The sequence below is a fragment of the Arthrobacter sp. 05L421 genome (assembly GCF_056397785.1).
In genome coordinates this window covers 1-54,104 of sequence record NZ_JBFTOC010000013.1, presented here as the reverse complement: position 1 = coordinate 54,104, position 54,104 = coordinate 1, and the positions used below count along the sequence as shown (strand labels likewise).

The window sequence follows — 54,104 nt, the reverse complement described above, 5'->3', positions numbered from 1 at the left end:
AAGCGCCCCCGTATCGAGGCGCCGCCGGAATCCACTGGTCGTGGCGGCATCGGGCCAGGCCTCGACGAGAGCGACAACGCGAGGCCTGACTGTCTCGTGGTAGTTCTGTCGTCGCTGCAGCGAAGCATCAACAATGATGGCCCCTATGTGGTCCCAGCTACGGCTGACTTCGGTCGAGTCGTCTGTGCCGTGAGAGTCCATGTGCGCAGGGAGGTTGGCATCATCATTATCGGTAGTCATAAGTGAATACTTCCATGTGCCGGCGGTGAACGTGCGGGCGGTGACGCCTAGCGGCTGCTCACCTGACCGAACCGTTTCGCGATTGGTGCCAGCACCAGCGGGCGGGCGGCGTACCAACCGGCCGCCGTGATGGCGATTGCGGCCGCGAAGAGCCAGAAGCCGACCCAGTTCACCTCGTCGGTGCCGCCGAACATGTGGTTCAGGTTGCGGAGCGCACCGGTCGCGAACACCAGGAACACGTGGACGAGAATGAATAGCACGAAAAACAGCATGGTCGGGAAGTGGATCGCGCGCGCAACCTCCACCGGGTAGACCTTGTTCAGCGTCTTCGCGTCCTTCGGCCAGAACTCGCTCATGCGCACACCCGTGATCGCCGCGAGCGGGGCCGCGATGAACACCACCACGAAGTACATGATCTGCTGCAGGCTGTTGTAGTTCACCCAGCCGGACTCAACCGGCCAGTCGAGGGTCATGTACTGGAGGAGCGCGGAGAGCGCGTTCGGGAACGCCTCCCAGCTGCTCGGTACGATTCGCGCCCAGCGGCCGGTGGCAAACAGCAGCACCACAAAGATGAGTCCGTTGGCCAGCCACAAAATATCGAGCGACTGGTGCAGCCACAGGTTGATGCTGATCTTCTTGCCACCGCGCTTCGGCGTCCAGAACGCAGGCGGCTTCTGCTCGGTGCGCACCTGATAGCCGGAGCGAATGATGAGCACCATCAGGAAAATGTTGAAGAAGTGCGCCCACTGCGCCCACCACGGGAAGCCGGGCTCTGCCGTAGCGGGCAGGCCATACGCGCCGGGGTACTTCTCAAGGAACTCCGGCACGCCCGGCAGCGTCGTCACACCGCGCGCGGCGAGCACAAGAATCCCAGCGGCGGCCACGGCGCCGACTGCGAAGAGCACGGCGAGCTTGATCCACTGGCCCAGGGTGCGCGATCCGTAGAGCCTCGCCTCGGCCTTTGGCTTCACGGGCTTCTTAGCGGCTACCGGCTTTTCAGCGGCGACGGGCTGTGCCATTGATGCAGGTGCGGCTGTCACCGCGGGTGTACTCGCCGTCGTCGGCGGCTCGGCCTCGGCAACGGTCTCCACCACGCTGGCAGCCGGAGCAGCGGTCTCCGCCTGGGCAACGGGCGCCACCGCGCTAGCGGCCGCCACCATGCTGGTGGCCGGAGCAAGTCCAGCGGGCGGCCAGGGTTCACCACCGGGGACGCGGGGAAGCCCGCGACGCAGCGGGGTGCTTCCCACCGTCAGCGTGGCGGCTGCGGTGTCCGGAGCAGCCGCAGGCGACGTCGCTTCCGGCACTGCTGCTTTCTCACCAGCATCTACAGCAGCATCCGCGGCCGGCATGGGCGTGGCGACGGCGGCCACAACTGCGGCGGGAGCCGCGGAAGGAGTCGGCACTGATACCGAAACCTCGCCCGCTGGCGGCCAAGGTTCGCCGCCCGGCACCCGCGGCAGGCCGCGGCGAAGCTGCCGCACCACGGCGGCGCCTGCGCTGGCCGCAGGGACGGGAGCAGGCAGCACCGCACCCGGTGCCGTTGCCGGCGTCGTTTCCTGGGCCGCTTCAGGCGGAGCAGGGGGAACAGAGGGCCCGGCGGCAGCCGGTTCCGCCGCAGAAACAGGTGCAGACCGGGGTGCCGCTTCTGCAGTGAGAATGCGTGCGGGCGCCTCGCCTGCTGCAGGCCAGGGGTCACCGCCTTCGACGCGCGGCAGGCCCCGCCGGATATTCCGAGACAGAGTTGCCATCGCTACTTCTTCCGAGCCTCAAGGGCGCTAATCAGCTGGGGCACAACCTTGAAGACGTCGCCCACCACACCGAAGTCGGCGATCTCGAAGATCGGCGCGTCTGAATCCTTGTTGATGGCAACGATCGTCTTGGCCGTCTGCATGCCAGCCCGGTGCTGAATCGCGCCGGAGATGCCCAGCGCAATGTACAACTGTGATGACACGGAAACCCCGGTCTGGCCCACCTGCTGCGACTGCGGGATGTAGCCGGCATCCACCGCGGCACGCGAAGCGCCAACGGCGGCGCCGAGGGTATCGGCGAGCTGTCCAACGAGGGCGAACTGTTCCTCCGACCCGAGGCCGCGGCCACCGGCCACAACCTTCGCAGCGCCACGCAGCTCCGGCCGTGAGGTGGCGGCAACTGCCTCATCGAACGAGTCGATCCGGGCGGCCGGCTTCCCGGAGGGCGTCACCGCCAGGGTGTCCGACGCCGGCGGCTGAGCCGTAGCGCGCGCTTCGATGGAGCCCTGGCGCACCGTAATGACCGGCGCCCCAAACGTGGACGTCGAGGTCACGTTGTAGGCACCGCCGTAGACGGAGTGGTGTGCCACGACGCCCTCGTCATCACGCGACACCCCGATCGCATCGGCGGAGATCGCTGCCCGCGAACGTGCAGCGTAGCGGCCGGCAAGGTCGCGCCCATTCAGGGAATGCGAGATCAGGATCGCGTCCGGCTGCGCCTGCTCCACAGCGGCGGCCAGCGCGTCAACGCTCGGCACACCGAGCGCGGCCGCATCCGGAGTTTCCGCGATCAGCACGTGCGCGGCACCCAGGGCCGCGGCCTCCGCGGCGGCGGCGCTCCCGGTGCCGGGGGAGGCAAGCACCAAAGCAATGGGCGTGCCAGCTGCAGCGGCGGCGCCGAAGAGTCCGGGTGCAGCCTTCTCGATCTCACCGGAGGGCCCGGTTTCCACGACGACGAGGATTGCGTCACGAGGGAATTCAGTCATGTCGTACTCCTTACGCCAGTCGGTTTTCGATAAGGAAGTCAGCCAGCTTCTCGCCGGCATCACCCTCGTCAACGATCTTTACGCCCGCTGCCCGCGGGGGCTTCTCCGCGACGGTCAGCATGATGGACCGGGCAGCGTCCGGGGTGTCGGCCGTGATCCCGAGGTCTGCGAGGGTAAGCACCTCCAGGGGCTTCTTCTTCGCGGCCATAATTCCCTTGAAGTTCGGGAAGCGCGGCCCGGGAAGCGCCTCGGTTATGGAAATTACCGCGGGCAGGTTTGCGGATACCTTCTGCACGCCGGATTCAACGCCTCTGGTGCCAGATACGGCGGCCTCGCTGATCTCTACGGAGCTGAGGCCGGTCGCAAGCGGCAGGTCAAGCAATTCTGCAAGCATCGCGGGAATCATGCCGCCGGATCCATCGGTGGAGACGTTGCCAGTGATCACCAGGTCAAACTCAGCGCGACGGATCGCCGCTGCGAGGGTTTCAGCAGTCAGGCCAAGATCCGCACCCCGGAGCGCCTCGTCACAGATGTGGATGGCGCTCCCCGCGCCCATCGCCAGCCCCTTGCGTATCGTCGCGGTGGCACCCTCGGGAGCGAGGGAGAGGATTGTGACCTCAGTGCCCGCATGTGCGTCGGCGTACGTTAGTGCCAGCTCAAGGGCCCGCTCACCGATCTCGTCAATGACTGTCTCGCTGGCTTCTCGATCGGCGAGGCCTGTTTCGAGGTTCAGTTTTCGGTCCCCGTACGTGTCGGGGACCTCCTTTACTAGGACGATAATCTTCATCGATGGCTCTTCCTGTGGCGGGCTGTCTCAATGGGGGAGACACGTCGGATCTCCATTGAGTCTACGAAAGTGCTGCCCTTCCTGGCGCACGGGGCCCGTGTCGCGGGTTGCACCGCGGACGACGGCGGGACGTCCCGCCGTCGTCCGCTCCCTGGGGCAGCAACTTTTGGAAGCGGTTGGCCAGCGGCAGTGCAACGTAGGGGCCGACGTCGTCGCTTCCAATTCCTCATTGTGGCGGCCACCCAACCGCGCCACGATGTTCGAATGAGCGCTGAAACAGCGCAGGCGGCGGAGCTGAACCAAACGGTGGGTCTCCACGCTGGAGGGCCGCGCCGAAGTGCAGCGGCTCCCGCGACGCCTGATGCCAAGGCTGCAGATGCCCGAACCACAGCGCTGATCGCCCTGCTTCAGGCTGCCGGGCTGCTCGGCAAGCTCGTCCCGGCAGCGGAGAAAAGTCAGGGCAAGTGAGTTGGCGAAGGACTATTGGCCTGCCCGCGCGGTGGAGGACGAACTGCGCATGAGCAGACTGGCGGAGGAAGAAGAACCCGGCCTATGAGGCTGCCTGGTCCTGTGACCCAGTGATCGTCGGACCTAGGTGTTGAGCTCCCAATGGACGCGGATGGCCTCGGCAATTGGGCCGGCGGTGACATCGACCCGGAAGGCCACGGGCGCGGTTCCTGTCTCTTCGATGACCGCGTCACGATACACGCGGCCGCATGACGGACACAGCGTGTAGAGGTCCTCATCGTCAGGCCATGTGGCCAGCCCTGCGGGGACAAGAGTGTCACCTCCGTTGTGAACGGGGATGCCTTGTGAGTTGCACTGGATCAATCCGTTTTGGCTGACGGTGTTGCCGCATATGCAGGTGATGGTGGTGACATCATGGTCGACGACATCGGCAGTTTCAGTGTCCATGACGAGCTCCCCGGCGTGGTTGGGATGTTCTGTTTGTAGCCTATGCCTGCGGATCTGCCAAGGGGCCTCTTGGCCATCAAATAACCTCAGCAATCGTGCGGCTGGCCTCTGCCTTTCAATGTTGCTCTTCTGAAAATGACAAAACCTCGTGCTCAGCGTCGCCAACACAACGGCAGCATGCTCCCGTCCGACGGCCGTTGGTCGGCATTGCCGCGAGCACCGGGGCGTGGGGCTCCTTCCCATTCAGGCGCGAACAAGGAATGATTTAGTTGATCAGTAGACTTACTAATTTGGATTGCGACTGAAGGAGCGAATATGAGGGCACTTACCTGGCAGGGAAAGCGGTCGGTCAGCGTGGAGATGGTTCCTGATCCGGTCATTGAGCAGGGGACGGACGCCATCGTCCGGATCACGTCATCGGCGATCTGCGGATCGGACCTCCACCTGTACGAGGTCCTTGGCCCGTATATGAAGGCCGGCGACATCCTGGGCCACGAACCCATGGGTGTGGTTGAGGCGGTCGGCTCCGAGGTCAGGAACCTGAAGCCGGGCGACAGGGTGGTCATCCCCTTCAACATCTCTTGCGGCCATTGCTGGATGTGCAAGCAGGGGCTGCAGTCCCAGTGCGAGACCACCCAGGTCCATGCCCACAACAGCGGGGCAAGCCTGTTCGGGTTCTCCGAGCTCTACGGCTCGGTCCCCGGCGGGCAGGCGGAATACCTGCGCGTGCCCCACGCCGACTACGGACCGATCAAGGTGGGGCACGAGCTGCCCGATGAGCGGTACCTCTACCTCTCCGACATTCTTCCCACAGCCTGGCAGGGAGTGAAATACGCGGACGTCCCCGCCGGCGGCACACTTGCGGTCTTTGGGCTCGGTCCGGTGGGGCAGTTCGCCAGCCGGGTCGGCCGGCACCTGGGCCAGCGGGTCATCGCCGTCGAGCCGGTTCCGGAACGCCGCCGCATGGCAGAGCGGCACGGAGTGGAAACGATTGACTTCACAAAAGACGTCGGTGACCAGCTGCGCGATATGACCGACGGAAGGGGCCCTGACGCGGTGGTCGACGCCGTCGGCATGGAAGCGCACAATTCGCCCGTCGGCGCCTTTGCTCAGAATGCGGTCGGGCTCCTGCCCGATGCCCTGGCAAAGAAGGCGATGGAGACGGCCGGCGTAGACCGCATGACGGTCCTGCACGCAGCGATCGACTCCGTGCGCCGGGGCGGCACAGTCTCGCTCAGCGGGGTTTACGGGGGCACGGCGAGCCCCATGCCGCTGCTGACCATGTTCGACAAGCAGATCCAGCTGCGGATGGGCCAGTGCAACGTCCGCCGTTGGACGGACGAGCTTCTCCCGCTCGTGGAAGATTCTGCGGACCCGCTCGGCGTCATGGACCTGAAAACTCACGAGGTTGACCTCGACGGCGCCGCGGCCGCCTACGAAATCTTCCAGAAAAAGGAAGACGGCTGCATCAAGGTGGTCCTGAAGCCGTAACCAAGATGTGCCCGCTCCTGGTGATTGCCTAACATCTTCCGTCAGGCCAGATCCAGGCGTAGCTGGGCTCCCGATTCCACGGGAACGGGAGCCCAGCCATCTCATAGCGAGGTGATTGTTGAAGGCCGCCAGTACGTGCGCAGTGCCCTGCGCACGTACTGGAAATCGTGGTGTCAGAAGCCTGACCGACTGCTCCGTTTACAGTTCGGGGGCTCAGTGCCATGCTGAACGCATTACGGTCGTTTTGGGCCGTGGTCGAACGGGGGGCAACGAAATGCAATGGAGCACGCCGAGGCCAAGGAATTTCTGGCCGCATGACATGGTGATCACCGGAGATGACCATCCCCTGTCCCTCAATTTACTGCTGCTAGTGCGAGCTCAGTTCTGGACCACGAAATACGACTGGGACGGTGGGGTTCGCGAAGCTTTCACTAACTGGCACAGGGATCTGAGCCCGCCTACTCCGCGTGATGCGGAGCGTAAGTGCCTCTCGGAGACTGCACCGTAAAAACGCCGTTCGGGGTTCGGCTCACCATTGGCTGACGTTCACGGCGCACCTTATGGCTGTTGGCACAAAGGTGATCGTTATTCGCGCATTCCCTAGCGCAGGTTAGAAGGGTTCGTGGGTGGACCTGGATCAGGCCGTCTCAGTGGTCTGAGCCGTTTTGACATACTCACGGGCCCGAGCGTGGTGGTTTTTTTGAGCTCGGTCTGGGGGCTGAGTAGATATGGCGGACATCTATATTCTGGATTGCTCCGCCATGGAATCTTTGAACGCGCTGGCTGTCGATGACGACACCATCACCGATCGCTTAGTAGAACTTCGAGACACAGGTTTGCTGGTCTACTGCGAGGTGGTCAAGGACCAGCGCCGGACGTATGCCAAAGGGCAACCGATAACCATCTGGGCGACTTCCGGATGGCGAAGCATTCAATCGCGGGCAGTTTTGAACTTTACAAGCGTCCAAGCTGTTATGAAGTTGTTTCCCCACGACGGAATCGGGTCAAGCATCATGGACCTGGACGATCCTGAAAACCTTGATCAACCGGCGCTGGCTACGATCTCCCTGGCATACCAGCTCAAAGATGCGTTCGAGGTGGTTGTTGTGTCGGATGAAACATTCACGGCGCAAAACAGATGCATCGTGATGACCGCATGCGCCGTGCTGCAGGTCAAGCACCTCACCGTCAGCGACTTCTTGGACGCGGTGGAAACTAGTTAGGCGGCGAGCTCTCCACGACAGGTTCAGCATCCTTTCCGAACTTGACCCGCTGAGAACGAACTTTGTTGAGGTAGCTTTCAAGCCACTCGATCTGGGCATGCTCCTGCTCGCTCAGCGCCCTCAAAACTGCCCTGATGAATAGCAGCATGCTTGCCCCGTGATCGATGCGCACCTGATCGCCGCCTGGCGCAGCAACGGGCTTCCAGTAATGGACATCCGAAGTGGCGGGGTCGCCGAAGGCGTACTTGTCCGCTTCTCCTGCTTTCGGCGCGAAAGGCATGACAACTTGGTAGCCGGAGGGGGCCGTGTCGTCTACGATGCCGAAAATTGCTGCATCGTTAACCAGGAAGAATGCCGGCCGGTCAGCCGGATCCAATTCGAAGAACCACTTGGCTACCGTTCTGGGCGAAGATCCTGCCTTGTGGGCAAAAACGGCAAAGACGGGATCGGTCCCGGTCGAGCCTTTCAGCTTTCGGTGCCTCCGAACCTTCTTTGCGATGTCAGTGACCTCTTCTTGCGTCAGAGTCGTTTTGACCTCAATGCAGAGCAAGACAGATTCAACGGGGAAGATCTTTTCATCCGTTTGTGCGAAGAGCACCGGTTGGGACGTGTTGGACAGGACAAGCGTGTCCATCTGGGCGGAGGCGCTACCGTCGGAATCGATAATTTCTCCGGAAGCTAGCCTCACCGACGGGGGGAGGACCTTCGCGAGCAGCAACTGAACTGAATTTTCGTTGGCTCTCCCTTTTCCCCCTGATGCTTAATCAAGCCCGCCATCTCTTGTGACTCGATGCTCAACCGCCGGGAAACAGCGTCCCAGTATTTCTGGACTGTGGGAGATGAAGGCTGAGGCTCTGTGGTGGGCACCCCTTGATTGTAGGGAGAAGGCCAAGGGGCTGCCCCGGATTCCGTTGACTCCCGGGGCTTAGTGTTGCCAGGCGGGGCGCGCAACCGCGACCACAATTGCCCGGCCGTGGACATTCGCACAAAAGGAGGCCCATGATTCTGTCTATGGGCGAGGGCATGATCCGAGTTGATTCGCTTCCTGCTTGTCGGCGCCGGAGCGGGTTCCGGTCGCTGCAGCCTTTCGATCCGGCACCGATGCGGCAGCATCGCACGTTCTAGGAGATGTCATGAGTACAGCCACGGGCCCGGTGAGCGGCCGGGGACTGGAAGTCCGGTCGATCGACTACGTGCCTCTCAATGAGAGGCACGGCAAGGTCTCGCACATTGGGCCGCTTTGGTTCATGAGCAACGCCCAGATCGCCACGCTCGCGGTGGGGCTGATCAGCATCACGACGGGCGGGAATCTGATCTGGTCGTTGATCGCGATCGCGATTGGTGTGCTGGTGGGCACCCTGTTCATGGCGGCGCACTCCTCGCAGGGCCCGCAGCTCGGGTTGCCCCAAATGATCCAGTCCCGTCCGCAGTTTGGGTACGTGGGGGCCTTGCTGGTGTGGTTGTTCGCGTACCTGCAGTACGCGGGATTCAACGTCTTCAACACAATCCTGGCCGGCGAGGCCGTGGCCGGGTCCGTCCACATCGGAAGCGAAACGCTCTGGTTTTGGGTTGTCACGATAATCGCCGCGGTAATCGCGCTGTTCGGCTACGACCTGATCCACGGCTTTGAGCGCTACCTGACATACCTCACCATCATCATGCTGGCGCTGCTCACGGTGGCGGTGCTCACCCACCTTGACCTGCCCGGCGGCGCGTTCGCCATATCCGACTTCCACCTCGTCCCGTTTCTCGGGCAACTAGGCGTGGCCGCCGGCTACCAGATTTCCTGGGCCATTTATGTCTCGGACTATTCCCGCTACCTCCCGCCGGAATCCGCCCGGGGGACGTTCAAGTGGACGTTCTGGGGGAGCGCCTTGGGCGGTATCTGGGTCATGTTCCTGGGCTCATTCATCGCCGCGGCCGCAGGCAAGGATTTCGAGACCATCGGCTCGATCCAAGGCACTGCCGACAAACTTTTCCCGGGATTCGGGTCGATCGCCTTGTTCATCGCAGCCCTCGGGCTTGTGTCGGTCACGGCGCTGAACATGTATGGCGGATCCCTTACTCTGATCTCCTCCATCGACAGTCTGCGCCGTATCCGCCCCACTATCAGAATCCGCGTCGTCACCATCGTGATCACCGCGGTCATCTCACTCATCTTCGCCAACATCGCATCCGCCGATTTCCTCGCCAACTTCAACGACTTCCTGCTGCTGGTGCTGTACTTCTTCATCCCGTGGACAGCGGTCAACCTCACCGACTACTTCATCGTGCGCAAGGGTCACTATGCCATCGCGGAGATCTTCCACCCCCATGGCATTTACGGACGCTGGGGCTGGCCCGGAATTGTCGCGTACCTCGTGGGCTTCGTGGTCATGATTCCCTTCTTCGCCGCCGGAAAACTCTTCATCGGACCGGCGGCCGAGGCCATGGGTGGCGCTGACATCTCGCTGTTCATCGGGCTGCCTGTCTCAGGCTTCCTCTACTGGGTGCTCACCCGCCATATCGACACGGCCGCGGAAATGCGACTGGCCGAGGCCCAGGCAGCCGAGCTAGAGGAAGCCGCGAACATGCACCTCGAGCCCTGAACGTGAGGCAAGACATGGCATCCGGACAGCTCCCCGGGGGGACCTTCGCACTCGCGGAGGATCTCACGCTGACCCGCATGGGATATGGGGCGATGCAGCTGGCCGGCCCGCACGTGTTCGGGCCGCCCGCCGCCCGCGACGCTGCGCTCGCCTCGCCGTCTTGAACGAGGCTGTGGGTCTGGGCATCAATCATGCATCTGCGGGTCGGCGGGTTTGAGAGTCCCACCCCCGGTTCAATCGCCGAGCCCTTCACGCCGCTTCAGTCCGGCACCCTCCGGGAGGTCGGTGGACGCCTGCAGGCAACCCCGATGGGTGTCGCCCTGGCGTGGCTGCTGCAACGCTCGCCGAACATCCTGCTCATCCCCGGCACGTCCTCACTCGCGCACCTCCGGGACAATGTTTCGGCTGCCGCCCTCGAGCTGCCGGCCGACGCGATCCAAGCGCTGAACCTCATTGCCGATGTTGGCGGAACATCCGGTGAATAACCGGTCCGAGCCAACGACAGTAGAAGCATCCCCGGACGCGGTCATCTGCGCGTCGAAACCGATGACACCACAATCCCTTGACGTGACACCATAGTGGTGTCAATATGGTGGCATGGAACTTGGACAATACGTCAGCGACCTGCAGCGGCAATTAGTGGATGCCGCGGAGAACGGCACGGAGGACACCCGCGCCGTCGCCGAACGGCTCGCCGCCGGACTGGATGCCGCGGTGCGGCTCGTGCTGCTCGACGCTCTGTCGGCCGCGGCCGGCGAGATCACCCGCGACCTCGCGCCCGGGGCGGTCGACATGCGGCTGCGCGGACGCGAGATCGAGTTCGTAGTCACCCAGCCGAACATCGAGCCGGACAGTGACGAGCGGCCCGCGGCAACCGTCGACCTCGACGACGCGAGCACCTCGCGCACAACGCTCCGCCTGCCGGACGCCCTCAAAGCAAGGGTGGACGAGGCGGCGGCCGCCGACGGCATGTCCGTCAACACCTGGCTGGTCCGCGCGATTGCGGCCGCCCTCCAACCCAAGCAACGACGATCCACGCAGCGGACGCTGCGCACCGGCGGCAACTTCGCCGGCTGGGCGCGCTAACCCGCCCGGCCCACCACCCTCACCATTCACCAACCCCGCGGACCCGCGGGGCAACACGAACACGCGCAGAGAAAGGCAGGCTTTAGCATGCCCACCTACAACACCCCCGGCCCGATCGACCTCGCCATCAACCTGCAGGTCGGCGCGATCGATGTCTTCGCCAGCGACCGGACCGACACAGTCGTGACCGTGTCGCCGACCAACCCCGAGAAGGCGGTGGACCGCCGGGGCGCGGAGGAGACCAGGGTCGACGTCGACGGCGAGCGGCTCACCATCACAGGCCCGAAGCCCCGCCTCAGCTGGATCGGCCCCACCGAGTCGGTCGATGTGAAGGTCGAGCTGCCCACGGGGTCGCGGCTCGCCGCCGAGATCGCCGTCGGCGGACTGCGCACCGTCGGCCGCCTGGGCGCCACCCGCATCAAGAGTTCGCTCGGTCCCGTGGATGTCGACGCCGCCGGCGACCTGTGGCTGCGCGCCTCGCACGGCAACGCAACCGTGGGCACCGCCGACGGCGGCATCGAGATCACGGCCGACCACGGCCAGATCCGGGTCGGCACGGTCACCGGCGACGCGATTCTCAAGGCATCGCACGGCACCATTCAGATCGGGGACTCCGGCGGAGATCTCGACGCGAAGCTCTCCTACGGCGACCTCGAAATCACAAAGGCACGAGCCTCCGTTACGGCGAAGACCGCCTACGGCAGCATCCAGTTGGCAGAGGTCTCGAGCGGTTCCATCCAGGTCGAAAGCGGCTTCGGCCAGGTCACCATCGGCGTGCGGCCCGGCGTTGCCGCCTGGCTGGACCTGTCCTCGAAGGCCGGGCACGTCCGCAACGAGCTCGACGGCGACGGCGCCCCCGACGCGTCCGAACGGACCGTCGAAGTGCGCGCACGCACGCAGCACGGCAACATCAACATCCGGCGCGCGCGGTAAATCCGGGCAACCAACAGAAGGGAACCACGCACATGAACACCCCAGCGATCGCAGTCCACGGGCTGCGGAAGTCCTACGGCGGAAAGGTGGTGCTCGACGACGTCGACCTCACCGTCAACGCCGGCACCGTCACCGCGCTGCTCGGCCCGAACGGCGCCGGCAAGACGACCACCGTGCACATCCTGTCCACGCTCGTGCGGCCCGACGCCGGCACAGCCTTCGTCAACGGATGCGACGTCGTCCGCGACCACGACGGCGTGCGCGCCGCGATCGGCCTCACCGGCCAGTTCTCCGCGGTGGACAAACTGCTCACCGGCGAGGAAAACCTGCTGCTGATGGCGCGGCTGCGCCACCTCGGGGCGAAGCGCTCAAAGACCCGGGTGGCCGAGCTGCTCGAGCAGTTCGACCTCGTCGACGCCGCCCGCAAGCCGCTCGCCACCTACTCCGGCGGGATGCAGCGTCGGCTCGACCTCGCGATGACCCTCGTCGCGACACCGAGCGTGATCTTCCTCGACGAGCCCACCACGGGCCTTGACCCGCGCAGCCGCCACACGATGTGGGACATCGTGCGCAGCCTCGTCGCGGACGGCACCACCGTCCTGCTCACCACCCAGTACCTCGAAGAAGCGGACGAACTCGCGGACCGCATCGCGGTGCTCGACGGCGGCCGCATTGTCGCCGATGGGACGCCGGACGAGCTCAAGCGACTGGTGCCCGGCGGGCACATCCGGCTCCGGTTCGCGGACGCCGCGGCCCTCGAGACCGCCTCCCGCCTGCTCGGGGAGTCCGATCGCGACGACGCCGGGCTGGCGCTCACCGTGCCCAGCGACGGCGGGGTCGGCGCGCTGCGGACCGTGCTGGACCGCCTCGGTGCGGCCGACGTCGAGGTCGACGACCTCAGCATCCACACCCCGGACCTCGATGACGTGTTCTTCGCGCTCACCGGCCGGGCAGACACGAAGGGAACCGCGTCATGACCACCATCACCGCCCAGCGCAAGGCTGCCCCGGGCACCAGCCGGCGCTCGCACGTCGTCGCCGACTCGCTCACGATGCTGCACCGCAACCTCCTGCACATGGTGCGCTACCCCGGCCTGTCAGTGTTCACCATCGTGGGGCCGGTGGTGCTCCTGCTGTTCTTCGTGTTCGTGTTCGGCGGCACACTCGGCGCAGGCCTGCCCGGCGCGGATCCGGCCGGCGGGCGCGAAGCGTACGTTGCGTACATCATGCCGGGCATCCTGCTGCTGACCATTGCCGGGAGCGCCGGCGGCACCGCGACGACGGTCGCGATGGACATGACCGAGGGCATCACGGCGCGGTTCCGCACCATGGCGATCTCGCGGGCTGCCGTGCTCGCCGGGCACGTGCTGGGCAACACCATCCAGGCGACCATCGCCGTCGCGCTGGTGCTCGGCGTCGGCCTGTTGATCGGCTTCCGCCCGACGGCCGGGCCGGTCGAGTGGATCGCCGCCGCCGGTCTGCTGGTGCTGATCGCGTACGCGATCAGCTGGCTCGGGGTGGCCATGGGCATGCAGGCGAAGTCGGTGGAGACAGCCAGCAATTGGCCCCTCCTGCTGACCTTCCTGCCCTTCCTCAGCAGCGGCTTCGTGCCGACCGCGTCGATGCCGGAGTGGCTGCAGTGGTTCGCGCAGTACCAGCCGTTCACGCCGTTCATCGAGGCCATCCGCGGGCTGCTGCTCGGCACCCCGCTCGGTTGGAGCCCGGCGCTGGCGATTGGATGGTGCGTCGTGATCGTGGTCGCCGGGTACGCCTGGTCGATGGCGATCTACGAGCGGAAGTCGGTGCGTTGAGCCCAAGTCTCACCTGTAACAGCCGGCGGCCGCGAGATTATCGCGACCGCCGGTTCCGTTGCGGCTTGCCGCCGCCGGTTTTGTTGCGGTTTGCCGCCGGGGCGCGACTAGGGTCGTTACTGTCCCTAAAGGGTCCCTAAAGGAGGAGCAGGCCATGGGTGAAGCCTTCAACGCCGTCGACGGCGTCCGAATATCCTTCCAGGAATCGGGCGCCGGCCAGGCCATCGTTCTGGTGCACGGCTCAGGGCTTTCCGGCGCCGTCTGGCGGGGCCTCGGCTACACGAAGGCCTTTGAGGAGCGCTTTCGCGTGCTGACCCTGGATTTGCGGGGGCATGGCCGGAGCGACAAACCGCAGCACGAAGACGCCTACAGCATGGACCTGCTGGTCGGAGATATTCTGGCGGTTCTGGACGCCGCAGGTGTGCAGGCAGCCCACTACTTGGGGTATTCCGCGGGCGCGAGAGTTGGATTCTCCCTGCTCGCCAGCAGTCCCGGGCGTGTGAAGACGTTCACTTCCGCAGGCGGCACTTACCGCTCGCCGGCCGGGCAAATTGAATCGATCTTTTTCCCCGGATATGACCAGGCCTTGGACCGGGGCGGCGTGCCAGAATTTCTGCGCCAGTGGGGTGACGCTACAGGTCGTGAAATCGATCCGCAGACCGCCGCAGCGTTTCTCGCCAACGACCCCGCTGCCCTGCGCGCCTACTTCCGCCGGAGCGAGGACGAACCCGGAATCCCGGAGGCGGATCTGCGGAAAATGGACACACCCACCCTGCTGCTCGCCGGCACGGAGGATCCGCTTCGGCATGCGGACTCGGAACGGGCGGCCCGGCTCATGCCCACGGCCCAGTTCCAAGCCCTGCCAGGCCGCAATCATGCCCAGACGCTGATTCCGGCAGGCCCCGTCGTCGATCTGGTCAACTCATTTATCGCGTCGATACGAGACTAAAGGGCCGGGCGTCGCTTCAAGCGCTCGAAACTGAAGCGTCACCGGCCGGGCTGCCGCGAACCGAAGGCTTCCAGCGCGCGAAGCAGGGGAGTGGTGCCGGCTTTGAGGAGGTCAATGGGGCGGGAGCCGGCGAGGTCCCGGGATGGGGTGACCATCCAGACCGTGAAGTAGTTGTGCGGGATCTTGAGCTCCAGCGCGCGCTGAAAGAGTTCAACTACCGGCGGGCGGAGCTGCCCGCCGGGGAGGAACTGGAATCCGGGGCAGAAGGTGCCGTCGTCGATGAAGACGCGGACGAGTTGCTGCATTACCGGTTCCGGGTCCTCCATGAGCTCGGAGAGGCGGCGGTGGACCTGGTCCAGGGCCGGCAGCGTGAATTCTTTTCTGATCCCCTCCCATGTTTGACCGCTGATGGGTTGACGGTTCGCTGGCACTGGTGCCTAGTCGCTGTCACTGATGTGCTCGAGGAACCACACCGGAGAGGGCCGTTCACGGCGCAATGTAGATTCACGGCGCAGCGTAAAGGTCCGCAGCGCAGACGTCGAGCCGAGGCGGGCCTGCACGCGCCAGTGTTCGGTTCTGACCCGGCCGCCGCTGCCTGCGGCCGGAGCGCGCCGGGTGTCCCAGTCCGTGCCACTTCCGGACCAGCGCTGGGATTCCGTGCCGGGATCGACTACCCAGATACGCCCGTCGTGCCGGATGGCGAGGGGCTTGCCTTGCTGGTCGGTCCGGACCTGTAGGCCGTGGGTCTGGGCGGGGGCTTCGGGTGCAGGGGTCATGGCGGAAGTTCTTTCATGGAGCAGTTCAGTGCGGTGGTGCGGGCGTGTGGTGGGTTAGGCGGCTTTGACGAGGGGGAGTTCGTCCCAGTGGGTGGTGTAGCGGGGGGAGAGCATGTCCCGTTTCATGGTCCAGTCCGGTCCGCCCCGGATTCCGGCGTGGCCCAGGCCGATGGAGCCGCGGCCGTACCGGCGGGCCACGTCCTCCAGGAGGGTGCCGACGTGGCGTTCCTCGTGCGGGTTTTCGAACAGGGCCAGGGGTGCCTGGTTGCCGGTGGGACGGAGGTCGGTGACCATGATGCCGGCCCTGGCGTACCGAATGCCCCCGCGGATGTGGGGGAGAAGTGCGTGGGCAGCCCTGGTGAGCAGGACCGGGTCCGCGGTGGGCATCGGCAGCGGCACGCAGACCGAAGGGTAGGAGGTGTCTTTGGGGTTGAAGTGTGACGTGCCGGCGAACGCGGTCAGGACCTTGGCCTGCAGTGCGTGTTTGGCCAGCCGCGCCGAGGCCTGCTGGCCGTAGACGCTCATGACCTGCCGCATGCCGCCGACGGTGGTGATGGGGGTGGCGAAGGAGCGGGAGAAGATGAGCTGGTCGCGGCCGATCCGTTCCTCCTCCATCGGGATGCACGGGGTCCCCTGCAGTTCCAGGACGGTGCGCATCATGACCACGGAGAAGCGGTCCCGGATCATCACCGGATCGGCCCGGGACAGGTCAAGGATGGACTGGATGCCGAGGGCGTTGAGCCGTTTCGTCAGCCGGGTGGCGACACCCCAGATCTCGATCACGGACAGTCGACGCATCAGGGATTCCCTGTCGGCGGCGGCCACGGAGTCCCAGTGGCAGACCCCGTCGAAGGCCGGGTTGTTCTTGGCCCATTTGTTGGCCAGCTTCGCCAGGGTCTTGGTCCCGGCGATCCCGACGCAAACAGGTACCCCGACGTTGCGCCGCACGGCTGTTTTCATGCTCCGGCCCAGGGCCAGGAGTTCCTCCGGGGTGCCGTTGACGCCGAGGAAGGCCTCGTCGATGCTGTACACCTCCAGCCAGGCGGAGTACCGGCCCAGCAGTTCCATCACCCGGGCGCTGATGTCACCGTAGAGCTCGTAGTTGCTGGAGAGCGCAACGAGCCCCCATTCCTTGGCGCGCGGGGCGAGTTTGAACCACGGCTCGCCCAGAGGGATGCCGAGGGCCTTGGCTTCCGCGGACCGGGTGACGGCGCAGCCGTCGTTGTTGGACAGGACGACGACGGGCCGGCCCTCCAGGGACGGGTCGAACGCCCGCTCGGCCGAGGCGTAAAAGCAGTTCACATCCACGTGTGCGATCTGCGGCATCCGCCGCATCGTGGCCGGCTTAGACATGGCTGGCCTCACACATGGTGCAGGCACCGGGTCGCGACGCCCCAGATGACCAGATCCGAGACCGACGGGACCCGGATGTCCGGGTACGCTGGATTCTCCGCCTGCAGCACCACCCCGCTTCCCGTGACCCGCAGCCGCTTGATGGTCAGCTCCCCGTCCAGGACGGCGATGACAACGGACCCGTCTTTGGGTTCCAGGGCGCGGTTCACGATCAGTTCATCGCCGTCGCTGATGCCGGCGCCCTCCATCGAATCCCCGGACACCCGCACGACGTAGGTGCTGGTGATGTCCTTGATCAGGTGCTCATTGAGGTCAATCCGGCCATCAAAGTAGTCCTGCGCCGGGGACGGGTACCCCGCCGCGACGGGAACCGGAGAGATCAGCACGGATAACAACGACATGCCCGCATCTATCACGCGGGGACCGACAACAACGCCCACAACACACCTTTATTCGAATATATGTTCGATTCATTCAGTGTAGCCGGACGGACCGACAAAAGAACCGCTTTGCGGAGTTGCGGGGGATCCGGACTCCAGATCCCCTTCCCCTTCGGTAGCATCGCCAGCATGACCACGTGCTCTGTGCTGCGCTGTCCCGAGACTCCAACAGTCGTCTACAAGCTGATGCCCGGTTCCCGCCTGGAAGTGCCTGTCTGTGCCGGGCACAAGGCGGTTTTGGAGGGCGGTGCTCGTTGGATGGTCAATGGCGGCACCGGCTCGCCGTCTGACGAGGGTCCCGAAGGATCCGCGGGAATCAGCATCCTCATGGGAGGAGATTTGCCGGGTCACAACCGGCTGATCGGCTTCGGCGTTAGCCGGACTATAGGCGACGAGCCTGGGTTCACCGTGGAATTGGACGTTGATGCCGCGGACGGTCCGCAACGGGTCTCGTTCTGGACGACGGAGGATGTCGGTAGGCGACTTGGTGCTTTCCTTGCTGACCCAACGAAACCACCTGCGCCGCCAGGAGCATAACAGGGCAGTCTACGTCCCGTGCTTATCCTGGCCGTGGAGTTGGGTTAAGAACGCGGTAGGGCGCGCGGCCGCCGAGCAGATCACCCCCTACCCGCCTGGGATCCCCGTCGTCGTCCCTGGCGAAGGGATCAACACCGCCATCATCGACTACCTCGAATCCGGCCTGAAGGCCGGCATGGTGCTCCCCGACCCGGCCGACCCGTCCCTGCAAACCATCCGGGCCGTCAGGCGGTAAGCACAGGCGCCGCCAACTCTTCGTCGTGCCAGTTACGCCAGGTCGGGGGAACTGGCCACGATGTAATCCAACGCGGCGGGACCGGACATGGCAAGAGTGTTGTCCTCAGGCTTGATGCGGCGGCCTTCGAGGGCCGCCCAGAGGGCTTCGGCAGGCTCTGGCTGGCTCTGGTTTATCAGGCACCAGCTGGTGTACAGTCCGTACAGCTCTTCCTGGTCCAACCCGCCGTCTGTTTCCCGGTCATCGGTCAAGGCCTCTGCGAGGAACCGGTCAAAATGCGCGCTCATATCTGTTCCTTTGTACCTTTTGCATCTCCAGGATGCTCCGCCGCCGAAGCTTTGGCAGCGCGCCACGGCGCGCTGCCAAAGACGAATTTATGCCAGGGAGACAACCCTGTCCAGTTCAGCTCCGCCGATGCCACAGCGGCTAGCCCCCAGGCCATACGGGCGAGCGTTCAGAACATGTTGCGGTAGGGGGCCAGCTTGGGCGCTGACCGACGTTGATCGGATGTATCTGTCCAGGGTTGCAGCGCACCGGTTCTAAGAGCGTCTTGGTTTTGAGCCCTGCCAATGTGGAAAGAATGTGACGTCTCCCGCCATCTGGCGGCTAAATCACGGCTTTTCTTGCCAAGGGGAGGGGTGACCTGCGACGACGCGTGTGCGCACGGTCGGTCGTGCGGGCAGAAAGTACACCAGCGGGCGCTTTGTGACTCGCTGACGGGCCCCCGAACCGGCGGGCTGGAGGTCGGCCGGTTGGAGGCTGGTATCCCCGTCGACGATCCCGGATTCGAGGAACCTGGCATCCACGCTCCCGGCGAGGAGAAGTTGTTATCACTGGAGCCTCACGGGGGGATCGGGGCTTGCCTTGTCCAAGAGGTCTTGGAGCGGCCGGTCAGTTCTTGTCCCCCCGATGCGCGCGGTAGGAACACACGCGCAGCTTGCGTGACTGCATCGCTGCCGAAAAAGCCGTGTGAGCATAGGCTTTCTCCATGTCAATGATCGACCGAAGGAAAGTCCTCACGGGAGCGACCGTGGGACTCGTTGCGGCGGGGTTGGCTGCATGTGAGGGACCTCCTCGGGCACCTGTAACCAATGCAACGGCGCCGTCAACACTTCCCCCGACGACTTCCCCGCCCGCCGCCGGGCCAAACTGGAAGGGGCTCGGGTCTCGAGTGGCGGGCCGGCTCGAGCTTCCGGGAGCCGGAGCCTACGAGGAAGTGAAGCGGGTCGAGAACCCACGCTTCGACGCTGCCCGACCATTGGCCGTTCTCTCGGCCGCCACGTCCGACGACGTGTCCGCGGCTGTCCGTTTCGCCGCTGAGGAGGCGGTGCCACTAGTGACCCGAGCCGGGGGACACAGCTACTCGGGATACTCCTCCGGGGACGCAGGAGCGGCTGGGCTGGCGCCGTCGCTAGTTGTTGATGTGCGGGGATTGTCGGAAATCACGGTCCATATGGATGGCACGGTGACAGTTGGGGCGGGGGCCTCACTCATCGCGGTCTACGCGGCCCTGGGCCTGAAGGGCAGGGCCCTCGCCGGCGGGTCGTGTCCGACCGTCGGCGTAGCTGGCCTGACGTTGGGCGGGGGAGTGGGGGTCCTGACCAGGGCTTACGGGCTGACATCGGATGCGCTTGTGTCTGTCGAGCTTGTCACCTCTAGGGGCGACAAGGTCACGGCAAGTGCCCGCGAGAACACGGACCTCTTCTGGGCCTGCCGCGGAGGCGGCGGCCAGGTCGGCATACTGACATCCCTGACCTTCAGGACCGTACCCGCTCCCACCATCAGCACTGTATTCCTCGAATGGTCCTTCTCTGACGCCATACCGGTCATCCTTGCCTGGCAGAACTGGGCTCCGACGGCTGATCGACGGCTGTGGTCCACCCTCAAACTGCTCAGCGGCGCCCGCCACAAGGCCCCGACCATCCAACTGACAGCTACATGGATTGGGCCGGCATCGGGTCTCGGTGCGCAGCTAGCCCGCCTCCACGAGATTTCGGGTGTACGGCCGCTGGTCCAGAGTGCCAGGCCGGATAGGTCCTACCTCGATGTCATGTTCGGTTATGCCGGATGCAGCGGCATTCCCGCCGCGCAGTGCACCACCAATAAGGGCGGTTCGTTGCAACGGGAAGCGTTCAGCGCCACTTCCCACGTTCCATACGACCTGCTCGATTCGACCGGTGCGTCCCGGCTCGTCGATCGATGCGTGGTGGGCCACAATCTGCCGGGCGCCACCGAAACGGGTGTGTCCCTGGACGCACTGGGAGGAGCGGTTCGCGACGTTGACGCTGGTGCCACCGGCTTCGGTCACAGGAACGCAATCGCTACAGTCCAGTACACCGCCACGTTCGGGGACGGCGTGAATCCGGCCCTTTTCGATGCCTATGTCAGGGGCTCGCGGGACGCTCTGGAACCCTATTGGGGGAGCAGCGCCTATTTCAACTACTTCGACTCGCGCATCGCTGACCCAGGATCGGCCTACTTCGGCGACCACGCGCCGCGACTCCAGAGCATCCGCTCTGCGGCAGACCCTCTGGGGATCTTCGCCTACCCTGCCTTTCGACGGGCCTGAGGTTCTCCTCAAACTGGGAACATCGTCGGCGGTCGATGCGTCAGAAGAACCGCCGGAGCCGCTGAGGCCGGCACCGCGCGGCCGAGGAAATGCCTGCGCCCGGGAGGACTGCTGACACCGGACAGAGCTTAGTCGGCGGCGGTCTCCGTGAAGCGGCCTGGTGGAGCCTGATCTTCTGGGTGTAACCCTGTCGGCCAGCGCGGCCAACCATGCAGCGGATAAGCCGCCGTGCGCGGCGCGGGCACCGTCACGCGGTACCGCGGGGGCCGTTAACCACGGACGACGGCGGGAGGTGGCTCCCGCCGTCGTCGTTGTGTGTGCTAGGAGGAAACTGCCTCAAGGTTGGCTGCCCCGTGGTTCAGGCTGAGCGTGAAGGTGTTCGGGCCGCTGGCGTGGACCGCGATGTTGCTCTTGGAGGTGTTGTGGCGCTCGGAGTGCTCGTGGATCAGGGCGTCCAGCTCGTGGTGCATGGTGGAGCGGTCCCAGAGCTTGTGGGTTACAGAGTTGGCAGTTTCAAACGTCATTGTTCAGTGCTTCCATTCATGAATCCGGAGGTCCGGCTGCCGCACCGATGCGGAGCCGCCGTGGGGCCAAACCAGGAACGCCTGAGACCTTGGGCAGCTCTATTGAGCTCACCGGTTTGGCCTCATTGCGTCCACCAGGATGGGTGCCCCAAGTTCACTGACGCGTAGCGTCGGAGCGAACATCAGGGCTGCGTCGGCGGGCAACCTCGTTCCCCGCCTTGCCTTTCCATAGTGCACAGCGCCTTGCGGGCGGCTCAAGCCAGATGGCGAAAATCGTGCGTGAGACTCATCACAGCCGTGCGGCGTGACGCGAACGGCGACGCCGACGCCCGGGTCCCGTGCCTAGGGGCGGGCCCGCTTGGGCCAAAGACGCGGGGTGAGCGTGTGCTTGCGGCTCAGGCCCCGGGCGGGAGCGGGTGTGACAGGCACCGGCCCGCCTGGCTCCGGTCCGGCTGCCGTGGCGGCCCGTCCGTAGCGGGCGGCCAAGGGCGCGGCGCTGAAGCCATGGGCCAGGACGCTGAGCAGTACGGTGGCAGCGATGACGGCCACAGCCTGATCGGACACTGGTCCCAGGGCTTCCAGCGCCAGCAGCGCGAACACGAGGGAAGCCAGGCCCCGGGGGCCGAACCAGCCCACGAAGAGGACGGTGGCCCGGTCGAGGCCGGCACCAATCGAGGCCAGCGCCACCGGCAGCATGCGCACCACCGTGAGGCTGACCACGGCATACGCGATGGTCAGAGGGACTGAGTGCGCAAGCATGATCGGCACGGTGATGGCACCGAAGGCCAGCCACACGAGCAGTGACACCAGCCCGCTCATCTGCTCGACGAAGACGAGTTCAGCCGGCCCCCGTTGACCGGCGCACGTGCCGAACGCCAGCCCGGCGCAGAACGCGGCGACAAATCCGTTGCCGCCCACGGCGAGGGCGGCGCTGTAGGCGAGCAGGCTCAGGGCCAGGACGCCGATGCCGGCGAAGTCCTCGGCGGCGGTCCCGCGCCGGCGGGCAAGCTGCAGCAGCCATCCGCCGGCGGCGCCGGCCGCCGCGCCGACACCTGCGCCGATGAACAGCTCGACGGCGGCGCTGCCCGGACCTTCGGCACTCTCCAGGCCTGCCGCGGCAGCCGCGCCGGCGATCGCGAGCATGACCACCGGGGTGGCGATGCCGTCGTTGAGGCCGCTCTCGACCGTGATTAGCTGGCGGATCCGGGACGGCACCGCCGGGTTCGTCACCACGGGGAGCCCGAGTGCTGCGTCCGTAGGGGCCAGCGCCGCACCTACCAGGAGGGCCAGCCACAGCCCGAAGTGGGGGAAGAACCAGGCGGCCAGGGCCCACCCGAACACAATCGTCAGGGGCAGACCGACTCCCAGCAGCCGCACATAGCGGCCCACGTCCCGGCGCAACTGCTGGAGCGGCAGGCGGGCGGCGTCGGAGAAGAGCACCCAGACCAAGGTGACCTCGACAATCGGGGTGGTAACCGCCGGGGGAGCGGAGCCGTCGACCAGCCCGAACCAGGCCAGGGCCGCGCCGAGTGCGGTGAACACAATAGGAGCGGTCAGGTCCGCCTGCTCCAGCCGCACCGAAACCAGCGCCCACGCGAACAGGGCACCGGTGACAAGGACGACCACCGTCAGTTCCATGACGGAACTGTGCTCGCTTCCGTGGGCCCCGCTTCGAATGTGTCGGAACCGGCCATGCCCAATTTTAGGCGGGGTGGGCCGCCCCGGGCCCGTGTCCAAAGCCCCTACGGGCCAGGAACCGCCGCGGACGGAGTAGGTGTCAGGTGTCGTCACGGACCGCCCGCGGAGCCGAGACCGAGCCGCGGCGGATCAGCGCGGCCGTGAATATAGGTGCCGCCGCCGGTGCCTTGCGGCCTTCGATCTGCCGGATCAAGGCCGACGCGGACGCAACGCCCATGTCATAGACCGGCTGCGCGATGACCGTGAGCGGGGGAGTGGTCAGGCGCGTCCAGGCGAAGTCGTCATACATGAGGAAGGAAACATCATCCGGAATCGAGAGTCCAAGCTCGTGGATCGCTTCGACCACGCTGAGACCGATCAACCCGTCGGAGGCGATGATCGCCGTCGCCGGGTCCGGGCGCTGCACCAGCTCTCGGATGATCTTCTTGATCGACTCGTCGTCGCCGGCGTTGAGGCGGATCAGATCGTCCGGCAGGTCCAGTCCCGCCTCATCGAACGCCCGTTTCATGCCGTCGCGGCGGTCCGAAATCTGGGACGAGTCCAACTGCATGCCGTCGTGGTACGGCCCGGCTGTCTTGAGCGTGGAGACGAATGCGATCCTCCGGTGGCCGGACTTGAGTAAATAGCTGGTGGATTCATGGGAGATGTCCTCCATGTCCACCGCCACGGTATCGACGTCGAGCCCTGACGCCTTGCGGTCCAGAAGGACCAGTGGACGGCCGGATTCGTGAACGCGCCGTAAATGTTGCGTTTCCACGGAGGACGCCGGCGCCACGATCAGGCCGTCAACGCGCTTGTCGAGGAGCACCCTGACAGCGTCGATTTCAGCCTCGGTGTCCTCGTCAGTGTTGATAAGGATGACGTTGAAGCCACTGCGCTTGGCGGTGTCCGTAATGCCCCGTGTGGCCAGGCCGAAATGGGGGTTTTCGATGTCGCCGACCACCACCCCGATGGTGTGCGATTTCCCCGTGTTCATGCTCCGGGCGAGCTCGTTGGGCCGGTACTCCAGTTCTTCGGCGGCAGCCAGCACCCGCTCACGCACGTCGTCGCTCACGGCACCGTAGTTGCCCAGGGCGCGGGCGGCCTGGGCCTTGGAGACCTGGGCGGCTTTTGCGACGTCGGCGACAGTGACGTCGCGGCGCCGGGAAGCATCACTATTCATTACGGCCTTTCGTAGCGGACCCTTGACGCCTCATGTGGCTTCGATTACATTTCTAGCAATCGATGTGAGTCCGGTCTCAATCCTAGGGACTGAGACCGGACTCAGCAAGACACCCATCGACAAAGTCCCGCATCATGGGGCCCACTGCCCGCCTGCCCCGCCCCTCACTCCCACGATTGGAAACGCTGTGAACACAGGAAACAAAATGCGCCCAGCGGCGCTCATCGCCGCTGCTGTTGCCGCGGTGCTGGCACTGTCCGGCTGCGGTGGCAGCTCGTCCGCCTCATCCGCGCCGGCGGACAACCCCTACGGCCTCATTGAGGCCGGCACCATCCGCGTTGCCAGCCTGGGTGATTCGAAGCCCTATACCTTCGCCGACGCCCAGGGCAACTTCACTGGCTTCGACGTCGAACTCTTCAAAGACGTCGCCCACCGCGCCGGAGTCGACAAGGTCGTCTTCACCGGACAGGACTTCTCCGGCCTGCTGGCGGCCGTCTCTAACGGCCAGTTCGACGCCGGTGTTGCGGCGATCGGTATCACAGACAAGCGCAAGCAGACTGTCGACTTCTCCGACGGCTACCTGGCCGGCTACCTGACCGTCATCACCAAGCCGACGTCGGGCATCTCCAGCGCCGACGGGCTCGGCGGGAAGCGCCTCGGCGTCGTGCAGGGAACATTGCAGGAGGCCTACGCCGTCAAGAACTTCACCTCCGCGAACCTGGTGCGCTTCCCGGACAACAACACCGCAATCTCCGCGGTGAACAGCGGATCCGTCGATGCCCACTTCCTGGATTACGAGGCCGCGAAGGCCTATCGGGACCAGTACGGACTGGTCAGCGCCGCGGACATCCCGTCATTCGATGCTCCCGCCGGCTTCGCCGTGGCAAAGGGGAAGACCGCCTTCAAGGATGCCCTCAACAAGGGCCTGGCCGCAGCCATGGAGGACGGCACCTGGAAGAAGCTGTACCAGAAGTGGTTCCCGGGATCCCCGATGCCCGAGCAGTACCTGCCGAAGGCCGAGCAGACGGCAAGCCCGACGCCCAGCAAGTAAACGGCCCCGCAAGCACCGTAAGGCACACGTCCGGCACCTGGCCCGACTGCCACATGACCGGGCGGGCCGCACAGCGCGGCCCGCCCGGGATCCACAAGCTACCTACGTCTGAGAGCAACCATGGACTGGTTAAGCACCATCACCCGCACTTTCTTCGACCTCGGCGCAATGGCCGAGGTCCTGCCCCAGCTTCTGGGAGTCGGTCTCCTCAACACCCTCATCATCTCCATTGCAGCAACGATTATCGGCGTTGCTCTCGGCATGGTGGTCGCGGTGATGGGGATATCCCCTTCGCGATGGCTCCGCGTCCCGGCCCGGATCTACACAGACCTATTCCGAGGACTCCCGGCCATCCTCACCATCCTGCTGATTGGCCAGGGCTTCGCCCGCATTAGCCAGTCGATCTTCGGCCCCTCGCCCTACCCCTTGGGGATCATCGCCCTGAGCCTGATCGCCAGCGCCTACATCGGCGAAATCTTCCGCGCCGGTATCCAGAGCGTCGACAAAGGCCAGGGTGAGGCCTGCCGCGCACTGGGCATGAGTTACGCCAAGTCCATGGCCCTGGTGGTGGTCCCGCAGGGTGTCCGCCGGGTCCTGCCGGCGCTGGTGAACCAGTTCATCGCGATCGTCAAGGATTCCTCGCTGGTCTACTTCCTGGGCCTGCTGGTCAGCGAACGGGAACTCTTCCGCGTGGGCCAGGACGCCGCAGTCCTCTCCGGCAACCTCTCGCCCCTGGTCATGGCCGGCATCTTCTACCTGGCGATCACGGTTCCCCTGACCCACCTGGTCAACTATTTCGACAACCGCTTCCGCACCGGACGGCGGCGCCCCGCGGCGCCCAGCAGCGGGCTGAAGGAACTCAAAGAACTCGACGCGGCCTCACCGCTGACCACCGGGAGCAACACATGAGCCTCGCAAGCAACACCGCAAGCGCCAGCGCCAGCAACACCAACAACACAGTCCCGGACATCGAGACCTTCCACGGCTCCAGCCTGGAACTGAAAAACCTGACCATGGCCTACGGCGACATCGAGGTGCTGCGCAACGTCAGCCTGACCGTCGCCCCAGGCACCACCACCTGCATCATCGGGCCCTCCGGCTCCGGCAAGTCAACCCTCCTTCGCGGCGTCAACCGTCTGCATGAGCCCAAGAGCGGGGACGTGCTCCTCGCCGGCGAAAGCGCACTGCAGGTCAAACCGGACCTCCTGCGCGCCCGCATCGGCATGGTGTTCCAGCACTTCAACCTCTTCCCGGACCACACCGCCCTCGAGAACGTGGCCCTGGCCCTCTGGAGCGTCAAGGGGATGCCCAAGGCCGAGGCCAGGGAACGCGCCCAGCGCCGCCTCGCCGAGGTCGGCCTCGCCGAACGCGCCGACCACCGGCCCCGGGACCTCTCCGGCGGACAGCAGCAGCGCGTGGCGATCGCCCGTGCCCTGGCCATGGAACCGGAGGTCATGCTCTTCGACGAGGCCACCAGCGCACTGGACCCGGAACTGGTCAAGGGCGTGCTGAACCTCATGGCAGGCCTGGGCCGGCGCGGCATGACCATGCTGGTGGTCACCCACGAGATGGGATTCGCCCGCAAAGTCGCCGACCAAGTTGTCTTCATGGACGAAGGCGAAGTTGTCGAGTCCGGCACGCCCTCCGACCTCTTCGACAACCCCCAAAGCGAACGCCTCCAGCGCTTCCTCTCGGAAGTGCTCTGATGGAGACCCCGAAGGGAAACACCGTAGCTGCACCGATCCGCACCGCCGTCGTCGGGTTCGGAATCTCGGGCAAGGTCTTCCACACGCCGCTGATTGCGGCGGATCCCGACTACTCGCTGGACGTTATTGTCACGGCGGATCCGGACCGCGTCGCGGCGGCGGCGAAGCTCTACCCGACGGCCCGGATCGTCCCGACCCCGGAGGCCCTGTTTGCCCACGCCGGTGACCTGGACCTCGTGGTCCTCGGTACGCCGCCGGTGACGCATTTCGACTTGGCGGCCACAGCCATCGCCCACGGCCTCCATGTGGTGGTAGACAAACCGTTTGTGACGTCATCGGCCCACGGCAGGGAGCTCATGTCCCGGGCGTCCGACGCCGGCGTGCAGCTCACGGTATTTCAGAACCGCCGGTGGGATGCCGACTTCCTGACGCTCCAGGAACTCATTGGCGCTGGCGCGCTGGGTGAGGTCCGCACCTTCGAATCCCGCTTTGAGTGGTGGCGGCCGGAGGGCTTCGGGAACTGGCGGGACACCGCGGCGGCCGCCGCGGGCGGCGGCATCCTCAACGACCTCGGTGCCCATCTGATCGACCAGGCCATCCAGCTCTTTGGCCCGGTGGCGGCAAGCTACGGGGAGACCGCCAACCACGGCCCGGATCCGGACGGAGCCGACACCGAGGCTTTCGTGTCCCTGCTCCACGAATCCGGGGTCCGGTCACGGCTGTGGATGAACGGGATGGCAGCGCAGGTTGGTCCGCGCTTCCACGTCCTGGGCTCCGACGCCGGCTACACGAAGTGGGGGCTGGACGGCCAGGAACAGGCGCTCGCGGCGGGCATGCTGCCCACGGACCCGGGCTACGGCGTCGAGCCCCAAACCCATTGGGGGACCTTGGGTGTCAGCGGAGACCGGCAGCCCATCGCACCTGTTCCCGGTGCCTATCCGTTGTTCTATGCCGAGCTCGCGACTGCCCTCCGTGGCGAGGGCCCGCTACCGGTAACTGCCTCACAGTCCATGGACGTCCTGAAGATCATCGAAGAAATCCACGCCCTCGCCTGAATTTCGGCTCCGCGCGTGCACCATCCATTCCTGAGAAAGCGAGTTCATATGTCCTCCACCGCCTCAACCAAACGCGTCGCCATCATCGGCGGCGGCATCCTCGGAGTTTCCACCGCCGTCCACCTGCTCCGCGACGGCGCCTCTGTGGTCCTCCTGACCGAGCGCGGCCTGGCCAGCGAGGCCAGCGGCCGATCACTGTCGTGGCTGAATTCCGCCGGGGAACGCTCCACCCCGTACCACCAGCTCCGGGTTGCCGGCGTAGACCGCTACCGCACCCTCTTTGCCGCCGACCCGGACCGGGACTGGCTGCAGTTCGGCGGCGGCCTCATGTGGAACGCCGCCGGAGAAGCCTCCGCCACCGAAGCCCGCCATGCCTACGAGAAATCCATCGGTTACGACTCCAAGCTCCTGGCGCCGGAACTGATTGCCTCCGCCACCCCCGGCATCGATCCGGACGCCGTGCCGGAGAACGCCATCTTCAACCCCGGTGAGGGCTGGGTCAGCCTGCCCGATCTCGTGGATTTCCTCATGGAGGAATTCGACGCCCTGGGCGGCGAACTGGTCCTCAACGCCGGCAAGGTGTCCGTTACGGTCGACGGCGGCCGGGCCACCGGCGTCGAGACGGCCGCCGGCGAAACCTATGGGGCGGACGCTGTACTGGTGGCGTGCGGCGCGGCAACGCCCGCCGTCGTCGCGCCCCTCGGCGTCGAGATCCCCAACGGTTCCCCGGTCTCCATGCTGGTGCTGACCAAACCCGTGGACCACGGGCTGAAGGCCGTGCTGAACACCCCGCGGGCCGCCGTCCGGCCCAACCCCGGGAACAGACTTGCCCTGGATCACGACTGGTACGAGGAGAGCATCACCGAACACGCCGACGGCTCCTTCAGCATCCCCGATGATGTGGTCCAGGAGCTCGCCGATGAAGCATCCAAGCTCCTTGCCGGCAACCCCGACCTCAAACCGGCCTCCTGGAAGATCGGCTACAAGCCCATCCCGGGCGACGGCGAGCCGGTCCTCGGAGAACTCGGCCAGGTGCCCGGCTGCTTCGTTGCCTTCACACACTCGGGCGCCACGCTTGGACTCATCGCGGGCGAACTCCTCGCGGGCGAGATCATGACTGGCGCCAAGCACCCGATGCTGGCCACATTCCGGCCGGGGCGCTTCTCGTAGGCAGAGCCAAATTAGCCTTCGGGGCAGGCGGGACCGGTGATCACCGGCCCCGCCTGCCCCGACTTTTTGGCTCTGGCAGTGTCCTGTACCTACTCCGGCGCCGTCGGCGCAGCCTCCGGGGCCAGGTCCATGGTTGTCAGGCGCAGCCAGAGCCAGAGCCGCTGCTGCGGGTCGTCGAGGTCGAGGTCAAAATCCTTGGCCAGGCGTCCCACCCGGTAGCGGACGGTGTTGTTGTGCACGTGGAGTCGTGCGGCCATCGCGGAGATATTTCCGTTCGACGTCAGGTAGGCCCGCAGGGTCTCCAGATAGTCGGTCTGCTGCTCGGCGTCGTGGGCCTGGATCCTGGCGATGTCGTCGAGATCCGCTAGCCCGTTGTCGTCGATGAAGGACCCGACTTTCAAGAGGTTCAGCGGGATTCGGTGGTCCTCGAAAAGCCCGGCGGCAGAGCCCCCAGTCTCTGCCGGCACCGCCGTGTGCCGGTGGAGCAGATATTGCTGCGTTTGCAAAGCTTCAGCCCTGGATCGAGGGAGGTCCTCCAGCCGGGGTGCGATGCCGCCGACGGCGGCAATGATCGGATAGGAGCTGATTGTGTGCGCGTACGCCCCGATCTCACTGGCTACGCGCCGGTGCGCGGCCCTGGGGCTGCGTCCCCCGCAGGGCAGAAGGGCGTAGACCACCGAGCCAATGAGGGCGGTGTGGCTCGTCTTGAACTGGATGTTGCAAACCGTTGTGACAAGGTGCAGCAGCCGGTGAATTTCACGCACCGACTCCAGGCTCCCGGATTCCGGGCGGTTGATCGAAAAAGCCGCGACCGCGAGCCCCGCGGTGGCATCGAGCCCGAGCTGGGCGGCGGCAAAAGACGCGTGGACGGTGTCGTCCATCAGCGTTCGAATCAAGTCCCCGTTCCGCCGTTCGCCAAAATCGGACGCCGAACGGGCATGGAGCATGTGCAGCCCTGCCAGCGGCGCCATCCTGGTGAGCGCCTCCAGGGCAGCTTCCCGTTTGCTCTCGCCGGGATCGATAATCCAGATCGAGCCAAGCAGCTCACCGCCGGCCCTCACGGCAAGGGCTAGGCGGGCCATCTCATCATCCGCTGCCGGGATCAGCACCGCACTCCCGGACGCATAGACGATCTTGAAATCCGCGTCGAAGGCAGGAGGCGTAATCTCCTGCAGGGAGAGCGTGGTGACGCGGCGCAACTCGTCGATGGGCTGGCCCGGCAGGGTCGAATAGCCAAGCACGCGTCCGAGCGGGTCCACGATGCTTGCTGCGCCGCTGGTGATGGACGCGGCGGCGTTGGCGAAGGCGTAGAGATCCCCCAGCCGGACCCCGGAGACGGAATCCACGGCCGCACCCATGACCGACGCCCGGGCCAGTGCCACCAGCCGCGTCCAATCCGCGTTGTCCGGTGCGACCAGGACGGCGAGGCTGTGGCGGACCGCGGCGGACCGGAGATCGTCCAGGGACGCCCCGTGCGCCTTGACGATCACTGCGGCCGCGTTGCTGTTGGACGCCCGGTGCAGCAGCTGGTCAAAGTCCGGCGAGTCACACCTGAGTCCGACGGCCAGGATGATCCGGTCCTCGATGCTGGTCCATTCGTCCATCGGGTCATACATGAGCACGTCCGAGACGGCATGCGCGAGGTTGTCCGGCGCGGGATTGGCATGCACCAGATCGGCCTGCATCAGCTGGATGCAGTCCGACAACCGCACCGCTGCAGCGTTCTGGCCGAGCTCAATACCGGCCTGTTCCCCTGCATCCATGTGTGGACGATATCACAGGTCAAAATCGATTCTTTTGGAGGAATCAACATGTAGGCGGGGTGAGATCTTCGTCACCATTGAGGGACGCAGTTGACCGAAGATTCCACGCAGGACATCCACGCAAGACACAGAAGGACGCGAAATGAGAATCAAAGACATCAAGTCACTGGCTGCAGTTCAAGGGCCGGCCCGGACGGTGGCGGAGCGGCTGCAGCGGCGGTGCTACAGCGTTGAGGACATGCGGAAATTGGCCGCCAAGCGCCTTCCCGGCAGCGTGTTCGACTACATCGAGGGCGGCGGGGAGGACGAGGTCTCCCTGCGGCGCAACCGGGTGTCCTTTGATGACTGGGCCTTCCTCCCGAAGTGGGGATCGGTGGAGCACCTGGACCTCAGCTCCACTCTCCTGGGCGGCGCGGTCGCTATGCCGCTGACCCTGTCCCCAACCGGCGGCACCAGGTTGTTCCACCCTGACGGCGAAACGGCGGTGGCCCGCGCGGCCTTTGGGGCTGGCGTTCCCTACGGGCTGGCACACCTGAGCACCACCACCATGGAGCATGTCAGCGCCGCCGCCCCGGGGCTGCGGCGGTGGTTCAACCTCGAGCCGACGGCCGACAAAGGCCTCCTGCAGGCTGTCCTGGACCGGGTCTCGAACGCCGGGTACGAGGCGCTTGTGGTCAATGTCGACTGCCGCGCCATCGGCCACCGGGAACGCGACTACCGCAACGGGTTCACCGCGCCGCCGTCCATCAAGCCCAAAACCGTCATCGAAGGGGCGCTGCACCCCCGCTGGGCCCTAGGCTTCCTTGCCAACGACGCGATCGCCTTCCCGAACCTGGACGCGGAAATCCCCGAAGGCCCGCTCTCCAGCACCCCCGACATGTGGCGGACGCTCCTGGCGGGATCCTACGAACCGACGGACTGGGACGACATCCGGGACCTGAGGGAGCGGTGGAATGGTTCCATCATTCTTAAAGGCCTGGTCAACCCCAGGGACGCCGTCCTGGCAGCCGAGATCGGCATCGACGCCATCCAGATCAGCAACCACGGCGGCAGGCAACTGGACCACATGGCCTCGGCCCTGGACGTACTGCCCGAAATCGTCGAGGCGACGGCCGGACGGGTTGAAATCATCGTCGACGGCGGCATCCGCCGCGGCTCCGACGTCGTCAAGGCCCTTGCCCTCGGCGCCGACGCCTGCTCGATCGGCCGCCCCTACCTGTACGGGCTTGCTGCCGCTGGCCAGGCAGGCGTTGCCCATGTCCTGAAGCTGCTGGCGGCGGAAATGACGCGCACCATGATGCTGCTCGGAGTGTCCACCATCCAGGAGCTGCGCGACGAGGGCCGGGACCTGATCCGCCACCGCAGCGAGGCTTTCGCCCGCACTCTTCCCACCGATATTCCCTCTGCCCAACATCCCCCGGCCCAGCTGGCCTACTCCGATCTGAGGACCCCCTGATGACAACCCGCACAGCACCCGCTCCCGCGAAGCGCATTCACCGCGGCATCCCCGCCGTCATGGCCATTGCGGCGCTCCTGCTCGCAGCCACCGCGTGCGCGCCAAGCACCGCCGCCTCACAGTCGACACCGTCGACGCCGTCGGGCGACTCCGGCGGGAACGGCACCGGGGTCCCTGCCCTCGCGGTCAACGATGCCGCGGCCGCGTTGCTCCCGGAACCGATCAAATCCACGAAGGTCCTGCGCGTTGCCATTCCCACCAACGAGCCGCCGACACAGTTCTACCGTGAGGGAACCCAGGACATGACCGGGACCAACCCGGACATCGCCCGCCTCCTCGGCCAGGCCCTGGGCGTGAAGGTGGAGATCCAGGTGGCCAATTTCGACTCCATCATCCCGGGGATGGCCGCGGGCCGGTACGACATGACCGTCTCCTCCATGACTCCCACGGAAAAGCGGATGGAGGTCCTGGACTTCGTCGACTACATGCAAATGGGCAACTCCATTGCCGTGGCCCAGGGGAACCCGCACGGGATCACCGATCAACACGCCCTGTGCGGGAAGAAGGTCGGCCTCCTGACCGGGTCCTACCAGCTCACGGTCAACGTCCCCGACTACGACAAAGCCTGCGCCGCGGGCGGTAAGGAAACGATTCAGAGAAGCGAGTTCCAGGACACGCGGCAGGCCATCTCGGCCCTGTCCAGCGGGCGGCTGGACGCCGTGCTGGCGGATTCACCGATTCTGAACTTCGCTGCGACGCAGAATCCCCAGATCGAGATCGCCTCAAAATATGACTTCACGCCGGTCGGTGTGGGCATTCCCAAGGACTCAGGCCTGGTGAAATCCGTCTCCACCGCACTCTCCGAAGTCATCAAGAGTGACTCCTACCTCAAGGTCCTCGGGAAGTACGGCCTTGAATCCAGCGCCATCACCGACGCCCGCGTCAATTTCGCCCAATAGGAGGTGACGATCATGCAGCAACAACACGCCCTCCCGGACACCCGCCAGGACACGCCGGCGGCGCCGGGCGACTCCATCCCGGTGGTGCCGCTCAGGCACCCGCTCCGGCTGGCGTCCGCCGTCGTCCTCATCCTGGTCGCGCTCAGCGCCGCGTGGGACGTGGCGGTGAACCGGCGGTACCACTGGGACGTCGTCGTCTCCTATCTCTTCGCCCCGCAGGTCATCGCCGGGGCCGGGCTGACCGTCCTCCTGACCGTGGTGTCCATGAGTGTCGGCATCGCGTTGGGCACGGTGCTGGCGGTCATGCGGCTCTCGGCCAACCCGATCGTGAGCACCATCAGCCGGGGCTACATCTGGTTCTTCCGGGGCACGCCCCTGCTGGTGCAGCTGATCTTTTGGTACAACATTGCCGCCCTGTATCCGGTGATCGCCTTCGGCCTTCCGCTCGGCGGCCCGTCCCTGGTCCTGGGATCGGCCAATGTGCTCATCACCCCGCTGGGCGCCGCGCTGCTGGGGCTTTCCCTGAACGAGGCAGCGTACATGGCCGAGATTATCCGCGGCGGCATCGGCTCGGTGGACAAGGGCCAGTACGACGCCGCCCGGGGCCTGGGGATGAATGGCAGCCAGCTCATGCGCCGGGTCATCCTTCCCCAGGCGATGCGAGTGGTCCTCCCGCCGACCGGCAACCAGGTCATTTCCATGCTCAAGGGCACGGCACTGGTCAGCGTCCTGGCGATCTCGGACCTGCTGTACTCGGCCCAGATCATCTACTCCAACAACTACCAAACCATCCCGCTGCTTATCGTCGCCAGCCTCTGGTACCTGCTGATGACAACCATCCTCAGCTTCTTCCAAACCAAACTCGAACGGCGCTATGGCCGCGGCTTCGACGCAGCGCCGCGACGGAACTTCCGTTCAAAGACCCGATCAACGACCCGTTCAAAGACAAGGACAATACGATGAACACCGCCATGGTGGAAGCCCAGGGCGTCCGCAAGAGCTTCGGCTCCACGGAAATCCTCAGGGGCATTGATCTCAGGGTCGAACGCGGCTCGGTGACCTGCCTGATCGGCCCTTCCGGTTCCGGAAAGACGACCTTCCTGCGGTGCATCAACCACCTGGAAAAGGTCGACGCCGGACGCCTGTACGTGGACGAACAGCTGGTCGGCTACGCCGAGCGCAACGGACGGCTCTACGAAATGAAAGAGCGGCAGACGGCACGCTCGCGACGGACCGCAGGAATGGTGTTCCAGCGCTTCAACCTGTTCCCGCACATGACCGTGCTGGAGAACATCGTGGAAGCGCCCGTTCATGTCCTGGGCCGGCCCCGGAGCGAAGTCACCGCCGAAGCTCAGACCCTGCTGGAACGCGTCGGACTCGGCAACAGGGGACACTCCTACCCCCAGGAGCTCTCCGGCGGGCAGCAACAGCGGATCGCGATTGCGCGCGCGCTGGCCATGAAACCGCGGCTCATGCTCTTCGACGAACCAACATCGGCCCTCGATCCGGAGCTCGTGGGCGAGGTGCTCGACGTCATGAAGTCCCTGGCCGAGGCGGGGATGACCATGGTGGTGGTGACGCACGAACTCGGCTTTGCCCGCCAGGTCAGCGATCAGGTTGTCTTCATGGACCAGGGAGTCGTGGTCGAAAGCGGGGCCCCGGCCGAGGTCCTGGGCAACCCGCAACACGAACGCACACAGGCCTTTCTCTCAAAGGTCCTCTAGAACAATAGCCACCGAACATCAACCACCCCGGCCGGCCAGCAGGCCGGCCGCCTGAAAGGACACAGCTCATGCCGCGACAGCAGATCAGCACCGACCTCGCACCCAGCCCGGCCGGGCCCTATTCCCAGGCCATCGCCGCCAACGGGTTCCTCTACACCGCCGGCCAGACGCCGCACCACCCGGACACCGGCGAAACCGTCGGCACCACCATTGAAGAACAGACCGGGCAGACCATGAAGAACCTGGCCGCCGTCCTTGGCGGGCACGGCCTGGACTTTTCCCACGTGGTCAAGGCAACCGTGCATCTGCACCACCCGGGACGGGACTTTGACGGGTTCAACGCAGTGTACGCAGAGTTCATGGAGGCGCCCTACCCTGCGCGAACCACGGTGGGATCGTTCCTGGGGGACTTCCTGGTCGAGATCGACGTGGTCGCGGCCATGCCCTAACGGCTTCCGGGACTCGCTGAGGAGTGATCGCTCGGCCACGGCCGGGAGTTTCCGTAGAACGGTGGATTCGCGGTTCAACGGACACTCCCGGCGCTTGTGCGCGCATTCAGCGGGCTGCCACCGGGGTCAGTGGGTGGGACTGGGGGAGGGGCTGGGCGAGGTTGGACTGGAAGAGGACGGACTGGTCCCGGGCGTGCCCGGCGAAGCTGTGCTCCCGCGTGTGGCGGATGGGGAGCCGGGCGCGGCGGGCATGTAGGACTGATATTCGGGCAGCGTGGAGTCGAGGACCGGGAGTTGCACATCGGCCGAAGTGCCGGTGGCGTCTTCGCTGACGCGGACCGTGACCATGGAGCCCGGGGGGCCCGCCGTGGGGTCCAGCATCATGGCCGGCGGTTGGGCCAGCGAGGTGTACGCGTTGGCCTTGACCGGAATCGATACCTTCGGCCCTGAACCGCCTGCTATGGTGACGGTCGCGTCCGTTGAGGATGTGTTGAATACGGTTCCGATGATCCGTCCGGGCTGGTCCGCTCCGTGGGAGAGGATGAGCATGTCCGCCAGCTTCACCGCGCCGACCACCGTGCTGATCCCGTTGGTCGCCGGTGTGATCTTCGCGGTTTCTGCTGGGTTGTCGTAGGAGCATCCGGTCCCGGTCAGGAGAACCGCCCCCAACGTGAGAGCGGCGGCCGCGTACCTTATCCCTGCCAGCAAGGTCGTAGTTGCCACAGCCGGCTCCTCTCGGCAGAACGTTGACTGGATACCCCCGATTATGGGCCGGGCGGGCGCCGAAATCGAGAGACTGTGTGTATGAAGGTGGGAGCAGGAAACCCTTGACGCGCGGGCGGCCGCAGGAGCATATTTAACCCATCAGTTAATTAGCGGGAATGTTAAATATGAAGGGCGCGCACACCAGATGCCAACCGATCGGCTCAGCCTCATCTTCTCGGCGCTCGCCGACCCTACCCGCAGGGCCATCCTGGCCCGACTGGCGGAGGGTGAGGCCACCGTGAATGAGCTGGCCGAGCCCTTCGACATCAGCCTCCCCGCGGTCTCCCGCCACCTCAAGGTGCTGGAAGCCGCCGGGCTGATCACCCGGAGCCGGAATGCGCAGTGGCGCTCCTCGAAGCTCGAGGCCGCACCGCTGCGAGAGGTTGCCGAATATATGGAAGAGTACAGGCGCTTCTGGGATGCCAGCTTCAGTCGTCTCGACGCGCATTTGCGGAAGATCCAGCAAGTTCCCAAGAATCAGGAGCCAGGCAATGAACACGCAGCAGAACACCCATGAGTCCCACATCCTCACCATGACCAGGGAGTTCGAGGCTCCCCGCGAACTGGTCTTCGACGCATTTACCGATCCGGACCAGCTCGCCGCCTGGTTCGGCCCCGTAGGGGTGGACTCGCCCCGGGACCGGATCGTGGTGGAGCCCCGTGTCGGAGGCGCGTGGCGGCTGGTCATGGTCTGGGAGGAAGCCGGCGCCGCCAAGGAGGGACCAATCGACGCCGTGATCTCCGTCTACGACCCGCCGTCGCTCCTGGTGGCCACCCAGCGGGCGGAGCCCGACGCCGGCATCCCCGCCCGGATCGAAATGCGGCTGGAGTTCGAGGACCTGGGCGGCAGGACCCGGCTGCATCTCACCCAGGGCCCGTTCGGCAGCGCCGAATTTATGGACATGACGCGCGAGGGCTGGGGCACCTCGTTCACCAAGCTGGACAAGGTGCTGGCCTAGACCCAGCGCGCCAGCGAGCGCCGGGGCGACTCCCGTCAGACCGCGGATGACACCCACAGGAGGGTTTATTTACTGATTTGAGGATCAGAGTGCCCATATTTTCCGCAAATAGGAGATTATGGAGTCATGCCGAAAATTCGCGTATCAGAAGCAGCACGCTTTCTCGGGGTCAGCGACGACACCGTCCGGCGCTGGACCGAGAACGGGATTCTCACCCCGGTGAAGGACGACTCCGGGCGGCTGGCCGTGGACGGTCTGGAACTCGCCCACCTCGCCCGCGACCAGGCCCAGCTTCCCGAGGACCCCACCCGCGTGGGGTCCTCGGCCCGCAACCGGTTCGTCGGCCTGGTCACGGGCATCACCGCGGACAAAGTCATGGCCCAGGTTGAGTTGCAGTGCGGGCCCTTCCGGGTTGTGTCCCTGATGAGCAGCGAAGCCGTCCGGGAACTGGGCCTGGAGCTCGGATCTGTCGCCACCGCCGTGGTCAAGGCCACCACCGTCATTATCGAAACGCCCCACGGAAAGAGCATCATATGAGCATCCCCCGCAAGCGCGTTACTGCCCTGCTGGTTGCCGGCGCCCTGACCGCGGCCCTGGCCGGCTGCGCATCCGGCACCCCCGCAGTCACCGGAAACAGCTCCGCCGCGGCCAGCGCGTCCGCGACCCCGGCACTCACAGGCGCGGTGACCGTCTTCGCGGCGGCTTCGCTGAAATCGACCTTCACCAAGCTGGCCAGTGACTTCGAGGCCAAGAACCCCGGCACCAAAGTCACGCTGAATTTTGCAGGGTCCTCGGACCTGGTCACGCAGATCACTCAGGGCGCCCCGGCGGATGTCTTCGCCTCCGCCGACGCCAAGAACATGACCAAGCTGACCGACGCGAAACTGACCGACGGCGCCCCGGTCAACTTCGCCACGAACGTCCTGGAGATCGCGGTCCCGCCGTCCAACCCGGCGTCGATCAGTGCCTTCGCCGATCTCGCCAGGCCGGGTGTGAAGGTGGTGGTCTGCGCACCCCAGGTTCCCTGCGGTGCCGCGACCGAGAAGGTCGAAAAAGCCACCGGTACCACCCTGGCGCCGGTCAGCGAGGAATCCTCCGTCACCGATGTCTTGGGAAAGGTCACCTCCGGTGAGGCCGACGCCGGTCTGGTCTACGTCACGGACGTCAAGACCGCCGGCGACAAGGTCAAAGGCATTCCTTTCCCCGAGTCGGACCAGGCTGTGAACACCAACCCGATCGCCACCGTCGGCACGAGCAAGAACAAGGAACTGGCCGCCGCCTTTATCGCCACGGTCACCGGCAGCGAGGGCCAGAATGTCCTGAGCGACGCCGGCTTCGGCGCCCCGTAGAGGGCCGCATGAACCGACGCAGCGGCACCGGGTACACCGGCATCCCGCCATGGATTTACGCCATCGCGGCGGCAGGGGCAGTCTTCGTCCTGCTGCCGCTGGTGGCCATGGTGGCCAAGGTCAACTGGCCGCAGTTCATCCCGCTGATTACCTCCGAATCTTCACTGACGGCGCTCGGCCTGAGCCTGCGAACGTCGGCAGCGAGCACCGCCGCCTGCATCGTCCTCGGTGTGCCGCTGGCACTCGTCCTTGCCCGGAGCCCGTTCCCGGGTCAGCGGCTGCTGAGGGCCTTCGTCCTGTTGCCCCTGGTCCTGCCTCCCGTGGTGGGCGGCATCGCCCTGCTCTACACCTTCGGACGCCAGGGATTCCTGGGCAGAAGCCTCGAACTGGCCGGCATCCAGATCGCCTTCTCCACCACCGCCGTCGTCCTCGCCCAGACCTTCGTCGCCCTGCCGTTCCTGGTGGTCAGCCTCGAAGGCGCGCTGCGCACGGCGGGCAACAAATACGAAGCGATCGCCGCCACCCTCGGGGCCCGCCCGAGCACCGTGCTGCGCCGCGTGACCGTCCCGCTCGTGCTGCCCGGCCTGGCCTCCGGCGCCGTGCTGTCCTTCGCCCGCAGCCTGGGTGAATTCGGTGCCACGCTGACCTTCGCCGGCAGCCTGCAGGGCGTCACCCGCACCCTCCCGCTGGAGATCTATTTGCAACGCGAAACCGACGCCGACGCCGCCGTCGCGCTCTCCCTCCTGCTGGTCGCCGTGGCGGTGGCCGTCGTCGGGCTCTCCTACCGGCGCCCGCGGGTCGAAGCAGCACCGGAAGGGGCGTTCCGGTGACCTTTGAGCTGGACGCAACGCTCGCGGCGCGGGGCCTCGAGGTCTCCCTCAGCCTGGGGCCGGCCGAGACCATCGCCATCCTCGGCCCGAACGGTGCCGGGAAATCGACCCTGCTCTCGATCATCTCCGGACTGCTGCGCCCCGATGCGGGCAAGGCCGTGCTGGGCGGCAGGGTCCTGTTCGACCTCGCGGCGGACAAGAACATTTGGCGGGCGCCGCACACCAGGGGCACGGCGCTCCTGGCCCAGGAGGCCCTACTCTTCCCCCACCTCAGCGCCCTGGACAACGTCGCGTTCGGGCCCCGCAGCGCCGGCGCGTCCAGCAGCGCGGCCCGCAAAACGGCCATGCACTGGCTCACCGAGGTCGATGCCAGGGATCTCGCCTCGCGGCGTCCCGGACAGCTCTCCGGCGGTCAGGCCCAGCGCGTGGCCGTGGCCCGTGCCCTCGCCGCCGACCCCGAGCTGCTGCTGCTGGACGAACCCATGGCCGCCCTCGACATCCATGCGGCCCCGCTGCTCCGCCGGCTCCTCAAACGCGTCCTCGCCGGCCGCAGGGCCATCATCATCACCCACGACATCCTGGACGCCCTGATGCTGGCGGACCGGGTGATCGTCCTCGAGGACGGCCGGATCAGCGAGGCAGGACCCACCCGCGAGGTCCTCGAGAGGCCGCGCAGCCGGTTCGCCGCGGGCCTCGCCGGGCTGAACCTGGTGGCCGGCAAGGTCAGTGACGCCGGCGTCACCACCGCCGAGGGGATGGTGGTCGCGGGCCACCACGACGGCTCCGTCGGTCCCGGGCAGGACGGCGTGGCGGTCTTTCCGCCCTCGGCCGTATCCGTGTTCCTCACCGAAGAGTACGGCAGCCCACGGAACTCATTCCCAGTGAAAATCACGGATCTCGAGCCGCACGGGGACCAGATCCGCGTCCATGCCGCTGGCCTCTCCGCCGACATCACCCCGGCCGCGTCCGCCGACCTCGGCCTGACTCCCGGCATGACCGTCTACTTCGTCATCAAGGCCGCCGCCATCGCCATCTACCCGGCGTAAGAGGGGTCTGGGCCGTTGCGGCCGCGGCCGGGGAGCAGGCGCAAGCGCGCGCCGGGAGCGGCGCGGTGGGTATCGCGGCGGCGGGAGGGCTTACCGACGTTTCAGTCCGCGGAGTAGTCTCGGTGCCGGGCGCTGCCGGCGCTGACCGATTCTGGGAGAAGCCGATTCTGGCAGAAGGGAAAGCTATGACTGGAAAGTATGTAGCGACGTCGACCATCACCATCGAGGCGCCCGCAGGACGGGTGTGGTCCGTGCTCACCGACCCTGCCGCCATCAAGGAGTTCATGTTCGGCACCGATGTCGTGACCGATTGGACCGTCGGCGGACCCATCGCCTGGCGCGGCGTTTGGGACGGCAGGGCGTACGAGGACACGGGCACTGTCCTGGAGTTCGAACCCGGCCGGAGGCTGGTCGTCACGCACTTCAGCCCGCTGACCGGCCAGGAGGATGTGCCTGAGAACTACCACACGCTCACGTGGACGCTCGAGGAGCAGCCAGGCGCCACAGAATTCACGCTCTCGCAGGACAACAATGCAAGTGCCGAGGAGGCCGAGCACTCGAAGGGCATGTGGGACGGCCTGGTGAAGAGTGTGAAAGCAATCGCCGAACGGCAATAGTCAGAGCGGGAACAATCAGGGAAGGAATAGCCAAGGCTGGAATAGCCCGGGCGGGAGTAGCAGTTCGGGCGCCGGTGACTGTGCTGCTCGTCCGGGCTGCGGCGGAGCCTGTCGGTCACAGCAGCGGGTGTGGGTTAGGGCAGCCGCGACGGGCGCAGCAGGGTGGGGATGCCTGCCTGTCCCGGGTCGAGCGGCACGGGGCTCACCAGTACGGCCGGCCCGCGGCTCAGCATGCCGCTCGAAAGCGGCTGGCAGCGCACGCCTCCCCGCCCGCGCATGGCGGCGTGCGCGCCCGGGACCAGCATCCGGTCCATCCAGGCGCAGGGATGGGCAGGCCGTCCGGCCCGGAGCCGGACCACGTCTCCCCTTGATTCGAGCGCGAACTCATGGCCGAGCAGGGGAGCGAGGTGCGCACCCCTAAGGACAACATTGCGCCGCGTCAGGAGGGGGTCGAAGGGCGCGGCCCCCAGCTCCTCGGCCATCGCTTCAAGGGCCTCGATCGAGAGTAGGGTGACGGCGGCGTCCATGTGGGCGGCCTTGCCGAAGAACCGGTCGCCGGCGATTCCCTTGCCGGCCACCAGCTCCACCCGGTCCGCGTCTGTGGTGGGGACATGGGCTGCACCATCGCGTGCGCGGCCGAAGTAGGCGTGCGCCGGCGACACGAGGAGGTGCAGGACCTCGACGTCGTACCTGTAGCTTGCCGTCATGCCCTAAAACTATCCTTCATCGACGGCCCCGGGCACCTCGATGGTCGTGGCGGCGGCGGTGCGCGAGGGCGACGGCGGGGTGGCGGTGGGGCCGAGGGCGTGGCGCGGCGGCGTCCGGCGCTCTCCTCGAAGTCGCCGGAACCCTGCGGGTTCGCCGGAAACTTCCGGCGAGCCCGCGACTTTCCGGCGAACTCGGCGGTGGCGGCGTGGCGAACTCGGCCGTGGGTTCTGGCGCAGGGGAGGGGCGTGGCCGTGAGCGCGGTGCCGCGGCGGCGGCCATGCCGGCTTAGGGCACGAGCACGATCTTCCCTTTCGCCGCAGTGCTCCCCAGCAGCTCATGGGCGCGACGAATCTCGGAAAGCGGCAGACGCTCGGCCACCACCGGGTGAATCTCGCCCCTACGGAGCATCTCAAGCAGCGCGAGGAAGTCCGCCTGGAACCAGTCCTGGTGATGGATGCGCAATTTCTGGATCCGGTAGGACACCACCTTGCGGCGTGGTGACAGCCAGCCCCAGAGGGCGACGGTCCCGGTGGCCGCGTACCAGGCGATCACCCCCGGCCAGTTCTTGCGCCCCTGCGCGATGGTGGCGTAGCGACCGAACACGACGAGCCGTCCGCCGGGCCGGAGTGCGCGGAAGGAGCGCAGCGACAACGGGCCGCCGATTCCGTCGAGGGCGATATCCACGCCGTCGCCGGTGAGCCCGCGGACACGGGTCAGGAAGTCCTCATTCTGATAGTCGATCGCAACGGCGCCCAGCCGCTCCACCGCGGCGCGATCCCGTCCCGAGGCGGTCCCGTAGAGGCGGAGGCCGGCCAGCGCTCCGAGCTCGAGGACCGCGGTGCCCACTCGGCCGGCCGCGCCGTGAACCAGAACGCTCTCCCCGGGCTTGGCCTTCGCCGTGCGGTGAAGCAGCTGGTAGGCGGTCATGTAGGCGAACACGAGGCTTACGACCTCGGCCGGGTCGAGGTCCTCCGGCACCGCGACGGCGTACACCTCAGGTACGCAGACACGCTCTGCATTGGCGCCCCACACTGTCAGCGCACCGATGCGGTCTCCCACTCGCACCCGCAGGCAACCGGGCCCGAGCTCATCAACGATGCCGACGAGCTCGTAGCCGGGCGTGAAAGGCGGCTTCGGCCCGCCGAGATACGTGCCGGCGCGCAACTGTGTATCGGTGAACGAGACACCCGAAGCCAGAACCCTGACGCGGACTTCGCCCGGTCCTGGTCGTGGATCGTCAACCTCCACCACGTTCAGGACTTCGGGGCCGCCGAAGCGGTCGATATCCACACGCTTCATGGGCTCACTCTACGCTCGGCGCAAAGTCGGCACATCGGCTCCATGCCGCGCAGTATCTGGGCCTGTCTGGCACCTCGACCGTCTCAGGGTGGTGTGCGCGGCGGCTGCAGCGAGCGAAGTCGCCGGACACGGGCGGGTTCGCCGGAAACTTCCGGCGAGCCCGCGACTTTTCGGCGAACTCGGCGAGCCCGCGACTTTCCGGCGAACTCGGCGGGCGCAGTGTGGCGACTTTGCCGGCGCAGCGGACCTCAAGACACCCATTGACACCCCCGAACGGCCGGACTATTCTACAACCAAATGGTTGTAGATCAGCTCAAAGCCCGTCTTAGCGACGAAGAACTTGACCGCCTGTTTCAGGCGCTCGCCGATACAACCCGCCGGGACATCGTGCGGCGCGTGACTGTCGGCGAGTACTCGGTCTCGGGGCTCGCTGCCCTTTACACCATGAGTTTCGCGGCCGTCCAGAAGCATGTGGCGGTGCTGGAACGCGCTTCCCTTGTCTCCAAGGAGAGGCGGGGAAGGGAGCAGATTGTGCGGGCCAACCACGACGGACTGCAGCGTGCCCGCCGGCTGCTCGATGAGTACGAGGTCATCTGGCGGCAACGGGCCGACCGGATCGCAGAACTTCTCGCCGAAACAGCCACCACCACAGAACCTGACAAAACAAACAAGGAAACCAGGAACACGCAAAACAATAAAGCCGAAGGATAGGAAGGGTTCGTCATGACGGTTATCAGTTCAGTCAAGAATCTTGAGGCGCTGAGCCTCACCGTGGTCACCGAGTTCGACGCCGGAGTCGGGCGCGTCTGGCAGATCTGGGAAGACCCGCGCCTGCTCGAGCGCTGGTGGGGGCCTCCCACATGGCCGGCCACCTTCGAGAAGCACGAGTTTGTCCCCGGCGGCGCGGCCAGCTACTTCATGACGGGGCCCGAGGGGGAGAAGGCCCGGGGCTGGTGGCGGTTCACGGCCATTGACGCGCCGCACCGCCTGGAGTTCGACGACGGCTTCGCGGATGACAACGGCGATCCCGTGGCGGACATGGGCACCATCCACGGTGTGGTGACGCTGGAACCAGTCGGCGACCGCACCCGTATGACCATCCTGTCCACGTTCGAGGCGGAGGAACAGATGGAAAAGATTGTCGCCATGGGCATGGAAGAGGGCATGAAGGAGGCGCTGGGCCAGGTCGACGCGATCCTCGCCGAGTCCGTCAACGCCTGACCTGCGCCTCTTGCGGACGACGGCGGGAATCTGCCGCCGTCGTTCGCAAAGCCCCTGTTCAGCCCGGCCCGCGCGGCGGTACCATGCCCTGTGGCATTCACGCACGGTTACGCGGCGAACGGCGACCTCCGCATGTACTACGAGGTCCATGGCCACGCGCTGGCCGACCAGCCCCCGCTGCTCCTGATCCCCGGCGGAGGCTCCACCATCGAGACCAGCTTCGCCGGGCTCATCCCGGCGCTGCTGGCCGAGAGCCGCCAGGTGATCGCCGTCGACGAGGAAGGCCACGGCCGGACCGCGGCCACCGGCCGGCCGCTCACCGCAGAAGACTCGGCCGAGGACGTCAAAGCCGTAGTCGATGAGCTCAACGTAAAGTCCGTGGATGTGCTCGGGTTCAGCGCTGGCGGCCACACCGCGCTGGCGTTGGCCATGCGGCATCCGGCGCACGTGCGGTGCCTCATCACCGCTTCCACCTTCGTTAGCCGCGACGCTGTGGCCGACGAGTTCTGGGAGGGGATGGCGAAGGCCACCCTCGATGACATGCCGGAGGCGTACAAGGACGCCGACCGCCAGCTCAACCCGGAGCCCGGGCACCTCGAGCGAATGTTCGAACTGGACCGCCAGCGGATCCTGGCCTTCCCCGGCTGGCCGGACGAGGACCTGCGCCGCATCACGGCCCGCACCCTGGTGCTGAGCGCAGACCGCGACGTCGTCAGTGCGGAACACGCCGTGCGCATGTCCCAAGTCATTCCGGGGGCCCGCCTGATGATCGTGCCCGGCAGCCACGGCGACTACCTGGGCGAGCTGGCCGCCAGCGGCGGCGACCTGCGGGCCATGCGGACTACCGTTCCGTACCTGCTGCGGTTCCTGGAGGACTAGTTCCTGGAAGACTAGTCGGCAGCTGGGACCGTGCCGGCGTCGAAGTCTATTCCGGGGTGGAGGGTCCAGTGCTGCCGGTGCAGCCGCTCAAAGCCCTCCAGGAGCAGGTCGAGGGCGAATTCGAACTCGAACTGGTCATCGCACCCCTTTCCCACCGCGGAGTCCGTGTGCGCGGAAGCGGTGGCGACCTTCAGGATGTTCGGATACCGCTCAGCCATCTCCTGGAACATGGCGGCCTGCGCCTCGGGCGGAAGAACTGCCGGCGCCTCGGCGCCCCGGCGGGGGGAGTCGTCGAACAGCTCCTGGGTGAACCCCCACATGCGGCTGCCGAGGGCATGCATGACGTGGTGGGTCAGGTCCACGGAGAAACCGCCGGCCAGGAACATGCCGATGAACGAGTCCATGTAGCCAAGGACCGCCGGCGTCTGGTTGGTGCGCGACTCCAATACCTGCCGGCCCCACGGGTGCATCAGGAGTGCCCGCCGCGCCGAGAGCACCCGCAGGCGCACGGCATTCTTCCAGCCCGCATCGCGGACGGGGGGATCGATCTCGCTGACAAGGGCGTCCACCATGCCGTCGAGGAGTTCCTCCTTGTTGGCCACGTGCTTGTAGAGCGCCATCGGCACGACGCCGAGTTCCTGCGCCAGCCGGCGCATGCTCAGCGCCTCGATCCCCACCTCATCGGCCAGCGCGACGGCGGCCGCCAGGACGCGGTCGCGGCTCAACGGGATCCGGCGCGTGCGCTCCGCTTGCTGGGTCATCCGGCCACCTCTCTGTAATAGTTTCCCTATTGACAAGTGTACGGCGTACACCTAACGTGAGCGCATTAGGTGTACGCCGTACACCACGGCCCACGTATTGCCGCCGTCAGCCCTTCCCAGCCAAGGACCGCCGTGACCACTCAAGCCAGCAGCGCCCCCGCGCCCCGTGTCCGCCGCCGCCCGCAGTGGCTCGTACCCGCCGGATTGATCCTTCTCAGCCTCATCCCGGTGATCGCGGGCGCGGCGCGGCTGACGGAACTGACCGGGGGCGCCGTCGTCACGGCCCAGAACGCCCGGTTCTTCGCCTCGCCCGTCCCCGTGGTAACGCACATTGTCAGCGTTACCGTCTACAGCCTGCTCGGGGCGTTCCAATTCCTCCCCGCACTGCGCGGCCGCCGCGGCTGGCACCGCGTGGCCGGCCGCATCCTGGCTCCGGCGGGCCTGCTGGCCGCCCTGTCCGGTTTGTGGATGACGCTCTTTTATCCGCTGCCGCCCGGCGACGGGCCCGCGCTCTTCGTCCTGCGGCTGGTCTTCGGCTCAGCCATGGCGGCGAGCATCGTCCTGGGCGTCGCAGCGATTGTGCGCCGGGACTTTGTGCAGCACGGCGCGTGGATGACCCGGGGCTACGCGATCGGCGTCGCCGCGGGAACGCAGGCGCTGACGGGTCTGCCGTGGATCCTGCTGGTGGGGCCGCCCGACGAGCCGACCCGGGCAGTGCTCCTGGGGGCGGCTTGGGTGATCAACGTTGCGGTGGCCGAGCACGTCATCCGCCGCCGCGCCAGGCGGTCTGTGCGCGTGCCGCGGCCTTCCGGGCGGACGGCCGCGGCGGGGGCTGTCACGCCGGGCTAGGATGCGGCCGTCGAAGTCGCCCGCGCTCGCCCCCGCCGTCGAAGTCGCCGGAAGCGCGCGGGCTCGCCGGAATCGTCCGGCGAAGTGGAGAGTCTCCAGCGAATTCGGGCCTGGGCGGGAGGGGCGAGACGGGAGGGGCGAGACGGGCGGGCAGCGCGGGCGGACTGCACCGGCGCGCCACGAAGCCGCCCGGTGCCGCGCCGCTAGACTCACGCGCATGACAATTGTTGACGATCAGGGCCGCCCGGAACCTCCCCTTGCAGCCGACGAAACCGCGACCCTCCTGGGCTTCCTGGACTTTCAGCGGGCCACGCTGGCGTGGAAGTGCGCCGGACTGGACGACGCCGGGTTCGGGGCCACTGCCGCTGCCTCATCGATGACGCTGGGCGGGCTGCTGAAGCACATGGCCTATGTGGAGGACGGATGGTTTTCCCATTCCCTGCATGCGCGGGACCGGGAGGCCCCGTTCGACACCGTGGATTGGAAGGCTGACCCGGACTGGGAGTGGCATTCGGCCGCCGGGGACACCCCGGACCAGCTGCGCACCCTCTGGCAGGACGCCGTGGATCGGTCCCGGATCCGCGTCGCGGAAGCCCTCGCCGGCGGCGGCCTGGACCAGTTGGCCAGGCGCCCGTGGCAGGACGGTTCAGCACCGAGCCTGCGCTGGATCCTGTGCCACATGATCGAGGAGTATGCCCGGCACAACGGCCACGCCGACCTCCTCCGCGAGGCCCTAGACGGCGAGACGGGGGAATAGACGGCGAGACGGGGGAATAGACGGCGAGACGGGGGAATAGACGGCGAGACGGGGGAGTAGCGGCGATAGGAGCCGAGGCCGAGATTTCCCTAACGGCGGACGACGACGGCGGGAGGCTCCCGCCGTCGTCGTCCTTCTGCAATCTCGAGGCGGATCTAGTAGGCCTTGACCCGCTGTTCGACGACGAGGTGGACGAGGGCGAACACGCCGTCCTGGTCGATGGCGGCCAACGCCGTCTCCAGGGCCGCCGGCACGTCCTGGTCCTCGGTGACCGTGATGCCAAAACCGCCAAAGGCCCGGGCCATCATGCCGAAATCGGGGTTCTTCAGCTGCGTCCCCGACACCCGGGACGGGTAGTGCCGTTCCTGGTGGGTGCGGATGGTGCCGTACTCCTGGTTGTCCATCACGATGATCAGCGGTGTGGCTCCGTACTGGGCGGCCGTGGCCAGCTCTTGGCCGTTCATGAGGAATTCGCCGTCGCCGGCGATGGTGACCACGCGCCGCTCCGGACTGGCCAGCGAGGCAGCGATGGCCGACGGCACGGAGTACCCCATGGAGCCGTTCCGGGCGCTGATCATCGAGGCGTAGCGCCGGGTGGGGAAGTACCGGTGCGCCCAGTTGGTGTGCTCGCCTGCCCCGAACGTCACCATGGCGTCCTCCGGCAGCAGCGGCACGAGGTTCGCCATCAGGGTGTCCATCTTCGCGGGCCCGTCGCCGGGTGCCGATGGCGGCAGGCCGGCGAAGGACTGCTGCTCGGCGCGCATCCGGGCCGTCCACGCCTTCCACTCCTCCTTGACGGGTAGGTCGATGTTGACCAGATCGCGGACGAAGGCCTCCGGCTTGGCCAGAATCTGGCGGGACACCGGGCCGGAACGGCCACGCAGCGAGGGATCGATGGTGACCAGGAAGTTCTTCTTGTTCCAGTCCTGCCTGCAGACAAAGCCGTCCGTGATCACGTCCCCCGGGACCGTCCCGACGAAAACGAGCAGGTCCGTTTCCTCCAAGAGATCGTACGTGGGGCGGGGCCTGCCGTAGCCAATCGGCCCCACATAACTGGGGGAGTCGAAGGAGACTGTACCCTGCGTGCGCCATTCCGCCGCGGCCGGAATGTGGTGCTTCTCGAGCCACCGGGTGAGCTCCCCCGCTGATTCCTGCGTCCAGTCGTTTCCGCCGGTAACAAACAGCGGCTTCTTGGCCTGTGCCAGGGCTTCGGCGAGGGCGCCGGCATCCGTGCTGCTCATCCCGCCCCCGGCCACCGGGATGGGCGGGTGCAGGGCCTGATCAATCTGTGCGCGGATGATGTCCTCCGGCAGGCCCACCACCACCGGCCCGGGACGGCCGCTCATGGCCGCGAACATGGCCTCCGCGACAATCTCGGAGGCCCGCTCGGGGTGGTCAAGGACCATCACGCGTTTGGCGCCCGTGTCGAACCACGCCTTGATATCGAACTCCTGGAACGCCTCCCGGTCCCGGTGCGCGAACGGAATCAGCCCGACAAAAAGCAGCATCGGGGTGGAGTCCTGCCATGCGGTGTGCAGGCCCACATGGGCGTTCGCTGCCCCGGGTCCGCGGGTGACCATGGCGACGCCGGGGCGCTGGTTCATCTTGCCGTCGGCCTCGGCCATGTAAGCGGCGCCGCCCTCGTGCCGGCAGACCACGGTCTCGATCTCAGAGCCGTGCAGCCCGTCGAGGACGTCCAGGAAGCTTTCCCCCGGGACAACAAAGGTGCGTTCAACCCCGTGCGCCACGAGGGAATCAACAATCACGTGGCCGGCGGACTTGAGGGTGCTGCTCCCGTTGAGGTTGTCCAGGATGGCCCCTGAGACCGTCTGTAGGGGTTTGATGGTGTCGCCTTCAACTGGGTGCGTCTCGGTTGCGGTCATGGTGGGTGCAGACTCCGTTTTCATCACTACTTGTCTTCTTGTGTTGGCTTGGCGGGCATGGCATGTCCACTGAATTCAGCGGAGCGGTTGGTGGTGCCTAATCTGTTTCCGGTCCGGTACAGAAGAAGCAGCCGTCTTCGCAACTATCGTTCGACGCCGGCGGCTTGCCTTTGTCTGTGGCTGGAGCGTGGCGCTCCTGCAGAGTGCTAGGTCGGTCGGGACTCAGCGAGTTTCGCGGCTTCATGGAGGCTTTCAGGTTTGTATGTCGGGTTGTGGGACCGGTCAGCATCGGGATGTTCGATTAGCGGATTGGAGTCCGGTTGGCCAGCACGGGCGCGGCGCCCGTGAAGCCGTCGCGGATTTCGGCGATGTCGTGGATCTGTTTCCGACAGGCGTACCAGCCGCCAACCATCAGCGCGCAGGCCACCAGCGTCACCAGCAGCGTGAGCGGGGAGTCGATGAAGACCATGACGAGCACGCCGAGCAGGAACACCAGGGAGAGGTATCCGGTGTAGGGGGCGCCGAACATCCGGAAAGAGGGGCGGTCAAGCCAGCCTTTGTCCGCCCACCGTTTGAGCTGGATCTGGCAGAGCACGATGGTGGCCCAGGTGACGACGATGCCCACGGAGGCGACGTTCAGGACGATCTCGAACGCCTGGCCGGGGACCAGGTAGTTCAGCGGGACCCCGAGGAGGGAGACGCCGGCGGTGATGGCGATGCCGCCATAGGGGACGCCGGCCTTGTTCATCCGCTGGGCGAACTTCGGGGCCGATCCGGCCACGGACATGGAGCGCAGGATGCGGCCGGTGGAGTACAGGCCGGCGTTCAGCGAGGACAATGCGGCCGTGAGGACCACGAGGTTCATGATGACGTCCACGCCCTGGATGCCGAGAGAGCCGAAGAACGTCACGAACGGGCTGACGCCTTTTTCGTACGAGGTGTACGGCAGCAGCAGTGCAAGAAGGATGACGGAGCCGACGTAGAAGACGGCGATGCGGAAGACCACGGAGTTGATGGCCTTTGGCATGATCCTTTCGGGGTTTTCGGTTTCGCCGGCGGCGGTGCCGATTAGTTCGATCGAGGCGTAGGCGAACAGCACGCCCTGCATGAGGATGATCATTGGCAGCAGGCCGTTGGGGAAGATGCCGCCGTTGTCGGTGATGAGACTGAAGCCGACTTCCTGGCCGTCCATGGGGGTGCCGAACATGACGAAGTAGCTGCCGACCAGCAGGAACGCGACGAGGGCTGCGACCTTGATCAGGGCGAACCAGAACTCGAGTTCGCCGAACACCTTGACGGAGACGAGGTTCAGGCAGAGGACCACGATGAGGGCGATCAGCGCCCATGCCCACTGCGGTACGGCCCCCATCCAGGGGACGTATTTGCCGAAGAAGTTCATGTAGAGGGCCGCGGCGGTGATGTCCACGATGGTGGTGGTGGCCCAGTTGATCCAATAGAACCAGCCGGAGATGAATGCGGCTTTCTCTCCGTAGAATTCACGGGCGTAGGACACGAAGGATCCTGATGAGGGCCGGTGCAGCACCAGTTCTCCCAGCGCGCGCAGAATCAGGAACGCGAAGAAACCGCAGATGGCGTAGGCGATGACCAGTGACGGGCCGGCTGCGTTGAGCCGGCCGCCGGCGCCCAGGAACAGGCCGGTTCCGATGGCACCGCCGATCGCGATCATCTTGATCTGCCGGGGCTTCAGGCTCTTGTGGTACCCCGAGTCCTCCGCGTGGATCGAGGCATCCGAAGCGTGGGCGTGGCCACCATCGGTCTGGTACAAGCCAACCTCGTCATTGGGGTTGTTGGACATGGGTGTTCCTTTCGATCTGTGAGATCTAAATGTGGTTCTGGTGGGAGATTGTGGGGACAGCCAGGGGTCAGATCAGAAGATCGACCACCCGGTGCGGTCGGACAGGTCAGCAAGAGCCGCCGTGCCTGCCAGGGAGTTCCCTTTGGAATCCAGCCGCGGGCTCCAGACGCAGATGGCGCACACGCCGGGGACGATCGCCAGGATGCCGCCGCCCACACCGCTTTTGCCTGGAAGTCCCACGCGGTAGGCAAACTCGCCGGCTGCGTCATACATGCCGCAGGTCAGCATGATGGAGCCGATGCGCTTGGCCTCGCTCCTGGAGATCACCGCGCCTTGCACTCCTCGACCATCCTGCGCGAGGAAAAGGCCCGCCTTGGCCACCTCCACGCAGGTCATCATGATTGAGCACTGCCTGACGTAGTTTTCGACCACTGCCTGCGCGGGCCGCCGCAGGTTGCCGAATTCCTTCAGGAAGTGGGCGAGTGCCAGGTTGCGGCTGCTGCTGGAGAGTTCGCTCCTTGCGGCTATTTCATCGATGAAAGGACCCGGCTGACCCACCTGGCCGGTGAGGAAGCGCAGGACCTGAGCGGCGGCGTCTGGAGATCTTTCCATCAGGTGGTCGGTGACCACCAAGGCGCCGGAGTTGATGAAGGGGTTCCGTGGGATCCCGTGCTCGACTTCAAGCTGGACCAGGGAGTTGAAGGACGTCCCTGACGGCTCGCGCAGGACCCTGGACCACAACGAATTGGAGTCATCGGCGCTGAGGGCCATCGCCAGGGTGAAGACCTTGGAGATGCTCTGGATGGAGAACGGAAGATCGGCGTCGCCGGAACTGAATACTTGCCCGGACGTCGTGGCAACCGCGATGCCGAAACGGTCAAAAGGCGGGGACTGCAGGTGCGGAATATTTGCGGGAACTGACCCCGCTTCCGTCCGGGGGCGGTGGCTGCGGACAATGTCATCGAGTACCAGGCCGAGGGGCGGCGAATCAAGTGCTGTCATCATTTCTTGTCCTGGTGCTCCTTCTGCGGGCTGGCCCATTCCTGCACATGAAGCAGCGCGACCAGTGAATGGCGGGGATTGCCGAGGTCCAGCCCGGTGATCCGGCTGACCTTGCCGATCCGGTAATAGACGGTGTTCTTATGCAGCTGCATCCGCTTCGCGCACTCGGCCACGTCCAACGACGCTTCGAAGAAGGCGCGCAGGGTTTCGGCCAGTTCCGCGTCGTCCCGGAGCAGGGCCCAGAGGCTGCGGTGCCGGAAGGCCGCCGACGCAAAGTTTTCCACGGCGTCGTGGAAGAGGATGTCGGCTTCGAAGTCGTCCACCGTGGCCACCAGGGCTTCGCCGGAGCGGCGCATGCAGCCCAGCAGCGCTTCGCATATTCCGGTTACGGAATGGATCGAGAGCAGGTCGGGGACAGTGGGTCCGACGGCGGCAAAGGGGCTGATGCCGAGGTGCTTGGTGGCGTCCTTGACGATTGCCTCGGCCAGGCTCCGCAGCCCGGCCCCGGCGTTGGCGGACTGGAGTCCGGGAAGGATCACTGCGGTGTCGCCGTGAAACTGTCCCACGATGGCTGAGGGCTTGTAGGCGGCCGCATGGATCGAAGCGAGGTTGGCCAGCTCACCATGTTTGAGCGCGGCGTCGTCCTCCTGGGCTTGAGACGCCGACAGGCCAATCAGGATCAGTGCCGCGGGACGGTCCGCGGGGATCTTTTCGCTGTGCGCGCTCGCGGCAGCTTCCGCCGGACCCGACAAGAGCCGCGCGATCCGGTCCTCACGCATGTGCACCGACTGCTGGTTGCGGTACCGGATCAGCTCGGCGGAGGCCCGTGCGGCCGAGCCCGTGAGCACGTAGTCGACGTCGTCGCCGAAGCCGGCGCCGGTTTCCTGGAGCCAGATGTAGCCCATGATGCGGTCGCCGGCGAACAGGCTGATGGCGACGCGCTCCCGCAGGCCGTCCTGGGGCCGGGCGGGAACCCGGACCGGCAGGCGAGTCCGGTGCAGCTCGCGGTAGGCGCCGAGGTCCTTGAGGAGGAGTTCGTATTTGCGTGGGCCGCGCCGGGCCAGGATTGAGGCTTTGCGCAGCTCGTCTATGGCGTTGGTGACCGTGGAGTATGCCAGGACCTTGTTGGCGGCGTCCTCAATCACCACGTGGCTCGAGGTCAGGCGGGCCGTGGTCTGGGCGATGGCGAAGAGATCTTCTTCCAGCAGGGTCAGCACTTCGCGCTGGTAGCTGGGTGGCTGGATCCGGTCCTTGGCGATGGACAGCAGGCGGTCCCAGTCTGCGGCCGGGTCCACCAACAACAGTCCGGTCCCGGCGGCGCGCAACAGCTCTTCGGCTTCCGCCAGTTCCTCCGGGCTGCCCTTGACGGCCAGGACCAAGGGAGGGTTATTCAGCAGGCGCCGCACTGCCGGCAAGGCGGAGCGTCCGCGAACGCCGATCAGCAGGACAAACGCTGTCCCGCCGTCGGAGGTCTCGTCGTCGGCGTCCACGATCAGAAAGCGCTCGATCGCCGCATCCGTGCGGGATGGCCGAAGTATCAGGCTCGCGAAACCGAGGGGGAGATCCGCGAGGATGTCGTCCACTGTAGCTGCGGCCATGGGCTTCCTTCTTACATCGGCACCCGCCCGGACTGCTCTGTCCGGACACCTCATGCTATCCAGCGGCCATCGCCGAAAGTATGGAAAAGATCCTAAGTTAAGCGGCTTGTTTTAGGGCTGTGGACCAAGGCGCTCGCCGCAGCCCTAGGCGCGCCACTTGGTTCATTGGTTACCTGACGGCCAGCGGCGCCACGTGCACGCTCATGCCCAGTTCGCGGATGCTCTCCTGCATTTGGGACTGCCCCCGGTTTTGTTGACTCCTTGACCTAGCGAGCTTGTGCTCGTGGAAGGATGTTGACCATGCCCACGGCTTATGGGGCGGAGTTCCGCCAGGATGTTATTGATGTGGCCCGCAAGGGCGAAGCGCCGCTGGCGCAGATTG

Annotated in this window: 57 protein-coding genes and 1 pseudogene (1 of these 58 running past the window's edge); 35 read left to right on the top strand and 23 right to left on the bottom strand. The window is 66.0% G+C overall.

What is annotated here, in order from left to right:
- From AC1DKQ_RS15315 to AC1DKQ_RS15300, 4 genes are all read right to left on the bottom strand, one after another.
- Positions 1-240 carry the 5' portion of a hypothetical protein gene (locus AC1DKQ_RS15315; protein WP_476919468.1) on the bottom strand. Its footprint begins 237 nt before the window's first position, so the window shows 240 of its 477 coding nt (coding positions 1-240); it begins with the start codon at positions 238-240; its stop codon lies off the left edge, out of view.
- A gap of 47 nt (positions 241-287) precedes the next feature.
- Complete coding sequence (locus tag AC1DKQ_RS15310) at positions 288-1,544, bottom strand: cytochrome b/b6 domain-containing protein (RefSeq protein WP_476919467.1); 1,257 nt, start codon at positions 1,542-1,544, stop codon at positions 288-290.
- Positions 1,545-1,990: 446 nt separating this feature from the next.
- A complete protein-coding gene (locus AC1DKQ_RS15305; RefSeq protein WP_476919466.1) occupies positions 1,991-2,974 on the bottom strand; it encodes an electron transfer flavoprotein subunit alpha/FixB family protein in 984 nt (327 codons plus the stop codon).
- A gap of 10 nt (positions 2,975-2,984) precedes the next feature.
- Positions 2,985-3,761 (bottom strand): electron transfer flavoprotein subunit beta/FixA family protein, encoded by a 777-nt coding sequence (locus AC1DKQ_RS15300; RefSeq protein WP_476919465.1) that lies wholly within the window; start codon positions 3,759-3,761, stop codon positions 2,985-2,987.
- A 264-nt stretch (positions 3,762-4,025) separates the two neighbouring features.
- Here AC1DKQ_RS15300 and AC1DKQ_RS15295 point away from each other — a divergent pair, with 264 nt between their 5' ends.
- On the top strand, positions 4,026-4,229 hold the full coding sequence (locus AC1DKQ_RS15295) for a hypothetical protein (protein ID WP_476919464.1): 204 nt from the start codon (positions 4,026-4,028) through the stop codon (positions 4,227-4,229).
- A 123-nt stretch (positions 4,230-4,352) separates the two neighbouring features.
- Here the strand turns inward: AC1DKQ_RS15295 and AC1DKQ_RS15290 are convergent, their stop codons facing one another.
- Positions 4,353-4,676, bottom strand: coding sequence for a hypothetical protein (locus tag AC1DKQ_RS15290; protein WP_476919463.1), 324 nt, complete (start codon positions 4,674-4,676; stop codon positions 4,353-4,355).
- Positions 4,677-4,991: 315 nt separating this feature from the next.
- Between AC1DKQ_RS15290 and AC1DKQ_RS15285 the strand changes: the two genes are divergently transcribed.
- Positions 4,992-6,167 carry a zinc-dependent alcohol dehydrogenase gene (locus tag AC1DKQ_RS15285; protein ID WP_476919462.1) on the top strand — a complete coding sequence of 392 codons (1,176 nt, stop codon included), beginning with the start codon at positions 4,992-4,994 and terminating at the stop codon, positions 6,165-6,167.
- A 728-nt stretch (positions 6,168-6,895) separates the two neighbouring features.
- On the top strand, positions 6,896-7,390 hold the full coding sequence (locus AC1DKQ_RS15280) for a hypothetical protein (RefSeq protein ID WP_476919461.1): 495 nt from the start codon (positions 6,896-6,898) through the stop codon (positions 7,388-7,390).
- On the opposite strand, the pseudogene AC1DKQ_RS15275 reads toward AC1DKQ_RS15280, so the two are convergent.
- Positions 7,383-8,129, bottom strand: a pseudogene (locus AC1DKQ_RS15275) (DUF6602 domain-containing protein); the annotation flags it as partial. The gene AC1DKQ_RS15280 and the pseudogene AC1DKQ_RS15275 sit on opposite strands and share 8 nt — an antisense overlap.
- Positions 8,130-8,523: 394 nt before the next feature.
- Here AC1DKQ_RS15275 and AC1DKQ_RS15270 point away from each other — a divergent pair.
- The 8 genes from AC1DKQ_RS15270 to AC1DKQ_RS15235 all read left to right on the top strand — a co-directional run bounded on the left by AC1DKQ_RS15270 (position 8,524) and on the right by AC1DKQ_RS15235 (position 14,756).
- The gene (locus AC1DKQ_RS15270; protein ID WP_476919460.1) at positions 8,524-9,978 is read left to right on the top strand and encodes a purine-cytosine permease family protein; all 1,455 of its coding nucleotides are present in this window, start codon (positions 8,524-8,526) and stop codon (positions 9,976-9,978) included.
- Between the two features lie 14 nt (positions 9,979-9,992).
- Positions 9,993-10,142 carry a hypothetical protein gene (locus tag AC1DKQ_RS15265; RefSeq protein WP_476919459.1) on the top strand — a complete coding sequence of 50 codons (150 nt, stop codon included), beginning with the start codon at positions 9,993-9,995 and terminating at the stop codon, positions 10,140-10,142.
- Between the two features lie 27 nt (positions 10,143-10,169).
- Entirely contained in the window at positions 10,170-10,463 is a 294-nt protein-coding gene (locus AC1DKQ_RS15260; protein ID WP_476919458.1) for an aldo/keto reductase, read from the top strand.
- Positions 10,464-10,575: 112 nt separating this feature from the next.
- On the top strand, positions 10,576-11,064 hold the full coding sequence (locus tag AC1DKQ_RS15255) for a histidine kinase (protein ID WP_476919457.1): 489 nt from the start codon (positions 10,576-10,578) through the stop codon (positions 11,062-11,064).
- Positions 11,065-11,151: 87 nt separating this feature from the next.
- Positions 11,152-11,997: a DUF4097 family beta strand repeat-containing protein gene (locus AC1DKQ_RS15250; protein WP_476919456.1), complete on the top strand. Its 846-nt coding sequence runs from the start codon at positions 11,152-11,154 to the stop codon at positions 11,995-11,997.
- A gap of 32 nt (positions 11,998-12,029) precedes the next feature.
- On the top strand, positions 12,030-12,974 hold the full coding sequence (locus AC1DKQ_RS15245) for an ATP-binding cassette domain-containing protein (protein ID WP_476885276.1): 945 nt from the start codon (positions 12,030-12,032) through the stop codon (positions 12,972-12,974).
- The gene (locus tag AC1DKQ_RS15240; RefSeq protein WP_476885277.1) at positions 12,971-13,807 is read left to right on the top strand and encodes an ABC transporter permease; all 837 of its coding nucleotides are present in this window, start codon (positions 12,971-12,973) and stop codon (positions 13,805-13,807) included. The genes AC1DKQ_RS15245 and AC1DKQ_RS15240 overlap by 4 nt, the downstream gene beginning before the upstream one ends.
- A gap of 154 nt (positions 13,808-13,961) precedes the next feature.
- Positions 13,962-14,756, top strand: coding sequence for an alpha/beta fold hydrolase (locus AC1DKQ_RS15235; RefSeq protein ID WP_476885278.1), 795 nt, complete (start codon positions 13,962-13,964; stop codon positions 14,754-14,756).
- 38 nt (positions 14,757-14,794) lie between these two features.
- Here the strand turns inward: AC1DKQ_RS15235 and AC1DKQ_RS15230 are convergent, their stop codons facing one another.
- From AC1DKQ_RS15230 to AC1DKQ_RS15215, 4 genes are read right to left on the bottom strand one after another with little or no spacing between them, the layout of a single operon-like run.
- The gene (locus AC1DKQ_RS15230; protein WP_476885279.1) at positions 14,795-15,187 is read right to left on the bottom strand and encodes a hypothetical protein; all 393 of its coding nucleotides are present in this window, start codon (positions 15,185-15,187) and stop codon (positions 14,795-14,797) included.
- Positions 15,188-15,193: 6 nt separating this feature from the next.
- Positions 15,194-15,532: a hypothetical protein gene (locus AC1DKQ_RS15225; RefSeq protein WP_476885280.1), complete on the bottom strand. Its 339-nt coding sequence runs from the start codon at positions 15,530-15,532 to the stop codon at positions 15,194-15,196.
- 54 nt (positions 15,533-15,586) lie between these two features.
- Entirely contained in the window at positions 15,587-16,867 is a 1,281-nt protein-coding gene (locus AC1DKQ_RS15220; protein WP_476885367.1) for a Y-family DNA polymerase, read from the bottom strand.
- A gap of 26 nt (positions 16,868-16,893) precedes the next feature.
- Positions 16,894-17,325, bottom strand: coding sequence for a LexA family protein (locus AC1DKQ_RS15215; RefSeq protein WP_476885281.1), 432 nt, complete (start codon positions 17,323-17,325; stop codon positions 16,894-16,896).
- Positions 17,326-17,812: 487 nt separating this feature from the next.
- On the opposite strand from AC1DKQ_RS15215, the gene AC1DKQ_RS15210 reads away from it, so the two are divergent.
- Positions 17,813-18,097, top strand: a complete 285-nt coding sequence (locus AC1DKQ_RS15210; RefSeq protein ID WP_476885282.1) for an Orn/Lys/Arg family decarboxylase — start codon at positions 17,813-17,815, stop codon at positions 18,095-18,097.
- A gap of 32 nt (positions 18,098-18,129) precedes the next feature.
- Here the strand turns inward: AC1DKQ_RS15210 and AC1DKQ_RS15205 are convergent, their stop codons facing one another.
- Positions 18,130-18,384, bottom strand: a complete 255-nt coding sequence (locus AC1DKQ_RS15205) for a hypothetical protein (RefSeq protein ID WP_476885283.1) — start codon at positions 18,382-18,384, stop codon at positions 18,130-18,132.
- A 701-nt stretch (positions 18,385-19,085) separates the two neighbouring features.
- Here AC1DKQ_RS15205 and AC1DKQ_RS15200 point away from each other — a divergent pair.
- Positions 19,086-20,666 carry an FAD-binding oxidoreductase gene (locus tag AC1DKQ_RS15200; protein WP_476919455.1) on the top strand — a complete coding sequence of 527 codons (1,581 nt, stop codon included), beginning with the start codon at positions 19,086-19,088 and terminating at the stop codon, positions 20,664-20,666.
- 320 nt (positions 20,667-20,986) lie between these two features.
- Here the strand turns inward: AC1DKQ_RS15200 and AC1DKQ_RS15195 are convergent, their stop codons facing one another.
- The 3 genes from AC1DKQ_RS15195 to AC1DKQ_RS15185 form a co-directional block, all read right to left on the bottom strand.
- Positions 20,987-21,190, bottom strand: a complete 204-nt coding sequence (locus AC1DKQ_RS15195; RefSeq protein WP_476885284.1) for a hypothetical protein — start codon at positions 21,188-21,190, stop codon at positions 20,987-20,989.
- A gap of 342 nt (positions 21,191-21,532) precedes the next feature.
- The gene (locus AC1DKQ_RS15190; RefSeq protein ID WP_476885285.1) at positions 21,533-22,828 is read right to left on the bottom strand and encodes a cation:proton antiporter domain-containing protein; all 1,296 of its coding nucleotides are present in this window, start codon (positions 22,826-22,828) and stop codon (positions 21,533-21,535) included.
- A 139-nt stretch (positions 22,829-22,967) separates the two neighbouring features.
- Positions 22,968-24,050, bottom strand: a complete 1,083-nt coding sequence (locus AC1DKQ_RS15185) for a LacI family DNA-binding transcriptional regulator (RefSeq protein WP_476885286.1) — start codon at positions 24,048-24,050, stop codon at positions 22,968-22,970.
- 205 nt (positions 24,051-24,255) lie between these two features.
- Here AC1DKQ_RS15185 and AC1DKQ_RS15180 point away from each other — a divergent pair, with 205 nt between their 5' ends.
- The 5 genes from AC1DKQ_RS15180 (at position 24,256) to AC1DKQ_RS15160 (ending at position 29,032) form a co-directional block, all read left to right on the top strand.
- The gene (locus AC1DKQ_RS15180; RefSeq protein ID WP_476885369.1) at positions 24,256-25,101 is read left to right on the top strand and encodes an ABC transporter substrate-binding protein; all 846 of its coding nucleotides are present in this window, start codon (positions 24,256-24,258) and stop codon (positions 25,099-25,101) included.
- A gap of 120 nt (positions 25,102-25,221) precedes the next feature.
- Positions 25,222-26,010 carry an amino acid ABC transporter permease gene (locus AC1DKQ_RS15175; protein ID WP_476885287.1) on the top strand — a complete coding sequence of 263 codons (789 nt, stop codon included), beginning with the start codon at positions 25,222-25,224 and terminating at the stop codon, positions 26,008-26,010.
- Complete coding sequence (locus tag AC1DKQ_RS15170; RefSeq protein WP_476885288.1) at positions 26,007-26,807, top strand: amino acid ABC transporter ATP-binding protein; 801 nt, start codon at positions 26,007-26,009, stop codon at positions 26,805-26,807. The genes AC1DKQ_RS15175 and AC1DKQ_RS15170 overlap by 4 nt, the downstream gene beginning before the upstream one ends.
- Complete coding sequence (locus AC1DKQ_RS15165) at positions 26,807-27,862, top strand: Gfo/Idh/MocA family protein (RefSeq protein WP_476885289.1); 1,056 nt, start codon at positions 26,807-26,809, stop codon at positions 27,860-27,862. Before AC1DKQ_RS15170 ends, AC1DKQ_RS15165 begins: the two co-directional genes overlap by 1 nt.
- 48 nt (positions 27,863-27,910) lie before the next feature.
- Positions 27,911-29,032, top strand: a complete 1,122-nt coding sequence (locus AC1DKQ_RS15160; protein WP_476885290.1) for an NAD(P)/FAD-dependent oxidoreductase — start codon at positions 27,911-27,913, stop codon at positions 29,030-29,032.
- A gap of 89 nt (positions 29,033-29,121) precedes the next feature.
- On the opposite strand, the gene AC1DKQ_RS15155 is transcribed toward AC1DKQ_RS15160, so the two are convergent.
- Positions 29,122-30,795, bottom strand: coding sequence for a PucR family transcriptional regulator (locus AC1DKQ_RS15155; RefSeq protein WP_476885291.1), 1,674 nt, complete (start codon positions 30,793-30,795; stop codon positions 29,122-29,124).
- Positions 30,796-30,937: 142 nt separating this feature from the next.
- Between AC1DKQ_RS15155 and AC1DKQ_RS15150 the strand changes: the two genes are divergently transcribed.
- From AC1DKQ_RS15150 to AC1DKQ_RS15130, 5 genes are all read left to right on the top strand, one after another.
- Positions 30,938-32,251 carry an alpha-hydroxy acid oxidase gene (locus AC1DKQ_RS15150; RefSeq protein ID WP_476885292.1) on the top strand — a complete coding sequence of 438 codons (1,314 nt, stop codon included), beginning with the start codon at positions 30,938-30,940 and terminating at the stop codon, positions 32,249-32,251.
- Positions 32,251-33,210, top strand: coding sequence for an ABC transporter substrate-binding protein (locus tag AC1DKQ_RS15145; protein WP_476885293.1), 960 nt, complete (start codon positions 32,251-32,253; stop codon positions 33,208-33,210). Before AC1DKQ_RS15150 ends, AC1DKQ_RS15145 begins: the two co-directional genes overlap by 1 nt.
- 12 nt (positions 33,211-33,222) lie before the next feature.
- On the top strand, positions 33,223-34,173 hold the full coding sequence (locus tag AC1DKQ_RS15140) for an amino acid ABC transporter permease (protein WP_476885294.1): 951 nt from the start codon (positions 33,223-33,225) through the stop codon (positions 34,171-34,173).
- Complete coding sequence (locus tag AC1DKQ_RS15135) at positions 34,170-34,934, top strand: amino acid ABC transporter ATP-binding protein (RefSeq protein WP_476885295.1); 765 nt, start codon at positions 34,170-34,172, stop codon at positions 34,932-34,934. The genes AC1DKQ_RS15140 and AC1DKQ_RS15135 overlap by 4 nt, the downstream gene beginning before the upstream one ends.
- Before the next feature lie 68 nt (positions 34,935-35,002).
- Complete coding sequence (locus tag AC1DKQ_RS15130; RefSeq protein WP_476919454.1) at positions 35,003-35,383, top strand: RidA family protein; 381 nt, start codon at positions 35,003-35,005, stop codon at positions 35,381-35,383.
- A gap of 126 nt (positions 35,384-35,509) precedes the next feature.
- On the opposite strand, the gene AC1DKQ_RS15125 is transcribed toward AC1DKQ_RS15130, so the two are convergent.
- Positions 35,510-36,106: a hypothetical protein gene (locus AC1DKQ_RS15125; protein ID WP_476919453.1), complete on the bottom strand. Its 597-nt coding sequence runs from the start codon at positions 36,104-36,106 to the stop codon at positions 35,510-35,512.
- Between the two features lie 187 nt (positions 36,107-36,293).
- Here AC1DKQ_RS15125 and AC1DKQ_RS15120 point away from each other — a divergent pair, with 187 nt between their 5' ends.
- The 7 genes from AC1DKQ_RS15120 (at position 36,294) to AC1DKQ_RS15090 (ending at position 40,949) form a co-directional block, all read left to right on the top strand.
- Complete coding sequence (locus tag AC1DKQ_RS15120) at positions 36,294-36,665, top strand: ArsR/SmtB family transcription factor (RefSeq protein WP_277527716.1); 372 nt, start codon at positions 36,294-36,296, stop codon at positions 36,663-36,665.
- A complete protein-coding gene (locus AC1DKQ_RS15115) occupies positions 36,640-37,107 on the top strand; it encodes an SRPBCC family protein (protein ID WP_476885299.1) in 468 nt (155 codons plus the stop codon). The genes AC1DKQ_RS15120 and AC1DKQ_RS15115 overlap by 26 nt, the downstream gene beginning before the upstream one ends.
- A gap of 126 nt (positions 37,108-37,233) precedes the next feature.
- On the top strand, positions 37,234-37,644 hold the full coding sequence (locus tag AC1DKQ_RS15110) for a TOBE domain-containing protein (protein WP_476885300.1): 411 nt from the start codon (positions 37,234-37,236) through the stop codon (positions 37,642-37,644).
- Entirely contained in the window at positions 37,641-38,456 is an 816-nt protein-coding gene (gene modA / locus AC1DKQ_RS15105) for a molybdate ABC transporter substrate-binding protein (protein ID WP_476885301.1), read from the top strand. Before AC1DKQ_RS15110 ends, modA begins: the two co-directional genes overlap by 4 nt.
- An 8-nt stretch (positions 38,457-38,464) precedes the next feature.
- The gene (locus AC1DKQ_RS15100) at positions 38,465-39,286 is read left to right on the top strand and encodes an ABC transporter permease (RefSeq protein ID WP_476919452.1); all 822 of its coding nucleotides are present in this window, start codon (positions 38,465-38,467) and stop codon (positions 39,284-39,286) included.
- Positions 39,283-40,332 (top strand): sulfate/molybdate ABC transporter ATP-binding protein, encoded by a 1,050-nt coding sequence (locus AC1DKQ_RS15095; RefSeq protein WP_476919451.1) that lies wholly within the window; start codon positions 39,283-39,285, stop codon positions 40,330-40,332. Before AC1DKQ_RS15100 ends, AC1DKQ_RS15095 begins: the two co-directional genes overlap by 4 nt.
- Positions 40,333-40,517: 185 nt before the next feature.
- Positions 40,518-40,949: an SRPBCC domain-containing protein gene (locus AC1DKQ_RS15090; RefSeq protein ID WP_476919450.1), complete on the top strand. Its 432-nt coding sequence runs from the start codon at positions 40,518-40,520 to the stop codon at positions 40,947-40,949.
- Positions 40,950-41,083: 134 nt separating this feature from the next.
- On the opposite strand, the gene AC1DKQ_RS15085 is transcribed toward AC1DKQ_RS15090, so the two are convergent.
- Both AC1DKQ_RS15085 and AC1DKQ_RS15080 read right to left on the bottom strand, forming a co-directional pair.
- The gene (locus AC1DKQ_RS15085; protein WP_476919449.1) at positions 41,084-41,656 is read right to left on the bottom strand and encodes an MOSC domain-containing protein; all 573 of its coding nucleotides are present in this window, start codon (positions 41,654-41,656) and stop codon (positions 41,084-41,086) included.
- 286 nt (positions 41,657-41,942) lie between these two features.
- The gene (locus tag AC1DKQ_RS15080) at positions 41,943-42,956 is read right to left on the bottom strand and encodes a medium chain dehydrogenase/reductase family protein (RefSeq protein WP_476885306.1); all 1,014 of its coding nucleotides are present in this window, start codon (positions 42,954-42,956) and stop codon (positions 41,943-41,945) included.
- A gap of 297 nt (positions 42,957-43,253) precedes the next feature.
- Here AC1DKQ_RS15080 and AC1DKQ_RS15075 point away from each other — a divergent pair, with 297 nt between their 5' ends.
- The 3 genes from AC1DKQ_RS15075 to AC1DKQ_RS15065 all read left to right on the top strand — a co-directional run bounded on the left by AC1DKQ_RS15075 (position 43,254) and on the right by AC1DKQ_RS15065 (position 45,056).
- Positions 43,254-43,667: an ArsR/SmtB family transcription factor gene (locus tag AC1DKQ_RS15075; protein WP_476885307.1), complete on the top strand. Its 414-nt coding sequence runs from the start codon at positions 43,254-43,256 to the stop codon at positions 43,665-43,667.
- Positions 43,668-43,679: 12 nt separating this feature from the next.
- The gene (locus AC1DKQ_RS15070; protein ID WP_476885308.1) at positions 43,680-44,177 is read left to right on the top strand and encodes an SRPBCC family protein; all 498 of its coding nucleotides are present in this window, start codon (positions 43,680-43,682) and stop codon (positions 44,175-44,177) included.
- Between the two features lie 90 nt (positions 44,178-44,267).
- The gene (locus AC1DKQ_RS15065; RefSeq protein ID WP_476885309.1) at positions 44,268-45,056 is read left to right on the top strand and encodes an alpha/beta fold hydrolase; all 789 of its coding nucleotides are present in this window, start codon (positions 44,268-44,270) and stop codon (positions 45,054-45,056) included.
- A gap of 11 nt (positions 45,057-45,067) precedes the next feature.
- On the opposite strand, the gene AC1DKQ_RS15060 is transcribed toward AC1DKQ_RS15065, so the two are convergent.
- The gene (locus AC1DKQ_RS15060) at positions 45,068-45,817 is read right to left on the bottom strand and encodes a TetR/AcrR family transcriptional regulator C-terminal domain-containing protein (RefSeq protein ID WP_476885310.1); all 750 of its coding nucleotides are present in this window, start codon (positions 45,815-45,817) and stop codon (positions 45,068-45,070) included.
- Positions 45,818-45,949: 132 nt separating this feature from the next.
- Here AC1DKQ_RS15060 and AC1DKQ_RS15055 point away from each other — a divergent pair, with 132 nt between their 5' ends.
- Together AC1DKQ_RS15055 and AC1DKQ_RS15050 are read left to right on the top strand one after the other, a co-directional pair.
- The gene (locus tag AC1DKQ_RS15055; protein WP_476919448.1) at positions 45,950-46,666 is read left to right on the top strand and encodes a DUF2306 domain-containing protein; all 717 of its coding nucleotides are present in this window, start codon (positions 45,950-45,952) and stop codon (positions 46,664-46,666) included.
- Between the two features lie 217 nt (positions 46,667-46,883).
- The gene (locus AC1DKQ_RS15050) at positions 46,884-47,423 is read left to right on the top strand and encodes a DinB family protein (RefSeq protein ID WP_476885312.1); all 540 of its coding nucleotides are present in this window, start codon (positions 46,884-46,886) and stop codon (positions 47,421-47,423) included.
- 155 nt (positions 47,424-47,578) lie between these two features.
- Here AC1DKQ_RS15050 and AC1DKQ_RS15045 read toward each other — a convergent pair whose 3' ends face one another.
- The 4 genes from AC1DKQ_RS15045 to AC1DKQ_RS15030 all read right to left on the bottom strand — a co-directional run bounded on the left by AC1DKQ_RS15045 (position 47,579) and on the right by AC1DKQ_RS15030 (position 53,722).
- Complete coding sequence (locus AC1DKQ_RS15045; protein WP_476919447.1) at positions 47,579-49,330, bottom strand: thiamine pyrophosphate-dependent enzyme; 1,752 nt, start codon at positions 49,328-49,330, stop codon at positions 47,579-47,581.
- 277 nt (positions 49,331-49,607) lie between these two features.
- Positions 49,608-51,122: an amino acid permease gene (locus AC1DKQ_RS15040; protein WP_476919446.1), complete on the bottom strand. Its 1,515-nt coding sequence runs from the start codon at positions 51,120-51,122 to the stop codon at positions 49,608-49,610.
- A gap of 72 nt (positions 51,123-51,194) precedes the next feature.
- On the bottom strand, positions 51,195-52,127 hold the full coding sequence (locus AC1DKQ_RS15035; protein WP_476919445.1) for a glutaminase: 933 nt from the start codon (positions 52,125-52,127) through the stop codon (positions 51,195-51,197).
- Positions 52,124-53,722 carry a PucR family transcriptional regulator gene (locus AC1DKQ_RS15030; RefSeq protein WP_476919444.1) on the bottom strand — a complete coding sequence of 533 codons (1,599 nt, stop codon included), beginning with the start codon at positions 53,720-53,722 and terminating at the stop codon, positions 52,124-52,126. The genes AC1DKQ_RS15035 and AC1DKQ_RS15030 overlap by 4 nt, the downstream gene beginning before the upstream one ends.
- Positions 53,723-54,104: the final 382 nt, after the last annotated feature.

What these genes read in the sequence shown, in the direction of transcription:
- AC1DKQ_RS15305 (WP_476919466.1), bottom strand. Translation starts at nt 2,974, where the DNA reads ATGACTGAATTCCCTCGTGACGCAATCCTCGTCGTCGTGGAAACCGGG.
- AC1DKQ_RS15300 (WP_476919465.1), bottom strand. Translation starts at nt 3,761, where the DNA reads ATGAAGATTATCGTCCTAGTAAAGGAGGTCCCCGACACGTACGGGGAC.
- AC1DKQ_RS15295 (WP_476919464.1), top strand. Translation starts at nt 4,026, where the DNA reads ATGAGCGCTGAAACAGCGCAGGCGGCGGAGCTGAACCAAACGGTGGGT.
- AC1DKQ_RS15290 (WP_476919463.1), bottom strand. Translation starts at nt 4,676, where the DNA reads ATGGACACTGAAACTGCCGATGTCGTCGACCATGATGTCACCACCATC.
- AC1DKQ_RS15285 (WP_476919462.1), top strand. Translation starts at nt 4,992, where the DNA reads ATGAGGGCACTTACCTGGCAGGGAAAGCGGTCGGTCAGCGTGGAGATG.
- AC1DKQ_RS15280 (WP_476919461.1), top strand. Translation starts at nt 6,896, where the DNA reads ATGGCGGACATCTATATTCTGGATTGCTCCGCCATGGAATCTTTGAAC.
- AC1DKQ_RS15270 (WP_476919460.1), top strand. Translation starts at nt 8,524, where the DNA reads ATGAGTACAGCCACGGGCCCGGTGAGCGGCCGGGGACTGGAAGTCCGG.
- AC1DKQ_RS15265 (WP_476919459.1), top strand. Translation starts at nt 9,993, where the DNA reads ATGGCATCCGGACAGCTCCCCGGGGGGACCTTCGCACTCGCGGAGGAT.
- AC1DKQ_RS15260 (WP_476919458.1), top strand. Translation starts at nt 10,170, where the DNA reads ATGCATCTGCGGGTCGGCGGGTTTGAGAGTCCCACCCCCGGTTCAATC.
- AC1DKQ_RS15255 (WP_476919457.1), top strand. Translation starts at nt 10,576, where the DNA reads ATGGAACTTGGACAATACGTCAGCGACCTGCAGCGGCAATTAGTGGAT.
- AC1DKQ_RS15250 (WP_476919456.1), top strand. Translation starts at nt 11,152, where the DNA reads ATGCCCACCTACAACACCCCCGGCCCGATCGACCTCGCCATCAACCTG.
- AC1DKQ_RS15245 (WP_476885276.1), top strand. Translation starts at nt 12,030, where the DNA reads ATGAACACCCCAGCGATCGCAGTCCACGGGCTGCGGAAGTCCTACGGC.
- AC1DKQ_RS15240 (WP_476885277.1), top strand. Translation starts at nt 12,971, where the DNA reads ATGACCACCATCACCGCCCAGCGCAAGGCTGCCCCGGGCACCAGCCGG.
- AC1DKQ_RS15235 (WP_476885278.1), top strand. Translation starts at nt 13,962, where the DNA reads ATGGGTGAAGCCTTCAACGCCGTCGACGGCGTCCGAATATCCTTCCAG.
- AC1DKQ_RS15225 (WP_476885280.1), bottom strand. Translation starts at nt 15,532, where the DNA reads ATGACCCCTGCACCCGAAGCCCCCGCCCAGACCCACGGCCTACAGGTC.
- AC1DKQ_RS15220 (WP_476885367.1), bottom strand. Translation starts at nt 16,867, where the DNA reads ATGCGGCGGATGCCGCAGATCGCACACGTGGATGTGAACTGCTTTTAC.
- AC1DKQ_RS15205 (WP_476885283.1), bottom strand. Translation starts at nt 18,384, where the DNA reads ATGAGCGCGCATTTTGACCGGTTCCTCGCAGAGGCCTTGACCGATGAC.
- AC1DKQ_RS15200 (WP_476919455.1), top strand. Translation starts at nt 19,086, where the DNA reads ATGTCAATGATCGACCGAAGGAAAGTCCTCACGGGAGCGACCGTGGGA.
- AC1DKQ_RS15195 (WP_476885284.1), bottom strand. Translation starts at nt 21,190, where the DNA reads ATGACGTTTGAAACTGCCAACTCTGTAACCCACAAGCTCTGGGACCGC.
- AC1DKQ_RS15190 (WP_476885285.1), bottom strand. Translation starts at nt 22,828, where the DNA reads ATGGAACTGACGGTGGTCGTCCTTGTCACCGGTGCCCTGTTCGCGTGG.
- AC1DKQ_RS15185 (WP_476885286.1), bottom strand. Translation starts at nt 24,050, where the DNA reads ATGAATAGTGATGCTTCCCGGCGCCGCGACGTCACTGTCGCCGACGTC.
- AC1DKQ_RS15180 (WP_476885369.1), top strand. Translation starts at nt 24,256, where the DNA reads ATGCGCCCAGCGGCGCTCATCGCCGCTGCTGTTGCCGCGGTGCTGGCA.
- AC1DKQ_RS15175 (WP_476885287.1), top strand. Translation starts at nt 25,222, where the DNA reads ATGGACTGGTTAAGCACCATCACCCGCACTTTCTTCGACCTCGGCGCA.
- AC1DKQ_RS15170 (WP_476885288.1), top strand. Translation starts at nt 26,007, where the DNA reads ATGAGCCTCGCAAGCAACACCGCAAGCGCCAGCGCCAGCAACACCAAC.
- AC1DKQ_RS15165 (WP_476885289.1), top strand. Translation starts at nt 26,807, where the DNA reads ATGGAGACCCCGAAGGGAAACACCGTAGCTGCACCGATCCGCACCGCC.
- AC1DKQ_RS15160 (WP_476885290.1), top strand. Translation starts at nt 27,911, where the DNA reads ATGTCCTCCACCGCCTCAACCAAACGCGTCGCCATCATCGGCGGCGGC.
- AC1DKQ_RS15155 (WP_476885291.1), bottom strand. Translation starts at nt 30,795, where the DNA reads ATGGATGCAGGGGAACAGGCCGGTATTGAGCTCGGCCAGAACGCTGCA.
- AC1DKQ_RS15150 (WP_476885292.1), top strand. Translation starts at nt 30,938, where the DNA reads ATGAGAATCAAAGACATCAAGTCACTGGCTGCAGTTCAAGGGCCGGCC.
- AC1DKQ_RS15145 (WP_476885293.1), top strand. Translation starts at nt 32,251, where the DNA reads ATGACAACCCGCACAGCACCCGCTCCCGCGAAGCGCATTCACCGCGGC.
- AC1DKQ_RS15140 (WP_476885294.1), top strand. Translation starts at nt 33,223, where the DNA reads ATGCAGCAACAACACGCCCTCCCGGACACCCGCCAGGACACGCCGGCG.
- AC1DKQ_RS15135 (WP_476885295.1), top strand. Translation starts at nt 34,170, where the DNA reads ATGAACACCGCCATGGTGGAAGCCCAGGGCGTCCGCAAGAGCTTCGGC.
- AC1DKQ_RS15130 (WP_476919454.1), top strand. Translation starts at nt 35,003, where the DNA reads ATGCCGCGACAGCAGATCAGCACCGACCTCGCACCCAGCCCGGCCGGG.
- AC1DKQ_RS15120 (WP_277527716.1), top strand. Translation starts at nt 36,294, where the DNA reads ATGCCAACCGATCGGCTCAGCCTCATCTTCTCGGCGCTCGCCGACCCT.
- AC1DKQ_RS15115 (WP_476885299.1), top strand. Translation starts at nt 36,640, where the DNA reads ATGAACACGCAGCAGAACACCCATGAGTCCCACATCCTCACCATGACC.
- AC1DKQ_RS15110 (WP_476885300.1), top strand. Translation starts at nt 37,234, where the DNA reads ATGCCGAAAATTCGCGTATCAGAAGCAGCACGCTTTCTCGGGGTCAGC.
- modA (WP_476885301.1), top strand. Translation starts at nt 37,641, where the DNA reads ATGAGCATCCCCCGCAAGCGCGTTACTGCCCTGCTGGTTGCCGGCGCC.
- AC1DKQ_RS15100 (WP_476919452.1), top strand. Translation starts at nt 38,465, where the DNA reads ATGAACCGACGCAGCGGCACCGGGTACACCGGCATCCCGCCATGGATT.
- AC1DKQ_RS15090 (WP_476919450.1), top strand. Translation starts at nt 40,518, where the DNA reads ATGACTGGAAAGTATGTAGCGACGTCGACCATCACCATCGAGGCGCCC.
- AC1DKQ_RS15085 (WP_476919449.1), bottom strand. Translation starts at nt 41,656, where the DNA reads ATGACGGCAAGCTACAGGTACGACGTCGAGGTCCTGCACCTCCTCGTG.
- AC1DKQ_RS15080 (WP_476885306.1), bottom strand. Translation starts at nt 42,956, where the DNA reads ATGAAGCGTGTGGATATCGACCGCTTCGGCGGCCCCGAAGTCCTGAAC.
- AC1DKQ_RS15075 (WP_476885307.1), top strand. Translation starts at nt 43,254, where the DNA reads ATGGTTGTAGATCAGCTCAAAGCCCGTCTTAGCGACGAAGAACTTGAC.
- AC1DKQ_RS15070 (WP_476885308.1), top strand. Translation starts at nt 43,680, where the DNA reads ATGACGGTTATCAGTTCAGTCAAGAATCTTGAGGCGCTGAGCCTCACC.
- AC1DKQ_RS15060 (WP_476885310.1), bottom strand. Translation starts at nt 45,817, where the DNA reads ATGACCCAGCAAGCGGAGCGCACGCGCCGGATCCCGTTGAGCCGCGAC.
- AC1DKQ_RS15050 (WP_476885312.1), top strand. Translation starts at nt 46,884, where the DNA reads ATGACAATTGTTGACGATCAGGGCCGCCCGGAACCTCCCCTTGCAGCC.
- AC1DKQ_RS15045 (WP_476919447.1), bottom strand. Translation starts at nt 49,330, where the DNA reads ATGAAAACGGAGTCTGCACCCACCATGACCGCAACCGAGACGCACCCA.
- AC1DKQ_RS15040 (WP_476919446.1), bottom strand. Translation starts at nt 51,122, where the DNA reads ATGTCCAACAACCCCAATGACGAGGTTGGCTTGTACCAGACCGATGGT.
- AC1DKQ_RS15035 (WP_476919445.1), bottom strand. Translation starts at nt 52,127, where the DNA reads ATGATGACAGCACTTGATTCGCCGCCCCTCGGCCTGGTACTCGATGAC.
- AC1DKQ_RS15030 (WP_476919444.1), bottom strand. Translation starts at nt 53,722, where the DNA reads ATGGCCGCAGCTACAGTGGACGACATCCTCGCGGATCTCCCCCTCGGT.